The sequence below is a fragment of the Phenylobacterium sp. genome, assembly GCF_036495085.1.
In the GTDB taxonomy this organism is placed as follows: domain Bacteria; phylum Pseudomonadota; class Alphaproteobacteria; order Caulobacterales; family Caulobacteraceae; genus Phenylobacterium.
Genome location: NZ_DASXNL010000113.1, coordinates 1 through 46,461, shown reverse-complemented (window position 1 = coordinate 46,461; position 46,461 = coordinate 1). Strand labels below are relative to the sequence as shown.

Below are 46,461 nucleotides of genomic sequence, written 5' to 3'. Positions count from 1 at the left end.
ATCCGGCGCCGGCGCGCCTTCGCTCACCTTCCCCATGTCATGCTCCTCAGATCGGTTTCACCAGGACGATCTTCTTCTTGCCCGCCGCGAGCTTGACCACACCTTCCACCAGGTCGGCGCCCGTGACCATCCGATTGGCGTCGAGCTCGGCCTTGTCGTTGACGCGCAGGCCCCCGCCTTGCGCCAGCCGGCGCGCTTCGCCTCGCGAGGCCGCCAGTCCGGCGTCCGCGGCCAGCGCCGCCAGCACGATGCCGGACCCAAGCTCAGCGGCCGGCACCTCATGGGTCGGCAGATCATCGGAAAGCCTGCCTTGCTCGAACGCCGCTTCGGCGGCCGCGCAGGCCTTGGCGGTTTCGTCAGGCCCGTGCAGCAGCGTCGTGGCCGCGTTCGCCAGCACCTTCTTGGCGTCATTGATCTGGGCGCCCGGCAGGGCTTCCAGGACGGCGATCTCGTCGAGGGGTAGGTCGGTGAACAGCCGCAGGAAGCGCCCCACATCGGCGTCCTCGGTGTTCCGCCAGAACTGCCAGTAGTCGTAGGGGCTGCGCATGTCCGCGTTCAGCCACACCGCGCCGCCGACGGTCTTGCCCATCTTGGCGCCGGAAGCGGTGGAGAGCAGTGGGGTGGTCAGGCCGAACGCCGGCTTCTGGTCGACACGGCGGATCAGCTCCACGCCGTTGACGATGTTTCCCCACTGGTCGGAACCGCCCATCTGCAGCACGCACCCAAGGCGCCGTTCCAGCTCGAGGAAGTCCACCGACTGCATCAGCATGTAGTTGAACTCAAGGAACGTCATCGGCTGCTCGCGCTCGAGCCGTGCCTTGACGCTGTCGAACGCCAGCATCCGGTTGATCGTGAAGTGCACCCCGAAGTCGCGAAGGAACTCGACGTAGCGGAAACGCGACAGCCACTCGTCGTTATCGACCATCACCGCGTCGGTGGGGCCGTTTCCGAATTTCAGGAAGCGCTCGAAAACACCCTTGATGGTGGCGATGTTGCCCTGGATCTGGGCCTCTGTGAGGAGGGGGCGCGAGGCGTCCTTGTCGGTCGGGTCGCCGACCTTGGTAGTGCCGCCGCCCATGAGCACGACCGGCTTGTGGCCCGCCTGCTGGAACCGACGCAGCATCATGATCTGGATCAGGCTGCCGACATGCAGACTGGGAGCGGTCGCATCGAACCCTATGTAGGCCGAGATCGGTGCGGCCGCGGCCGCGGCGTCCAACTCCATCGGGTGCGTGATCTGATGGATGAATCCACGCGCCTGCATCGTCTGCAGGAACTCGGATTTGAACGGCGCGTCGGTCATTCGGGGACTCTCGTGGATCGGGTCGCCCGGCCTTAGCATGGCGGGGCCGAAGACTTCGAGGGACATGGCAGGCTCCTTTTCGGAAAGGAAGCCGGCGCCTGGATGAGTCTGGAGTGCGCCGGCCGGGGAAGGCAGGCGCGTCGGATCGGCCGCCTGCTAGTTGGGCGGGCGGTAGTAGCGGCCGGTAGGGGCTGCTGGTCCGATCATCGCGGCTAGCTACCGGCCGCGAGCCATGGCAGTCAAGCCGAATGCGCGTACTTGGATTCATGACCGGAACGTCTCTGGACGCTGTCGACATGGCTGTCCTGGAGACCGATGGCCACGCCATTTCCGCCTTCGGCCCGGCCGGCGAGCGCAAGCTCACCGAGGCCACTCGCGAGATCATGCTGGACGCGACCAGGCAGGCGCTGGCCTGGCCACGCGGCGAGCCGGAGCCGGCGATCTTCGCCGAAGCGGCCGCGGCGGGCGCGAACGAGCATCTCGCGGCGGCCGAGGAATTCCTCGCCGCCAACAAGCTCAAGTGGTCGGACATCGACCTGATCGGCATGCACGGCCAGACCGTCCTGCACGAGCGTCCACAAGGCGGCCGTGTCGGGCGCACGGTGCAGCTAGGGGATGCATCCCTGCTGGCCACCAAGTCCGGCGTGCCTGTGGCGCATGATTTCCGAACCGCCGATGTCGCCGCGGGCGGCGAGGGCGCGCCGCTCGCGCCGATCTATCACCTGGCTCGCGCTCGGGCGTCCGGGCTCGAGCCGCCGTTAGCCGTGCTGAATGTCGGCGGCGTCGCCAATGTCACGTTCTGGTCCGGGAACGACGATATCGCCGCCTTCGACACCGGCCCCGGCAACGGCATGATCGACCTGATGGTGCAGGCGAGGGGCGCCGGCCGCTTCGACGACAAGGGCCGCTACGCCAGCGTCGGCCAGGTCAATCAAGGGGCCCTCGCGGGCCTCCTGGGTCACGAATATTTTCGGATTCCGGCTCCGAAGTCCCTGGATCGTTTCGATTTTTCGCTGCAGCCCTTGGACAAGCTCGAGCTCGAGGACGCCGCGGCGACGCTCGTGGCCTTCATGGCTGAGGCGGTGGGTCTGGGATTCGACACGATGGGCCAGGTTCCGCGCGAGCTGGTGGTCACGGGCGGCGGGCGCCACAACCCTGAGATCATGAAGGCGCTTGCACAGCGGCTGCCCGTGCCGGTCAGGGCGGCCGAGCATTACGGCTGGCGGGGCGACGCCATCGAGGCCGAGGCCTTCGCTTACCTGGCCGCGCGCACCGCCAAGGGGCTGCCGATCAGCTTCCCGAAGACGACAGGCGTGCCCAAGCCGATGACCGGAGGGCGTATCGTGAACCCAGATGGCCAGCCGGCCTGAGGCCTTGAGCCTGTGCTCGCGTGCGCCCGGCAGGCTGATCAGGGAGTCCGGCTGAACAGGCGCATGTTGTCGATCAGGCGAGTGGCGCCTAGCCGAACCGCCATGGACGCCAGCGCGTCTCGCCCCACCGTGGTGAGTTCGTGCAACGTCGTGGGGTCGGCCACGCTGACGTAGTCGACCTGCATCTGGGGTTCGGCGGTTATGATCCGGCGCATGGCCTCGCGCAGAGCCTCGGCGTCGCGCTCGCCGGCGTTGAACAGATCCCGCGCGGCGCTGAGCGCGCGGAAGATTGTCGGGGCGACGGCTCGCTGCGGCGGTGTCAGGTAGCTGTTGCGGCTGGAAAGCGCCAGGCCGTCGGGCTCGCGCACCGTGGCGGCCACCACCACTTCGACGGGCAGGTTCAAGTCGCGCGCCATCTTGCGGATGACCACGCTCTGCTGGGCGTCCTTCTGCCCGAAATAGGCGCGGGTCGGCTGGACAATGTTGAACAACTTGGCCACCACCGTGGCGACGCCGGCGAAGTGACCCGGGCGCACGGCGCCTTCCAGAACATCGGTGACGCCGCTGACCTCGACCTTGGTATCGAAGCCGGGCGGGTAGATCTCTGAGGCTTCGGGCGTGAAAACGAGGTCCGCGCCGGCGGCGTCCAGAAGACTCAGGTCGCGCGGCAGGTCGCGCGGATAGCGGGCGAGGTCCTCGTTAGGCCCGAACTGGGTCGGATTGACGAAGATGCTCACCGCGACCGCGTCGCACTCGGCCTTCGCCCGGGCTACGAGGCTTAGATGGCCCTCGTGCAGGTAGCCCATTGTGGGGACGAGGCCGAGATTGCTGATGCCGGCGCGCGCCGCACGCAGTTCGGCAATGGTGTTGAGGACCTGCATCCTGGGGGCTGCGCCTAGGCCAGCGCGCGGGCGAGCTCGTCGGCGTCCATGCCTGAGCTCTGGGCCTTGGTCGGGAACTGGCCCTGCTCGACATCGCTGGCGTAGGCTCGGATCGCGCTCTCCATCGCCGCGCCGATCTCTGCGTAGCGCTTGGCATGACGGGGCGAGGTCTCGAAGAGGCCGAGGAGATCGTGCCAGACCTGGACCTGGCCATCGCAACCGACGCCGGCGCCGATGCCGATGGTCGGAATCCGGAGCCGTTGCGTGACTTCTTGCGCCAACGGGGCTGGCACCAGCTCCAGCACCACGGCGAAGGCGCCCGCTGCTTCAAGCGCCAAGGCGTCTTCGATAAGGCGCTTGGCGCAGTCGGCGGCCTTGGCCTGGACGCGGACGCCAAGCTGATGCTGCGATTGCGGCGTGAAACCGAGATGTCCCATCACCGGCACGCCGAACGCCACGAGATGCTCGACGATCGGCACGACGGGACGGCCACCCTCGAGCTTCAGGGCCTGGACGCCGGCCTCCTGCATCAGGCGTCGCGCGCTCGCGACCGCGTCGTCCTTGGTCGCGTAGGTGAGGAACGGCAGGTCGCCGACCACAAGCGCGTTGGCCGAACCACGCACCACCGCGGCGGCGTGCCGGACCATCTCGTCGAGCGTCACGGGCAGGGTGCTGTCATGGCCGTGCACGACCATGCCCAGAGAGTCACCCACCAGCAGCAGCGGCACACCGGCCCGATCGGCGATACGGGCCGAAGGGTAGTCGTAGGCGGTCAACATCGGGATCCGTCGCCCCGAGGCCTTCATGCGACGAATATCCAGCAGGGTGGTCCGCATATTGGGGGTACTCCAACGCTTTGCGCCGGCCAGGTCGCCCGGTGGCGGTCTGGGCAGGCGCCTTAGGTGGGGCCGGGATTGGCCGTCTGCCAGGCGCTCCCCCGAGCGTCCGGCCGACTAGTCTTTCGCGCGCTCCTGGTAGGAACCGTCCTCGGTCAGGATCACCACGCGGGTGCCGGACGCGATGTAGGGCGGCACCATGATGCGCGCGCCGTTCGAGAGGGTGGCTGGCTTGTAGGAGGACGAGGCGGTCTGGTTCTTTACGGCCGGTTCCGTATCCACGATCTCCAAGGTCACCAGGCGCGGCAGTTCCAGCGCGATCGGCACGCCGTCGTGGGTCGAAAGCGTCACCGTCATGCCGTCCTGCAGCCAGGGCGCGGCGTCACCGACGACGTCGCGTGAGGCGACGACCTGATCGTAGTTCTCGGGGTTCATGAAGTGGAAGCCCTCGGCGTCCTCGTAGAGGAAGGTGAAGTTGCGATCATCGACGAAGGCGCGCTCGACCTGCTCGGTGGTCCGCCAACGCTCCGAAACCTTCACCCCGTCGGAGATGCGGCGCATGTTGAGCTGGGTCACCGGGGTGCCCTTGCCCGGGTGGATGTTTTCGGCGGTCAGCACGACGTAGAGCTTGCCTTCCATGTCGACGACGGCCCCCTTGCGGAGCGAGCTGGCGGCTACTTTCAAGTCGATATTCCTCGATGACGGCGGCGGCGATGTGACCTCGCGCGATTCCGCTGATGAATTTCTTGTCGCGCCCCTATAGCGATTGGCGGCGAAATCGCCAGCCCCCAGCCGGTCGCACCTGTTGCCTGAAGACAATCCCTCGTCCTGGTGGAACCCCGAGCGGCATGCCGAGCGGCGGCCGGTTCTTTTGGCGCGAAACCGCATCACCTCGGCCGTCCGCGCCTGGTTCGACGCGCGCGGCTTCGTCGAGGTCGAGACGCCGGCGCTGCAGGTCTCGCCGGGCAATGAAGCGCATCTGCACGCCTTTGCAACCGAGGCCCTCAGCCTCAGTGGAGAACGGGCCACCCTCTATCTGCGCACCTCGCCAGAGTTCACCGCCAAGAAGCTGCTGGCGGCAGGAGAGGCCAGGACCTTTGAACTCGCCCGCGTCTGGCGCAACCGCGAGCGCGGAGCCCTTCACCACCCCGAGTTCACCCTGCTGGAATGGTATCGCGCGGGCGAAGCCTACGAGACCCTGATGGCCGACTGCGCAAGCCTGCTCGCCGTCGCCGCCCAGGCGGCCGGAGCGCAGGCGCTCCGCTTCAGGGACATGACCATCGATCCCCAGGCCGAACCCGAACGCGTGACCCTGGCTGAGGCTTTCGATCGCTTCGCCGGCATCGATCTGCTCGAGACGGTCCAGGCGGACGGCGCCACCGATCGGGACGGCCTGGCGGCCGCTGCGAAGGGGAAAGGAATCCGCACCGCCTCTGACGACACCTGGGCCGATGTCTTCAGCCGGGTGCTTGTGGAGAAGGTCGAGCCTGGACTCGGGCGTGAGCGGGCGACCATCCTTTGCGAATATCCGGTCAGCGAAGCCGCCCTCGCGCGGCCCAAGGCGACAGACCCGCGCGTTGCCGAACGTTTTGAGCTCTATGCCTGCGGCGTTGAGCTGGCCAATTGCTTCGGGGAACTGACCGACGCGACCGAGCAGCGCCGCCGCTTCGAGGTGGAGATGGCGGAAAAGCAAAGGGTCTATGGGGAGCGCTATCCCCTCGACGAGGAGTTTCTGGCCGCCCTGGCCCGGATGCCGCCGGCCAGCGGTGGCGCGCTCGGGCTCGATCGGCTGGTGATGCTCGCCACTGGCGCCAGTCGCATCGAACAGGTTCTCTGGGCGCCGGTCGCGGAAGGTTGACCGCGGCTTGACCCGTGCCGGCCGCGGCGGCAACGGTGCGGCATCGAAGGTTAACAGGCGTTGCCCAAGTGAATGTTGGCATGAATCCCTTCCCCGACGACATCTTCACCGAGCCGGAAGACGTCGATCCCGACACCCTGGCGAACTTGGGGCCACTGCGGGGCCTGGCCGGTGTCTGGGAGGGAACCAAGGGCGTTGACCTCAACCCCAAGGCCGACGGCCCGGAGCGGCGCGAGTATGTCGAGCGGATCGACATGCAGCCGATCGACCCCCAGGCCAACGGTCCGCAACTGCTCTACGGGCTGCGCTATCACGTGCACATCCTGGCGCCGCCGGAGCAGATCACCTTTCATGACCAGGTCGGCTACTGGCTTTGGGAGCCGGCGACGGGCCTCGTGATGCAAACCGTGGCCATTCCCCGTGGCCAGGTGGTTCTGGCCGGCGGTGTGGCCAAACCCGACGGCGCGGGTTTGATGGTCAGCGCGCGCCGCGGCGAGACGGAATTCGGCATCTCCTCGACAGCGTTTCTGGAGCACGCCTTCCGGACGGACTCCTATCAGCTGGAGGTGACCTTCAACGCCGATGGGACCTGGAGCTACGTATCCGACGTCATGTTGTCGGTCCGGGGGCAGGCCGAGCCCTTCCTGCACCGGGACCGTAACACCCTGACCAGGGTCGCAGAGCCCGCGCCGAACCCGCTCTACCAGGCGAACCTGTCGCTTCCGGCCTGAGGCGCCGGCGATTTCTCGGAACCGGGCCCTGCCGCACGGATTGGGGTTGCGCCAGCGGCGCCAGCGCCGCGTCAGGAGGATCCGATGAGCATCTTCAGCGCCATCATGGATAAGGTCTTCCATCATCCGACGGCGGCTCCTGCGCCTGCGGCTGCGTCTGCGCCGGCCGAGCCGCAGGCCGCCCCCGCCGCTCCGCCGGCGCCGGCCGAAACGCAGGCTGGCGAGCCCGTCGACGTTGAGGCCGTGCTCGCGTCAATGGCGGACTCCAAGGGCAATGCCGGAAATTGGCGAACCTCGATTGTCGATCTCCTGAAGCTGCTGGATCTCGATTCAAGTCTGTCGGCTCGCAAGGAACTCGCCGATGAGCTCGGTGTACGCGTCGGCGCGGACGGCTCCGCCGAGCAGAACATCGCCCTGCAAAAGGCGGTCATCCAGAAGCTTGCCGACAATGGCGGGCTCGTCCCGGACAGCCTTCGCGCGGTCTAGCCGCGTTGCGGCGGCGGCCCGCCGGCGCCATACGGGCGCAACATGACCTCCGCCAAGACCCTCCGCAGCCCAAGCGCACTTGTTGGCGCGGGCATGGTCGCGCCTGAGCGAGCGGCGGTGTTGGAGCGCGTCGCGGCGCAATACGCCGTGGCGATTACACCCGCTATGGCGGAGCTCGTCGATCCCTGCGACCCGCTGGACCCGATCGCGCGGCAGTTCGTCCCGACCGCGGCGGAACTTGAGGTCAGGCCGGAGGAATCGGCTGATCCGATCGGCGATTTCGCCCATTCGCCGCTCGAGGGGATCGTCCATCGCTATCCCGACAGGGCTCTCCTAAAGATCAACCACGCCTGCGCGGTCTACTGCCGTTTCTGTTTCCGCCGGGAGATGGTCGGGCCGGAGGGATTGCGGCCCCTCTCGCCGGCGGCGCTCGATGCGGCGATGGCCTATATCGCCGCGCGTCCCGGGATCTGGGAGGTGATCGTCACGGGAGGCGATCCCTTCATCCTGTCGCCGCGTCGGCTGCAGGATGTGATGGACCGGCTCGCGAAAATCGCTCACGTGAAGGTCGTCCGCTTCCACACCCGCGTACCGGCTGTGGCGCCAGAGATGATCACCGACGAACTCGTCACAGCCCTCAAGGCGCCGGGCAAGGCGGTCTATGTCGCGCTTCACGCCAACCACGCGCGCGAGTTGACGCCTGCGGCGCGCGCCGCTTGCGCGAAAATCGTCGACGCCGGGGTCCCGATGCTGGCCCAAACCGTGCTCCTGGCCGGTGTCAACGACGACCCGGAGACGCTCACCGCCTTGATGCGCGCCTTCGTCGAGACGCGGATCAAGCCTTACTACCTTCACCACGCCGACCTCGCGCCGGGCACGGCGCACCTGCGCACGTCCATCGAAGAGGGGCGGGCCCTCATGCGCGCCATGCGAGGTGCGGTCTCCGGGCTTTGCCAGCCGACCTACATCCTCGATATTCCCGGCGGCCACGGAAAGGTGCCGATCGGCCCGGACTACGTCTCGTCCGGGTCCGTTGAGGATCCGTGCGGCGGGCGTCACGCCTATCCGCCAAGAGCCTAGCCGATGGCTTGGACACGCCGCTACGACGAGGCCGAACCGCAGAGGGTCAACAAGTGGCTCGCGCAGAACGGTGTCTGTTCGAGGCGCGAGGCCGAAGGCCTGATCGAGCGCGGCCTGGTCACCATCGACGGCGAGACGGTGGCCGACGCGGGCCGCAAAATCCTGCCAGGGCAGACCCTGGTGCTGGCGGACGGGAATGATGCGGCGCCGCTCAGCGTCGTGCTGCACAAGCCCATGGGGATCGTCTCCGCCCAGCCTGAGCCCGGCCAGACCCCGGCCGTGCGGCTCCTGACGCGGGCGACGCTCGTGGGTGAGAGCCCCTCGATCCCCGACCGCGACACCCGTCTGGCGCCGCTCGGCCGACTGGACATGGACAGCCGTGGGCTGCTCCTGCTCTCCGAGGATGGCGTACTCGCCAAGGCGATCATCGGCCCCGAGTCGGACCTGGAGAAGGAATATCTGGTCCGGGTCACCGGCAAGATCACCCCGGAGAAGATCGGGCGGCTTTGCCACGGGCTATCGATGGACGGCCGTCAGCTGAAGCCGGCCAAGGTCAGCGTGGTGCAGGGCCAGGAGTTGCGCTTCATCCTCAAGGAAGGCCGCAACCGCCAGATCCGACGCATGTGCGAACTGGTCGGCCTGCACGTGATGGACCTTGTCCGAATCCGAATCGGTTCCCTGCACCTGGGTGAGCTTCCGGAAGGCCGCTGGCGTGTCCTGACCGCGGCCGAGCGGGCCATGCTGATCGCGGGTTAGCCGGCGGGCAGGATCAATCGCAGGACCGCCCCCTGCGGCGAGCCGGCCTGATGTTCGAGGCGCCCGCCATGGCCGAGCGCGATCTGGCGGGCGAGCGTGAGGCCGATGCCCGATCCGCCGGGCTTGGTCGTGAAGAACGGCACGAACGCGCCTTCCGGATCTCCGGTCGGCAGGCCCGGTCCGTTGTCCGAGACCGCCAGTGTCACCTGGTCTTCCTCCAGCGTGCAGGTCAGGCGCACCTTCGCGCCGGGACGCGCGCGAACCGCATCCACCGCATTCTTCAGTAGGTTGATGAGCGCCTGTTCAAGGAGGTCCGGATCGGCGTCCACCGTCAGCCAGGCAGGTTGCACGGCGCTGGAATAGGCGACCTCGTCCTCACCGATCATTGCGGCCGCAAGGAGATCGAGACGCCGCACGAACTCGGTCATCTGGGTGCGGACCTTCACCGCGCCCGGCGCGTCGGTCAGCCGTCTATAGTGTTCGACAAAATGCATCAGGCCGTGGCTGCGCCGCGCGATCACCTCGGCGGCCTCGATCACATCGGCCTCCACGGCGCCGCCATGGGGTTCGGCCAACCGGGTCGCGATACTCTCCGAAAGCGAACAGATGGGCGTGAGCGAGTTCATCATTTCGTGCGCCAGCACTCGCGCCAGGTCCTGCCAGGCCTTCACCTCCACTGCGTCGAGGTCCCCGGAGACGCTCTGAAGGGCGATCAGCCGGCGAGAGCCTGCTCCCGTGCTGAACTCGGAGACCTGCGCCAGCATGGCCCGCTGGTCGGCCAGGCGGACGATCTCGCGAGCGCCGGCCGGCAGATCAAGGAGGCGCTGGGCGGCGGGGCCCAGGAGCGGGATCGCCGCCATGGATCCCACGCCGGCTGCGAGCCCGACCCGGGCCGCGCGATTGACCGCTGTCACCGTCCCCTTGTCGTCGATCACCAGCAGGGCGGCGCTGACCGTGTCCGTGAGCGCCTCCAGGAAGTCCGTGCGCTGCTGGCGTTCGGCGCGCATTGCCGCCAGTCGGTCGAGCGCGACCTGGATCGCCGCGCCAAGCGCGCGCAGACCGACCGGGGTCGTGGGGCGCTCATAGCCTTCGGCCGTCAGGCCTTCGACGAACTGCGCCAACGTCCGGTCGGCGGCGCGCGTGCTGCGCATGAGATCGAGGACCATCAACCCGAGCAAGCCGCCCAGCACCAGGGCTGTCGCATAGAGCCGTCGCTCGACGGCGAGCAGAATCGCCAAGGCGAGCGCGGCGATCACAGCCGCCCTCAAGCTTGCGCCCAGGGCGAAGCCTGCCGCTCCGGAAAAGAGCCGCCTAGAGGCCATGGCGCTCCATCCTGCGGTAGAGCGCCGGGCGCGTCAGGCCCAGCGCCGCCGCAGCGTGGCTGACATTGCCCTCGTAGAGCGAGAGCGCCCGCACGATCGCCCGTCGCTCCAGTTCGTCGAGGTTCAGCGCCGCGCCCGAGGCGCGTCGCTCGGCGGTGAGCGCGGCTGCCGCGCGCATAGCCTCAGCCAACGCTACGTTGCGCCAGGGCTTCAGGACGAAATCGGCGGCGCCTCGCTTCAGGGCCTGGACCGCCAGGGCGACGCCGCCGTAAGTGGTCATCAGCACAACCGAAAGCGCCGGGTCGGCTTCCTGGAGGCGGGACAGGATGTCGAGCCCGACGGCTCCATCGCGCTCGCCCGCGGTGAAATTCATATCCAGCAGAACGGCGTCGTAGAGGTGAGCCCGTTCGGCCAGTCCCTCCGGGAGGAGCGCGGTGTCCACGCGCTCGGCTTCGCGCGCCAGCGCCGTGGCGGCGGCCTTGAGTACGTCGGGGTCGTCGTCGACGATGAGGAAGGCGCTCGGCACGGGCCCGAATCTAGGGCCTTCCCGGCCCGGCGGCAAAGCTAGTCGCGTCAGAGACTTGCGTCCGGGCCGCTGAAATCGCGGACATGGCGATGTCCGTATTCGGACAGTCCGCTCGGTCCGGTGGTCTTTGGGGTTATCTAAGTCATTGAATAGACGAAATTTTGTCCGAAGCGGGGTTGGCGTCACACTGCTGAGCAATGACGATCTTGATGGACACCCCGATTGTGCGCCCGGTCTGGCGGCGCAGGCGCACCCTGATCGGGGCCGGCGCGCTGGTGGCCGTGCTGTCGACCTTGGGCCTGGCGGCCGCTGTCCTGGGCGAGGCCAAATCCAGCGTGCGTGTCCCGGCGCAGAACGTGACGCTTGAGAGCGTCAAACCGGGCGTCTTCCACGACTTCGTGGTGCTTCGTGCGGCGGCGACGCCCAAGGACGTCATCTATCTCGACGCCCTCGAAGGCGGGCAGGTGCAGGAGGTGTTGGCTCAGGCCGGGGACATGGTCGCCCAGGGACAGCCGCTGCTCCGGTTCCGCAACACGGAGCTGGAACTGGAGGTGCTGGACCGCGAAGGACGTCTCGTCGAGTCGATCACTCAACTGCAGAGCTACGAGAAGCAGCTCGAGGACACCCGCGTCGCCAACGAGAAGTCGATCGCCCAGATCGAGTACGACATCATCCGCCTCCAGCGCACAGCGGCGCGACGCGACGTTCTGGCCGCCAAGGGCTGGATCAGCCGCGACCAGTTCGATCAGGTGCATGACGAGCTCGACCACAACCGGCGGCTCCTGCCGCTGCAGACCGTGGCCAATGGGGAGCAGGAAACCTTGCGCCGCCGGCAGATCCCGCAGATCCGGAGCGAGCTTGCCACCCTGCAGGAGAGCCTGAAGGTCACCCGCGCCAAGCTCGACAACCTGGTGGTCCGCGCTCCCGTCGCCGGGCGGCTGACGGACGTGGACATCAAGCCGGGCGAGATCCGCAATCGCGGCCAGCGCCTTGGCCAGATCGTCGCCGATACCGGCTTCAAGCTGCAGGCGCCGATCGACGAATACTACCTCGACCGCGTGCGCCAGGGTCAGACCGGCGTCGTGACGATCGAAAACCGCGAGGTCCCCGTCCGGGTGACCCGCGTCGACCCCCAGGTTAAGAACGCGACCTTCCAGGTGGATCTCGCCTTCGAAGGCGCCATGCCGCGCGGCCTACTCCCCGGCCAAGCCCTGGAGGGTCGGCTGACGCTTGGCGGCGATCGGCCGGCCCTCATTTTACCAGCCGGCGGGTTCCTGGAGCGCACCGGCGGCGACTGGGTGATGGTCGTGGACGGGAATGGCGGCCATGCCGACCGCCGGCGGATCAAGATCGGTCGGCGCAGCATCGAACAGGTGGAGATCCTGGGCGGCCTGAAGGCCGGCGAGCGGGTGATCACCTCCGACTACACGGGCTTCGAGAAAGTCGATCGCGTGGTTCTGGCGAAATAGGGAAGGGGCTCTAGATGCTCAGGCTGGACAAAGTCACCAAGGTCTATCGCACGGCCGAGGTGGAGACGCTGGCGCTCAACGAAATCTCGCTGGAGATCGGGGCCGGCGAGTTCGTGGCGATCATGGGCCCATCAGGCTGTGGCAAGTCGACCTTGCTCAACACGCTCGGCCTACTCGATACGCCGACCAGCGGCGCCTACAGCTTCTTTGGCGAGGACGTGGCTCGTCGTTCGGAGCGCGAGCTTACCGTGCTGCGCCGCGACCGCATCGGCTTCGTCTTCCAGAGCTTCAACCTGATCGACGACCTGACGGTGGCCGAAAACGTCGAGGTGGCGCTGCTCTACAGGAAGGTTCCATCCGCCGAGCGCCGCCGCCGCGTGACAGAGGCCCTGGAGCGGGTCGGTATCGCCCATCGCGCCCGCCACCGTCCGCAGCAGCTCTCCGGAGGCCAGCAGCAGCGCGTCGCCGTCGCGCGCGCGCTCGTCTCGGAGCCCAGCCTGATCCTCGCCGACGAGCCCACCGGCAACCTCGACACCGCCAACGGCGAGGCCGTCATGGCTCTGCTCACCGACGCGGCCGCCGCCGGCGTCACGGTGGTGATGGTCACCCATTCGCTGAGCCACGCCGCGGTCGCCCAACGGACCATCAAGCTCCTCGATGGCCGCGTCGTATCCGAAACCCTGCTGGCGGCCTGAGGCGAGACGCCGATGTTCGGGAACTACCTTGCCGCGTCCCTGCGCAACCTGGCGCGCAACCGGCTCTATGCGGGGATCACCATTGCGGGCCTGGCGATCGCCTTCTCTTCGGCGATGCTGATCGGGCTCTACCTGCGCCACGAGCTCACCTACGACCGGTTCATTCCGGGGCACGAGCGGGTGTTCCTGCTCAACCAGAAGATCAAGCCCGAGAACAAGCCGCTGGTGGACATGGATGACTCCTCGGCCAACCTGGCGGCGGACCTGAAGCTCGATTTTCCGCAGATCGAGTACGCGGCGCGGATGGCTCCGTCTGGATTTCCTGCGACGGTCCGGCGGGGCAGCGTGAGCAACAGCGAGCGGAATTTCGCCTGGGTCGACCCGGACTTCTTCAAGATTTTGCCGGTGCCGACGGTGGCCGGCGACGCCGGAACGGCGCTGGAGGCGCCGGACGCAATCGTGCTCACCCGCAGCACGGCGCGCAGGTATTTCGGCAAGGACGCTCCGCTCGGCGGTCAGTTGCTCGTCGACGGGAACCCCATGCGGGTCGCTGCGGTGATCGAGGACCTGCCCACCAATACTCACCTTGTCGGGGATCTTTTCGCATCGGGCAGGGCCCCTGCCTCCATGCTGCGCAAGCTCGATGCAGCCGGCTACTCAGCCAATTCGAACCTGACCTATGTGCGGCTGAAGGCCGGGGTGTCGGCGAGCGCCATGAACGCGGCGCTCAGGGGCTTCGCCGAACGCCGAATCTGGCCGGCGCACCGGCTGCAAAATCCGAACGAGAAGATCGACCTCTACGAGCTGCGCCTCAAGCCGCTTACCTCGATCCACCTGCAACCTGCCGACGGCGGCGATCCCAAGCCGGGCGCAGATGTGAAGGTGCTGGCGGGCATTGGCGTCATCGGCGTGCTGATTGTCGTGGTCGCGGCGATCAATTTCGTCACCCTGATGACGGCGCGCGCCGCGCGGCGCGCAGTGGAGGTCGGGGTCCGCAAGGCGCTCGGTGCTGGACGAGGCGACTTGATTGTCCAGTTCATGGGCGAGGCCTTCGTCTACGTCGCCGTGGCGCTGGTGTTGGCGGTGGCCATCGCCGAGTTGCTGCTGCCGGCGGTGAACGCGGCCCTGCAACGCAAGATCGCCTTCAGCTATCTCACCGACCCGCCGCTCCTGATCGCCATGCTGGGGGCCGCCTTGGCCACGGCGCTGCTGGCGGGCCTTTATCCGGCGTTGGTGCTGTCGTCCTTTCGGCCGGCCTCGGTGCTCAAGGGCGGGCCTGTCGCCAGCGGCGGCGGCGGCATCGTCGTTCGCCAGGTGCTCGTCGTCGCGCAGTTCGCCGTGCTGATCACGCTTGTGCTCTCCACGGTGACGATCTTCCGTCAGACGGCCTTCGCCCTCAGAGACGCCACCCACACCGACAAGGCCGGCGTCTTGATACTGTTCGCAGCGCCCTGCACCGACACGTTGCGCGACGCGGTCCGCGCGGTCCCCGGGGTTCGTGCGGCGGCCTGCTCATCGCCCATGGCCGTAAATCTCGGCAACAGCCAGGACATGGTCGAGGCGGCTGGGCGCCACGTGCTTCTCAACTACGCACCGGTCGATTTCGGTTTCTTCGACGTCTACGGCGTGCGCCCGCTGGCCGGGCGGGTCTTCCAGTCGGACCGGCCGGGCGATGACGGCGCCAAGCTCGCGAACACCTCGCCGACCCTGATGCTGAATGAGTCCGCCGCCCGCATGCTCGGGTTCAAGTCACCTCAGGCCGCGGTGGGCCATCTGGTGAGCTGGCACTTCATCCGCGGTCTCTCCATGACGAACCTCGGCGGGACCATCCCGCCGCCGCAGAAGTCGGAGGTGATCGGGGTCGTGCCGGACTTCACGTTCGGCTCCGTGCGCCAGCCCATCAATCCCTCCTACTATTATGTCGGCCCGAAGGACGACGTGCTGGGCTCGGTGGCGCTGAACATAAAGCTCAACCCCGAACACACCACCCAGGCGGTGAGCGACATCGGGCGTCTGTGGGCCAAGATCGGCCGCGGCATGCCGCTGCAGCAATACTTCGCCGACCAGTTCATGCTGCGGCTCTACATCGACAACATCATCCAGGGCGGCTTCGTCGCGATTTGCGCCGTCATCGCGATCTCCATCGCCTGCCTCGGGCTGTTCGCGCTGTCGGCCTACACCACCGAGCGACGTACCAAGGAAATCGGCATCCGCAAGGCCATGGGCGCAAGCTCGCAGGACATCCTGCGGCTCCTGCTGTGGCAGTTCACTCAGCCGGTGCTGTGGGCGAACGTCCTGGCCCTTCCGGCCGCTTGGCTGGTGATGAACTGGTGGCTGAAGGGGTTTGCCTATCACGTCTCCGTGGCGCCTTGGACCTTTGCCGCCGCCGCCGTGGCCGGTGTGCTGATCGCCTGGGGCACGGTCTTCGTCCACGCCCTGCGTGTTTCCCGCGCACGCCCGGTCGGCGCGCTGCGTTACGAATGACAAGGCCTGCCGATGTACCGGAACTATCTGGTAGCTGCGCTCCGCAACCTCGCGCGCAACCGCCTCTACGCCGGGGTCACCATCGCGGGGCTGGCGATCGGCTTCGCCGCGGCTCTGCTCGTCGCCCTCTTCGTGCGCGACGAGTTCAGCTACGACAAGTTCATAGCCGGGCACGAACGCGTGTACCGGCTCTCCTCGACCATCTCGGTCAACGGCGGCGAGCCGACCGAGGGGGAGTACACCCCGACCATGCAAGCGGCCCTGTTGCGGCTCGACTTCCCGCAAATGGAGACCGTGGGCCGGTTTGCAGCGCAGGGCTTTCCGCCGGAGGTGAAGCATGGCGACGTCAGCGCCGCCGAGCAGTCCGTCGCCTGGGCCGACCCGGAGTTCTTCCGGCTGATGCCGCTGCCGACTGTGGCTGGAGACCTGGCGCACGCCCTTGATGCGCCAGACAGCGTCGTCCTCGACCGGACGATGGCGCGTAAGTACTTCGGCAGCGACGCTCCGCTTGGACAGGCCCTGCTGATCGACAAGCATCCGATGCGGGTCACTGCCGTGGTCGAGGACCTGCCGTCCAACACCCATCTGATCGGAGAGATATTCCCCTCCGGCCGGGCGCCCTGGGGCGTGATGCAGGATCATGCCTACGACGGAATGTTGAACAATCGGGTGCAAACCTACTTCCGCCTGCGCCCCGGCGCTTCGATCGCCGCCGTCAGGGCCCAGCTTCCCGCGTTCGTCCAGCGGCGCTACGACCTCAAGAACGCGGGCGACGTCAAGCTGACGCTGGCGGCGGTCAACATCGCCGACATCCACATGCGCCCGGCGCTACGGACGCAGTTCACCAAGGCGTCCGGCGATCCGAGGGTCGTGATGGCGATCGCAGCCGTAGGCGTGCTGATCGTCATGGTCGCAGCCGTCAACTTCGTGACGCTGATGACCGCGCGCGCCGCGCGAAGGGCTGTCGAGGTCGGCGTCCGCAAGGCGGCGGGCGCGGCCCGCCGCGACCTCATCGTCCAGTTCATGGGCGAGGCCCTGATCTATGTGCTGCTTGCCGCGATCGTCGGCGTCGCCCTGGCAGAGCTCGTCCTGCCGGCCTTCAACGCCCTCGTGCAGCGCCGCATCGGGTTCGACTACCTGCACGATCCGTCGCTGGCCGCAGGCCTGGGCGTGGTGGTCCTGTCCGTGGCCCTGCTCGCCGGAGCCTACCCGGCCCTGGTGCTTTCCGGCTTCCGGCCGGCTGCGGTCCTGAAGGGCGGCATCGTCCAGGGCGTTGGCGGGGCGGGCGTGCGCCAGGTGCTGGTCGTCTTCCAGTTCGCCGTACTGATCGCTCTCATCCTGATGGCGGGCACGATCTACCGCCAGACCATATTCGCACTGAACGAGGCGACCCGCCTCGACAAGTCAAACGTGCTTCTGCTGCTGGCCAAACCTTGCACCGACAATCTGCGCGATCAGGTCCGTAAGTTGCCGGGCGTCGTGGAAGCCGCCTGTTCGTCGGCCAACGCCCTGAATGTTGCGGACAGCGAGGATACGGTGAGCGTGGGGTCGATCCACAAAAGCGTGGCTGTCGACCCGGTCGATTATCGGTTCCTGGAGACCTACCGGCTTCGGCCGCTCGCGGGACGGCTGTTTGATCCCAACCGGCCGGGAGACGCCGCCTACGGAACCCAGTTCCATCAGCCGGTGGTGATCAACGAGACAACTATGCGTGCGTTCGGCTTCGCCAGTCCAGACAAGGCCGTCGGCAAGACCATCCTGTGGCATGGGCTGACCGACTTCGCGATCCCGGAGGCCTCGCGTGGGCCGTATCTTTCCAACGCCCCTTCCACCGTCATCGGTGTGGTGCCGGACTTCACCTTCGGTTCGGTCCGGGCCAAGATTCCAGCGTCGATCTATATGATCGGCCCCAGGCACGGTGGGCAATTCGATAAGTTGGCGCTCAACGTCCGGCTCGACCCTGCCCGAAAGGCCGAGGCGCTGGGCGGCATTGATCGCGTCTGGAGGCGTGTCGGCGAGGGGCCGATGATCCGCTACTTCGTCGACCAGTTCATGCTGCGGCTATATGTCGACACGATTGTGCAGGGCGCGGTGATCACCGCGTGCACCTTGATTGCGCTCTCGATCGCCTGTCTCGGCCTCTTTGCGCTCTCGGCCTACACCACCGAGCGGCGGACGAAGGAGATCGGCATCCGCAAGGCGATGGGCGCCAGTTCGTCCGACATCCTGAGGCTGCTGCTCTGGCAGTTCACCCGCCCGGTGCTGTGGGCCAACCTCCTGGCCCTGCCCCTCGCTTGGTGGGTGATGAGCCGCTGGCTCGAGGGCTTCGCCTACCATGTGCGCCTCGCCCCCTGGACCTTCCTGGCCGCAGCCGCGGCGGCTATTCTGATTGCCTGGGGCACGGTGTTCTTCCACGCCCTGCGCGTCGCCCGCGCCCGGCCCGTCGGAGCCTTGCGTTATGAATGATCCGAGGATGTGGGCCGCCGGCGCGGCCGCGGTGGCCTTGGCGTTGGCTCTGGCCGCCACCCATCCGGCGCAGGCGCAGGGCGACCCCACGTTCGGCGACTGGTTGACTGAGGCCAAGGACGGCAAGGTCCGGGTGGGCCCCTGTGCGGCCGATGCTGCGCAGGCATGCGGGACCCTGACCTGGGCCAAGCCGCCGCCGGACGCGCCGCCGGGGCCGCTGCACGACAGGCGCAACCCCGATGCAGCGCTCCGTTCGCGGCCGTTGATCGGCGCGCTGATCATCAGCGATTTTCGGCGCGAGGCTCCCGGCCATTGGGCAGGCGGCAAGATCTACGATCCCGCCTCCGGCAAGACCTACAGGTCGAAGATGAGTCTCGCGCCCGACGGGACGCTCAAGGTTTCCGGCTGCGTCTTGATGTTCTGTCAGGCGCAGACCTGGACCCGGGTGAATTGAGGCGCTTGGCGCGGGTTAGCCGCCGAGGGTCACGAAGAATTCGTTCTCGATCACCCACTGGCCGGTGACCTTGCGCCAGGCGGCCATGTAGGTTCCGGACGTCGCCGCGCCGGTCCACCGGCCTATTTCGACGGCGCGGGTTTCGGCCTGGTCGAGTTCAATGCTTTGAGGCGTCCGCACATAGGGAACGAAGCCCAGTTGGCGGAAATGCGCGGCGAAGGCGTCTATGATGGCGTCGGCACCCAGGATCATACCGCCGTCGCCGGTGATCAGGCTGGCGTCATCCATGAAGAACGGCCGCAGACGCTCGGCCTCGCCGCTGGCGATGAACTTGTTGGTCAGACGCCGGCGCGCCTGGATGACGTCTTCCGGAGTGGTCACTTCGGTCAGGCTGGTTCGGCTGCCAGCCGCCGGTCAAGGTAAGCGCCCACGCGGCTTTCCACGTCGGGCAGGTTTTCCATCCAGAAGTGGCTGGCGCCGTCGACGACGTCATAGTCGATGACAATTCCCTTCTGGGTGCGCAACTTGGAAACCACCCGTTCCACCTCCATCGGCGGAACGACGCTGTCATTCGAGCCATGCAGGATCAGGCCAGAGGCCGGGCAGGGGGCGAGGAAGGAAAAATCGTAGGCGTTCGTCGGCGGCGAGACCGAGATGAAGCCGTCCGTCTCCGGCCGGCGCATCAGGAGTTGCATTCCGACCCAGGCCCCGAAGGAATAACCCGCCACCCAGCATTGCGAAGCGGCCGGATTGGTGGACTGCAGCCAGTCCAGCGCCGTCGCCGCGTCCGCCAGTTCCCCGATGCCTGAGTCGAACTCGCCCTGGCTGCGGCCCACGCCGCGGAAGTTGAATCGCAGCACCGAGAAGCCACGCTTCATGAACAGGTGAAAAAGCTGCACGGTCACCGGATTGTTCATCTGACCGCCCGCCTTGGGATGCGGGTGGAGGATCAGCGCGACAGGCGCCGTCTCGCTCTTGCCCTGGGAGTAGCGTCCCTCGATCCGCCCGGCCGCACCGGTCAGAACCACTTCTGGCATTCGAACCCTCTCCACCTCGAGCCGCCCCCGAAAACCGGGATTAGCGGGCCCTGGAATACTTGACTACTGCGCTCGGTCTTCCTAAGTCGCAACGCAACCGGCCGGACCGGTCCCGCGCAAGGCGGCGGCTTGTAACATAGGGTCGCTGCGAAACGCGAGAAAACTGCACTGGACCGCACCGCATGCGTCTCTCGACCAAAGGCCGATACGCCGTGATGGCCATGGCAGACCTGGCAAGGCGCGACTGCGAGGCCGTGCGCGCTGTCGCCCTGGCCGAAATCGCCGAGCGCCAGCAGATCTCGCTTTCCTATCTGGAGCAGTTGTTCGCCCGCCTGCGCCGCAAGGGACTCGTGCAGAGCGCGCGCGGTCCCGGCGGTGGTTACCGGCTGGCCCGCTCGGCCGCCGAGACCTCCATCGCCGACATCGTGCTTGCCGTGGATGAGCCGCTGCACGCCACGCGCTGCTCGGCGGAGGGCAAGGGCTGCATGCTGAAGGGCGAGCGCTGCCTCACCCACGATCTCTGGGAAGACCTCGGCCACCGGATCGAGGACTACCTGGCCTCAGTCAGCCTCGCCGACGTGATCAACGGCCGCCTGCGCGGCGCCCGGAAGGCCGCATGAATACGCCTGTCTACCTCGACTACAACGCCACCGCCGTCGTTCGCCCCGAAGCGCGCGCAGCCATGGCGCACGCGCTGGAAACAGGAGGCAACCCGTCCTCGATCCACGCCGCCGGCCGTGCGGCCCGCGCGCTTGTCGAAAAGGCGAGGGACCAGGTGGCCGCAATGATCGCAGCGCCGGCCTCCACCGTGGTCTTCACCAGTGGGGGCACCGAGGCCAATGCGCTGGCCATCGAAAGCGCCGTCGCCGCCGGGGCGAGGCGCCTGATCGTCTCGGCCATCGAACATGACAGCGTCCAGGAGACCTCTCGCGTCCTCGGCGTCGAGGTCGAGGTTCTGCCGGCCGGCGCCGATGGGCGGGCTGACCTGGGGTGGCTGGGGAAACGGCTGGCCTCCTGGGACGCCGCGGATGGAAAGCCCTTTGTCGCCCTGATGCTGGCCAACAACGAAACCGGCGTCATCCAACCGGTCCGTGCGGCCTCGGAAATCGTGCGCGCTGCGGACGGCTGGCTGCACGTCGACGCCATCCAGGCGGCAGGCAAGATTGCCGTCGACAGCCGTGCGCTGGGCGCCGACACGCTCAGTGTCTCGGCCCACAAGGTCGGTGGCCCGCAAGGCGTCGGCGCGCTGACCTTCGGTCCCCGCGCCACCTTGTCCAGGCGCCAGCACGGCGGGGGGCAGGAACGCGGCCGCCGTGGCGGCACTGAGAACGTCCCGGGGATTTCATCATTCGGGGCGGCCGCGTCCGCGGCTCTTCGGGATCTGGCCGAGTTCAATGCTCGCGCAACCTGGCGCGACGCCGCGGCCGACCGCCTGAAGGCGGTGGGCGCGGTGGTGATGGGCGAGGCTGCGCCGCGGCTCGCCAACACCTTGTGTGTGGCCACGCCGGGCTTCGCCTCCGACCGCCAGGTGATGGGGCTGGATCTCGCCCAGGTGATGGTCAGCGCCGGGTCGGCCTGCTCGTCCGGCAAGGTCAAGGCCTCGCCGGTGCTGAGCGCTATGGGGCAGGGAGAGCTCTCAGGCTGCGCGATCCGGGTCAGCGGGGGATGGAACACCTCCGAAGCCGACTGGAGCCGCTTCATCGAGGCCTGGCTCGCCGCCTATCAGCGCCACGCCGCGCGCCACCCCCAAGCCGTCGCCGTGGGAGCCTGACCATGGCCGCCGTCCGTCAGACCGTCGAACACGTCGAGAGCCTCGAAAAGTACAAGCACGGCTTCGTCACCGACATCGAGCAGGACTTCGCCCCGAAGGGCCTGGACGCCGACATCGTCCGCTTCATCTCGGCGAAGAAGCATGAGCCGCAATGGATGCTGGACTGGCGGCTGGATGCTTTCGAGCGCTGGCAGGCGATGGAGGAGCCGAACTGGGCGAAGGTCAGCTTCCCCCGGATCGACTACCAGGACAGCTACTACTACGCCGCGCCAAAGCAGAAGGCGGCGCTGAAAAGCCTCGACGAGGTCGACCCGGATATCCTTGAAACCTACAAGAAGCTGGGTATTCCGCTACGCGAGCAGGAGGTCCTGGCGGGTGTCGAGGGCGCGCCGCGCTACGCCGTGGACGCGGTCTTCGACAGCGTCTCGGTGGTCACCACCTTCAAGAAGGAGCTGGCGCAGGCCGGCGTGATCTTCTGCTCGATGAGCGAGGCGATCCGCGAGCACCCGGAATTGATCCAGAAATACCTCGGCTCGGTCGTGCCGGTGAGCGACAACTACTTCGCTTGCCTTAACGCAGCGGTCTTCTCCGACGGCAGCTTCGTCTATGTGCCGCCAGGCGTGCGCTGCCCGATGGAGCTTTCGACCTACTTCCGGATCAACGCCGAGAATTCCGGCCAGTTCGAGCGCACTCTGATCATCGCCGACGCCGGAGCCTACGTCTCGTACCTGGAGGGCTGCACTGCCCCCATGCGCGATGAGAACCAGCTGCACGCCGCTGTCGTCGAGCTGGTCGCCCTCGATGATGCGGAGATTAAATACTCCACCGTCCAGAACTGGTACCCGGGCGATCCGCAGACCGGGAAAGGCGGCATCTACAATTTCGTCACCAAGCGCGCCGACTGCCGCGGCGATCGTTCGAAGGTCTCGTGGACCCAGGTCGAGACCGGCTCGGCGATCACCTGGAAATACCCATCCTGCATCCTTCGCGGCGACGGCTCGTCCGGGGAGTTCTACTCGATCGCCATCACCAACGGCCGACAGCAGGCCGACACCGGCACCAAGATGATCCACCTCGGTCGCGACACCCGCTCGCGGATCATCTCCAAGGGGATCAGCGCCGGCCGTTCGTCCAATACCTATCGCGGGCTGGTCTCGGCCCACCCCAAGGCCAAGGGCGCGCGCAATTTCACCCAATGCGACAGCCTGCTCATCGGCAAGCACTGCGCCGCCCACACCGTGCCCTACATCGAGGCGCGCAACGGCCAGGCGAAGTTCGAGCACGAAGCCACGACCACCAGGCTCTCCGAGGATCAGTTGTTCTACGTGATGCAGCGCGGCCTCTCGCAGGAGGAGGCGGTGCAGCTTCTGGTCAACGGGTTCGTCAAAGACGTGCTGCAGGAACTGCCCATGGAATTCGCCGTGGAGGCCCAGAAGCTGGTGGCGATCAGCCTCGAAGGCAGCGTCGGATGAGCGCGCCCACCCGCCGCAGGAGCCCGCCCGCCACGCTGTCGCTCAAGCACGCCTTCGAGGTGGAGCAGGCGCGCCGTGACGCAGAACGCCATGCCCGCGAAGAGGCCGAGCGCCGCCAGCAGGAAGAGGACCTGGCCCGCTCCGAGCAGCTCTATGATGCGGTGATCGGCGACCCCGCTTTCCTCGCGCGGCACGGCCTCACGGTCGACTGGCGCCGCTACACCGTAATCGTCGAAAGCGAGACCTTCCGCATCCGCGCCTATTTCGAAGCGGGCAAGGCGAGCGTCACGGTTGGTGACAAGCGGCACGTCGCCGCGACCGGCGCGGCCGCGCCGGTGAAACGCGAGGAGGCCGACAGTGTCGCCGACGCCCTTCGCCTGATGGCCCAGTTCCTGGCCGACGAGATTCATTAAGATGCTGAAAGTCCAGAACCTGCACGCCGCCGTCGACGGCAAGGAGATCCTGAAGGGGCTCAGCCTCGAGGTCCCGGCCGGCGAGGTGCATGCGATCATGGGGCCGAACGGGGCGGGCAAGTCGACGCTTTCCTATGTGCTGACCGGCAGGGACGGCTATGAGGTGACGCAGGGCTCGGCGACCCTGGACGGCGAGGACCTGCTGGCGTTGGCTCCGGACGAGCGGGCTGCAAGGGGCGTCTTCCTGTCTTTCCAGTATCCGCTGGAAATCCCGGGTGTGCCGGCGCTCACCTTCATCCGCACGGCGCTCAACGCCCAACGGCGGGCTCGGGGCGAGCCCGAGATCAAGGCGCCGGAGTTCCTGAAGCTGGCTCGCGCCAAGTCCGCCGAACTGAAGATCGACTTCGAGATGCTGAAGCGCGCCCTCAACGTCGGCTTCTCCGGCGGTGAGAAGAAGCGGATGGAAATCCTTCAAATGGCTATGCTTTCGCCGCGCTTCCTGATCCTTGACGAGACCGACAGCGGGCTCGACATCGATGCGCTGCGGATCGTTTCCGAAGGGGTCAATGCCCTGCGCGGCCCCGAGCGCGCCATGCTCGTGATCACCCACTACCAGCGGCTTTTGGACTACATCACGCCCGACCGGGTCCATGTGTTGTCCGGCGGACGGATCGTCGCCTCGGGCGGGCCGGAACTGGCCCATGAGCTCGAGCGAGGCGGATACGAACGCTACGAGAGGGCCGCGTGAGCCTGGCGAGCGCCATACGCGACCGCGACGTCGCCGAGCTGCCCGGCAAAAGGGATGAGGCTTGGCGCTGGACTGACCTGCGTGGCCTTATCCGCTCGCTGCCGGACCCGTCGGAGGCCTTCAACGGCGATGTGGGTGCGGGGCCGTTCGAGGCCCTGTCCGATGACAGCCGCGTGCTGGTCAACGGCGGCGAGGCGCAGATTGACGTCGCGGCGGGCGGGCAGGCGACGGTGGCCTTGCGACTGGTCTCACGAGGCGCTGGTGTCCACGCCGCCAGGGTGGCGATCACCCTTGGCGAGGGGGCTCGGCTGCAGCTGCTGGAAAGCTACGAGAGCGACGCAGGCTCGATCGCCCAGACCGAGATCTCGATCCGGCTTGGCGAAGGCGGCGCCGTCGAGCGCATCGTGCTGGCGCAGGATCAACCCGACGCCGTCTCGGTCAGCCAGGCGCAGGTGCGTCTGGCGCCACATGCGAGTTTTGCTCAGACCATCATCGCGTCCGGCGCACGACGGCAACGGATAGAGACTGAGGTATTCCACCCCGGCGGCCACGCCACGCTCCGCCTCGACGGCATCTACCTGCTGGCCGGCAAGGCCCACTGCGACCAGACGAGCGTCGTGACCCACGAGTACGCCGACGGAACCACCGAGCAGCTCACCAAGGGCGTGGTGCGCGACCAGGCTCGAGGCGTCTTCCAGGGGCGGATCGTTGTCGAGGAAGGTGCTGATCGCACGGACGCCCGCATGGGCCACCACGCCCTGATCCTCTCCGACCGCGCCGAGGTGGACGCCAAGCCGGAACTCGAGATCTATGCCGACGACGTCGCCTGCGCGCACGGCAACACCGTAGGCGCGCTCGACGAGGACGCTCTCTTCTACGCGCGCCAGCGTGGCCTGTCGGAAGCCGATGCGCGGGCCCTGCTCACCCAGGCCTTCATCGGCGAGGTGGTCGACCGCATCGAGCACGAGGCCGTTCGCGACGTTGTTCGGGCATGGGTCGGCGACAGGCTGAGGGTCTGAGCATGGCCTTCGACGCTGAAGTGATCCGCGCGGAATTTCCGATCCTTGGACGGCAGGTGAACGGCAGGCCGTTGGTCTATCTGGACTCAGCAGCCTCAGCCCAGAAGCCGCGCGCGGTGATCGAGGCGATGACGCGGGCGATGGAACACTCTTACGCCAACGTTCATCGCGGCCTGCACACCCTCGCCAACGAGACCACCGAGGCCTACGAGGGCGCCCGCAGCAAGATTGCGGCCTTCATCGGCGCCGAGGCCCCGGAGATCGTCTTCACCAAGGGCGCCACAGAGGCGATCAACCTGGTGGCGTCTGGCCTGGGCGCGGCGCTGCGGCCCGGCGATGAAATCCTGCTCTCTGAAATGGAGCATCACGCCAATATCGTGCCTTGGCACTTCCTGCGCGAGCGGCAGGGCGTCGTCTTGAAGTTCACGCCCGTAACCGACGACGGTCGGCTGGACATGGAGGCCTTCAAGGAGCTCCTCTCTGAGCGTACGAGGGTCGTAGCGCTGACCCACATGTCCAACGTGTTGGGCACGGTGAACCCGGTTGCTGAACTCACGCGCCTGGCCCATGAGGCCGGCGCGATTGTGCTGCTGGACGGCTGTCAGGCCGTTGTTCACCGGGCGATCGACGTGAAGGCGCTGGACGCCGACTTCTACGTTTTCTCCGGCCACAAACTCTACGGTCCGACCGGCATCGGCGCCCTCTATGGCAAGTCCGAGCGGCTGGCTTCGCTGCGGCCCTACCAAGGCGGCGGCGAGATGATCGGTAAGGTCACGCTTGAAGAGATCACCTACGCCGACCCCCCGCACCGCTTCGAGGCCGGCACGCCGCCGATCCTGGAGGCGATCGGCCTGGGCGCCGCCATCGACTGGCTGGGCGGCCTCGACCGCGCGGCAGTCGCCGAGCACGAGCACGGGCTCTACACCCACGTCCGCGAGCGGCTGAACGGCGCCAACTGGCTGCGCGTCTTGGGTGAAGCGCCCGGCAAAGGCGCGATACTTTCATTCACCGTCGATGGGGCGCACGCCCATGACGTCGCCCAGATCCTCGACAAATATGGCGTTGCGGTGCGCGCCGGCACGCATTGCGCAGAACCGCTCATGCGGCGTTTCGGTCTGACGTCGAGCGCGCGGGCTTCGTTTGCCCTATATAACACTCATGAGGAAGCTGACGCGTTCGTAGACGCTTTGACCAAGACTCAGGCATTTTTCGCTTAAAACATATGACCCCGATGGATGACGCCTCCAGCCTCGACCCCAAGACCACAGTCCCGCTTTCGCAGGTGGAGCTCGACGTTTTGACCGATAAGCTGATCGACAAGCTGAAGACGGTGTTCGACCCGGAAATCCCGGTCGACATCTACGAGCTCGGCCTGATCTACAAGGCTGACGTCTCGGACGATAAGGACGTGGTCATCGACATGACCCTGACAGCGCCCGGCTGCCCGGTGGCCGGTGAGATGCCTGGCTGGGTCGAGGACGCGGTCAGGGAGATCCCCGAAATCAAGTCCTGCAAGGTCGAGCTGGTGTTCGATCCGCCGTGGGACCCGTCGCGGATGTCCGATGAGGCCAAGCTGCAGCTGAATATGTTCTGATGAACGATCTTGCGATCACACCCACGCCGCGCGGCCGGCGCGAACGGCCCAAGGTGGTCAGGCTCTCCGAGCGCGCCGCCGAGCGCGTCCGGGAAATAATGGCCAGGGCCGAAAAGCCCTACGCCGGCCTGCGGGTCGGCGTGAAGAACGGCGGCTGCGCGGGCCAGGAATATACCTTGGAATACGCCGAGGCCGCCCACCCGCTGGACGAGGTTGTTGAGGACAAGGGCGTAACCATCCTGGTCGAACCCAAGGCTGTGTTGTTCCTGATCGGTACGGAGATCGACTACGACGTGAGCCGGCTTGCCGCCAAGTTCGTGTTCCGAAATCCCAACGAGACCGATGCCTGCGGCTGCGGCGAGAGCGTAACGATCGAACCTGCCAAACCGGACTAAGTCCCTCAGCCGGCGCGCGGGCGGTCGACTAGCTTCGGAGCCGATGCCATGCTTCGGCCCGCGCCTTCGGGGGAAACGACGATGAGCGAAGAGCAGGACCTACGGCGCCAAGCCGAGCGCCGGGCCGACCTGAAGTTGAGCTTCAAGGTTCATTTGATGGCCTATCTGGTGGTCAACGCGGGCCTGGTCATGATCAACCTGGTTAGTTCTCCGGGCTATTTCTGGGCGATCTGGCCGATCATCGGCTGGGGCCTCGGGCTGACCGCCCACGCCATCGCGGTCTATCACTTCAGCGGCGACGTTCGTGAACGCGCGATCGAAGACGAACTCCGCCGACTGCGCGAGCGGCTTTAGCTAAGTTCGCTCGTTCTTCCTCACGGTGTCGCCTGCCAAGCCGATGATCGCGAGGATCAGTGGCAGGAGATAGTAAGCCAGGCGGTAGCCCAGGAACGCGGCGGCCAGGGCCGCAGGCTCTACGCTCGGCAAAAGTGCGGCCATCGCGCTCTCGAACACCCCCGCCCCGCCCGGCACAGAAGAGGCGAGACCGACAATGCAGGCCACCGCGTACGCTCCCACGAAGGTGACGAAGCTCGGCCCGGCCGCCGGCAGCAGGATCCACAGGATCGCCGCGGCGATGGCGTTGTCGACGACGCCCAGGACCACCTGGGCCAGGGCGTCGCGGACGCTGGGCAGGGTGACGCTGCGCCCGAACGCCCTGATCGGCTCGCGCCGCAGGGCGCAGAGGGTGACGTAGGCCGCGGCGCCGAACAGAAGGGTCCAGCCCAAGGCGCGCCCGATCGCCGGCGGTATGGCAGTGCGCGCCAGCTCGGCGTGCGTCGCGAGCACGAGGCCGGCGCCGGACAGTGTCGCCAGGCCCACCCCGAACGACACCGCTGCGAATACCGTCGTGCCCGCAACCTGGGTGAGGGTGACGCCGTATCGGTCGTAGAACCGGGCCCGTATCGCACCGGAAACAAGCAGGTTGGCTCCTATGGCGTGGGCGATGGCGTTGGCCAGGAACGAGCCGGCCAGGGTTGGCCACCAAGGCACTCGCGCACCCGTCCAGCGTAGGGCCACCCACTCGACGGCGCCCATCAGGACGAAGCTCGCCGCGGCAAGCACCAGGGTCAACAGGATCGACTGCAGGCCCCAACCTGCCATCGCCGCGCTGACCTCGGCGAAGCTGAGCTTGTGGAACTCGCGCCAAAGGACCCAGGCAGCGGCGATCAGCAAGAGGACCGGCACCACGTGCAGCGCCGCTCGTAGCACTGGCGCCAGCCGGTGATCCGGCGGCGGCAAGTGATCGGCCAAGGTCGCCTCGACGGGTCTTGGCGCGGGCCTTTGAGGCGCGTCGGGTGAGGTCACAGCCGAGAATCTCCGCTGAATCGGGCAGGCGAGCGAGGCCGCCAGGACGGCTCGGCCGACCACATATGGGAACCGATAGGCATGGCGCCGGTTTTTCGCCCGAAGGCTATGCACAACGAAGGAGAAACGTCATGGCGCGGGAAGACTGGCATGAGCGCGAGGAAGAGCGCCGCCGGGCGTCGCTTCGCCACCGTGACGATTACGGCCAGGCCGACTATTCGGAGGACTACGGCTACGATCCGCTGCGGCGCACGGGCTATCGCGCCGAGGAGGATATCGAACCGCGCACCAACGATTTCGGCCAAGCGGACTACTCGAACGACTACGCCTATGACGCCGAGCGCGGACGAGCCTACCGCCGCTACGCCGACGCCGACCGCGACTATGCCCGGCGGATGGATCGGGGGGACTATCGGCCCGATCACCCGTCCCGTTCGTGGATGGACCGGGCAGGGGAGTTTCTCTCCCCCGGCGAGCGCGCGCCGCGCCGTCGCCGCGGGCCTTCGGATCGCGTGCTCTGGGCGGTGATCACCGAGCGGTTGGAGGCCGAGCGCGGCCTTGACCTGCGCGATGTCGACGTGGTGGTCGAGGATGGCGAAGTCACCTTGAACGGCACGGTTCGCCGCAAGGTCGACAAGCGGCGCATCGAAGACGTCGCCGACATCGATGGCGTGCGCCACATGCAGAACAATCTGCGGGTCCACGAGCGCGGTCATTGGACGTTCTTCTAGGGCATGGCTCAGCCAATCAGCGTCACTATTCCCCACCAGCTCGGCCGCGCCGAAGCGCGCAGGCGAATCGATGAGGGTTTCGGCGATCTTTCCCACCACCTGGGCGGGTCAGCCGGAGCGCTCGAAAAGCAGTGGGATGGCGATCGGCTGAATTTCTCGCTGACCTCGTTTGGCCAGTCGATCACCGGCTTTGTGGCTGTGGCGGACGCCGCCGTGACGGTCGAGGTGCTGTTGCCGGGCTTCCTGGCGATGATCGCCAACAAGGTCAGAGGCACGCTGCAGAAGGAGGGTCAGCTGCTGCTCACAAAGAAATGAGACGCAACCTGGGCTGCAGCTCGAGGGTTTAGATAGCCGACGCAGCCAAAAGGAATGCCCGATGCCCCGCAAGCAGACCGAAGACGAGGCCAAGCGCGCGTTCACGCACGGGTCCGGCGGCGCGAACGCTGATGCCGCCGTGGACGCAGCCCCGATCCACGAAGACCGTCACATCGAGGTGCCGCACCATCGCCAGGCCGAGCCGCTCAGGCACAACGAGAAGCACGACCACATGGCGGACAAAGTGAAGTCATCCGAAGACCGCCAGGAGGCCTTGCTCGACGAGGCCCTGGAGGAGACCTTTCCGGGCAGCGATCCGATCAGCCCCAAGCACATAACCTGAGCTTCCACGCGCCGCTTACGGGTCCGTGGTCAGAGCCTCGTAAGCCTCCTGGGCCGCGAGCCATTCGATTTCGGCCGCGTTGACGGCCGCCTGGGCGGCGTCGCGCCGGCGGCCGAGCTCAGCAGTCTTGGCGGGATCCTTGGCGAACACGGCGGGGTCCGTCAGCTTGGCGTCGATCTCCACAAGGGTGGCCGTCGCACGACCAAGCGCGGCCTCGGCGGCCTCCGCTCGGCGGCGGGCCGTGCCCGTGGGGACTTTCGCGCGAGCGGCGGGCGGCGCAGGCGCCGGCTTCGCGGGCGGCTGCTCGGCGACCTGGGTAGGGGCGCGCGCAGCCACGCGCGCGCGGTCGAGGACGAACCTGGCGTAATCCTCCATATCGCCGTCGAAGGGCTCGATGCCGCCGTCGGCGGCTAGCCACAGGCGATCGGCCACGAGCTCCATCAACGACCGGTCGTGGGTGATCAGGATCACGGCCCCCTCGTACTCGTTGAGCGCATCGAGGAGCGCGCGCCTGCTGTCGATATCCAGGTGATTGGTCGGCTCGTCGAGAATCAGGAGGTGGGGGGCCTCCATGGCGACCATGTTGAGCAGCAGCCGCGCCCGCTCGCCGCCGGAGAGATTGGCCACGGTCGTCTCGACCTTCTCAAAGCCCAGGCCGAACTGGGCAAGCTTCGAGCGCCGTTGTGACTCGCTCGCCTGCGGCAGGGCGCGGCGGATGATCTCCAGCGGCGTGTCCGTCGGGTCCATCGCCTCGATCTGATGCTGGTGGAACCACCCCACCTTCAGGCGGGGGGACCGCAGCAGGGTCCCGACCTCGACCTCAAGGGCTCCCGCCACCAGCTTGGCGAAGGTCGATTTGCCGGCGCCGTTGACGCCGAGCAGACCTATGCGGTCGTCGATGTCGAGGCGCAGGTTCAGCTTCCTCAGGATCGGCGGGCCGCCATAGCCGACGTTGGCGCCCTCCAGCCGAATCAGCGGCGGAGGCAACGGCCGCTCGGGCGAAGGCAGGGTGAACGGCGCCACCCGATCCTCGATGACGTTGGAGACCGGCGGCAGCTTGGCGATCATCTTCAGGCGTGACTGGGCCTGGGTGGCTTTCGAGGCCTTGGCGCGGAAGCGATCGACGAAGGACTGCATGTGCGCCCGCTTGGCTTCGATCTTCACCCGCATGGCTTCCTGCAGGCGCAGCTTCTCGGTCACCTGGCTCTCGAAGCTGTCGTAGCCGCCGACGTAGAGGTCGAGCTTGCCGTCCTTCAAGTGCAGGATGTGGTCGACGGAGTTGTTCAGCAGCTCACGGTCGTGGCTGATCACCATGGCGGTGTGCGGGTACTTTTTCAGCCGCGCTTCCAGCCAAAGGGCGCCTTCCAGGTCGAGGTAGTTGGTCGGCTCGTCGAGGAGGAGTAGGTCAGGGGCTGCGAAAAGCGAGGCGGCCAGGGCCACACGCATCCGCCAACCGCCGGAGAACTCGGACAACGGGCGTGAAAGGTCGGCGTTGGAGAAGCCCAGGCCCGCCAGGATTTCCGCCGCCCGGCTCGGAGCACGGTCTGCATCGATCTCGATCAGGCGGCTATAGATGTCGCCCAGATCCTCTGGCTCGGCCGTATCCAGTCTGGCGAGCAGGCTCGCGCGCTCGACGTCGGCCGCAAGCACCGTGTCCAGCAGCGGCGCCGGGGTCGCGGGATGTTCCTGATCCACCGAGCCGATCCGCGCGGCCCGCGGCATGCCGATCTCGCCGGAGCCCAGCACCAACTGGTTCAGGATCAGCTTGAACAGCGTCGACTTGCCGACGCCGTTGCGGCCCACGAGGCCCACCTTGGCGTCCTTGGGCAGGCTCACGGTCGCCTGGTCGAAAAACCGGCGGCCCCAGGCGTCGAAAACGAGGTCTTTGATCTGCAGCATGGGGGGTATCGCAATACGGAGGTCGCGGACCAGCGCTTCGCAAGGCCTGCGGGGACATGGGGACGCCAGGGATGAGGGGCCGCGCCGCCGCCTGACCGGCGCGTCCATAGCAGACCGACACGCCCCCGTCATGTTGATCCGTCAGGACTGTGGCGCCGCAGCGCCTTGGCGAGCGCGGGCCGGGCGGGTATAGAGCCCGCCACCTGGCGGCGCGCCGCTCGGCTTCCCGCCAATCCAGAGATGCAAAGAGACTCATGACCGAACGCACCTTCTCGATCATCAAGCCGGACGCGACCAAGCGGAACCTGACCGGCAAGATCAACGCGGTGATCGAAGACGCCGGCCTGCGCATCGTGGCCCAGCGCCGCATCCGCATGACCGAGGGGCAGGCCAAGAAGTTCTACGAAGTGCATGCCCAGCGCCCGTTCTACGGCGAGCTGGTCGAGTTCATGACGTCGGGCCCTGTGGTCGTGCAGGTCCTGGAGGGCCCGAGCGCGGTCGCCAAGTACCGCGAAGTCATGGGCGCGACGAACCCCGCCGACGCAGCCGCGGGCACCATCCGCAAGCTCTTCGCCGAAAGCGTCGGCGAGAACTCGGTGCATGGTTCCGACAGCCAGGAAAACGCGACCCTGGAAATCGCCCAGTTCTTCACCGAAGCCGACATCGTCGGCTGAGATGATCGCCCCTGAACCTGTCGCGGTCTTCCGCGGCGCGTTCAGGGCAACCCAATCCGCCCGGCGAAGGTTGCTTCGCCTGATATCCAGACCTATCCGAAAGTCATGATGAGAGAGTCCAAAATCGGGGGCTTCAACGAACGCCTGACTTCCCAGGCGGAGGCCCGTAAAGCCCTGCTTGAGAAGTTCAAGCCGAAGCCCACAGTGCAGCCCGAGGTCTTCGAGACCCGCGCCCAGCGCAAGGCCCGCGAAGTCGAGGAAGTCCGCGCCAAGCGGGCGGCTGACAAGGAAGCCGCTCGCCTGAAGGCTGAGGCCGAGGCAGAGGCCAAGCGGCTGGCGCTCGCCAACAACGAGGAAGCCCAGCTCGAGCTCAAGCGCCAGGAGCGCAAGGACCGAAAGGCCGCCGCCAAGGCTGAGGCCCGCGCCAAGCGCGAGGCGAAGTCGGCCATGCGCCGGGGCTGATCGTCCCGCCTTGTTCCGCGCCGGGTCCTGGACCCGACCGGCCGAAACCTATCGCGCAGGCCCGACGTCAAGCTCCACGGGATGGCCGTGCGGGGTGCGGCGGTAAGCGTCCTCCCAGGCCTTGCGGCGCTCGTGTAGGGCCGAACTGGCGGCCAGCTGCCTGGACGTCACCAGTTCCTCCAGCGCGGCCAGCCAGTGTTCGTAGTAGCGCGAGCCGTCATCCGTCGGTCCGGCGTCTTTAATCCGGCGCGCCAGCGTCTCGGCCCATTCCTTCCAGCTGAAAGCCCCTCGCTCGTGGAGCTGAAGCGTGAGCGCGAAGGCCTGCGCCTGCCAGGGCTCGGCGAACACCGGCCCGATCTCGTCACGCGGCAGTCCGGGAAGGGCCAACGGGTCAGGCGCGCTCAAGGTACGGCTCCCAGAGGTCCAAGCAGACGCTGTCGCGAGCCTCGGCAGTCTCCCCCCAGAGTTCGCGGGCGCTGAAGCGCACCGTGTAGAGTGGACGTGGGTCCTCGCCCTTGCCGTGAGCGTTGGAGTCCGGAAACACGTGCGCCCCGTGCGAGCGCACGACCGTACCTATACGTCCTCGGGCGTAGCGGGGGAGACGGGTATGGCCGAGCGGGTTGATGTTTCGCGCGCGCACGGTGTCGCCCGCCCGGAATAGGGGTTTGTCGGCGACCTCGCGGAGATAGGAGCCTCGGCTGCTCAGCGCGGCCTCGACCTCGTCGGGGCTCAGGCGAGGCGTGGCCTTCGGTGCGTCCGGCGCGGCCTTGCCGGAAGCTAGCTCTTCGGGAGACACGAGGCCGTTGCTGAGCAAGCCCTCGACGGCGCCTGCGTACCATTTCTCGTAGTAGCTCATCTGCAGGTAGTCGGGGCCAGGGATGCGCTCGCGCCGATGCCGGCCGGCGTCGATGTTGCTGCGCGTGGGCGAGGCGATATTGATGGCGAGCATCCGGCTTTCCCAGACGTGATGGAAGACCGGCTCCGCTGTCTCTGGCGCAATGGGCCCCAGCCCATGCATGCCGCCCATGTCGTGGACGCTGTTCACAGCCGGGCCGTTCCGATCATGCCGTTTCGGGTCACGAGAGCCGCCAGTTGGTCCTCGTCCAGCCCATCGGCGTCGGCTGGACGCTCGGGCAACACCAGATAGCGGATCTCCGCGGTCGAATCCCAGACGCGGACTTCGGTCTCCGCCGGCAGCTCCGTCCCGAATTCCTTGAGCACCCCGCGTGGGTCGATGACAGCGCGCGAGCGGTAAGGCGAGGATTTGTACCAGACCGGCGGCAGGCCCAACACGGGCCATGGGTAGCAGGAGCAGAGGGTGCAGACGACGAGGTTGTGGATCTGGGGCGTGTTCTCCACCACCACCATGTGGTCGCCTTGGCCGCCTGCGTAGCCGAGCTCGGCGATGGCGGCGGTCGCATCTTCCATCAGGCGGGCCTTGTAGGCCGGATCGCTCCAGGCGCGGGCGACGACGCGCGCGCCGTTGCGTGGGCCGACCTTGTGCTCGAAGTGGTCGACGATCGCATCGAGTGCGGCGGGGTCGACAAGGCCTTTCTCCGTCAGCAGCGACTCGAGGGCCTTTACGCGCAGCGCCATGTCGGACGGCGGATCCTGGGCGTGACTGTGCTCATGGTCGTCGTGATCGTGCGCCATGGCCTTAAAGTGGCCGAGAAGCGCGCAAAGGTGAAGGGCCGGGTGGTGACCGGGCCACCGTCACCTGCGATGCTCGGCGGGCTTGGAGGACTCGCTCCCGTGTCCACGCCTCATCTGATCTACTTCTCCGACCCGATGTGCTCCTGGTGCTACGGCTTCTCGCCGGTCATCGAGGACATACGCCGCACCTTTGGGCGGGCCTTGCCGGTTCGCGTGGTGATGGGCGGGCTGCGGCCCGGAACCGACACCGCGATGACTGAGGAGGCCAAGCTCGAGGTTGCGAACCACTGGGTTCATGTCCACGAGGCGACTGGCCTGCCGTTCGACGGTTCAGGTATGTCCGCGCCGGGCTTCACCTACGACACCGATCCGGCGGCCCGCGCCGTTGTCGTGGCCAGGCGCGAGGGCGAGGAAATGGCCGCCGCGTTTCTGTGCCGCGCCCAGCGCGCCTTCTACGCGGAGGGCCTCGACGTCACGACCGCAGACGTGCTGGCCGGCCTGGCGGAGGAACTGGGCCTAGTCCGCGCGTCCTTTCTGCAAGCCTGGGCCAGCGACGAGGCGAAGCAGGAGACCTGGCGCGACTACGCGATCTCGCAACGCGCCGGCGTGACCGGCTTCCCGACGCTTGTGGCGGGCCCCAACTCCGAGGGCGTCTACGGCGTTGTCACCCGCGGCTTCGCGCCGGGCGAGCAGGTGATGCCGATCCTCAAGGAATGGCTTGACCGGATCGCGGTCTGATCAAGCAGATCGACCTTAAAAAACAGACTTGTCCCTGGCGGCTGCCGCACCGATCTCGAGCCTGCCGCGCTGGAGTGGACCGTCTTCGCAGCGGCCCGGCACAAGGTCGCTGTCGCCCTCCACCGCCATTTGCGCGACGGCGCAGGTTCTAGCTCCAAGGGGCGCTACTTCAGCCGTGGCGGCGGTGCGTGGCCGAGCTCCTGGATGAGCTTGGTCAGCAGATAGAGCCTTGGCGTCACCGTTCCCAGCAGCAGGTATTCGCTGTCCGAATGGAACCCACCGGCCGCGGGCCCGAGGCCGTCCAGAGCCGGAATCCCGCCTTCAACCGCGAGCGCCGATTCCGAAGCGCCGCCGTTGCCGCCGCGGGTGATCTTCATGCCAAGGCTCGCGTAGATCGCCTCGGCCCGGTCGGCGAGGGCGTCGGTGCCTGGGTTGGTTGGGAGGGGCGGGAAGGATTTCTCACCGCCGCGGTTGATGCTGACCTTAGTGTCAGGGACCACGGTGATGGCGGCGTTCTTCTCCAGCACAGCCTGCACCTTGTCGTAGTCGGCCTTGTCGCGGACGCGGACATTGATCTGCGCTGAGGCCTTCTCCGGAATGATGTTGGAGCGGGTCCCGGCTTCCAGGAGCGTCAGGTTCGCGGTCAGGCCATCGCCGCTCTTGGGGAACACGTCGTCGGCCTGGATCTGGTGGATAAGCTCGACCGCGGCGTTGCGACCTTCCTGCGGCGCAATTCCGGCGTGGGCGGCGCGGCCTTTGACCTCGATGTGGAAGGTCGTCGCGCCCTTGCGCCAGACCGTCAGGACATCGGGCGTGTCGCCCGGCTCGAGGTTGAGCTCCACGTCTGCGTCGGCCACCAGCCTGGCGATCAGGCCCTGCGTGCCCGTCGAGCCGCGTTCCTCGGAGGTCTCTATCAGGAAGACGATCTGCTTGAAGTCCTTGAAACCGAGGTCACGAAGGATCTGCAGGGCGTAGAGGCCTTCGACCACGCCCCCCTTTTCATCTGAGACGCCCGGTCCGTAGGCCTTCGCGGCATCCATGCGGAACGGCCGCTGGGCGACGGCGCCAGGGCCAAACACCGTGTCGATATGGCCGATCAGCAGGATGCGGCCTCTGCCGGTGCCGTTGAGGGTCGCAACGGTGTTCTCCGGAAGCCCGTCAGCCTCTGCCTTCACACTCTCGACGCTGAAACCCAGAGCTTCCAGGCGCGCCCTCAGGATGGCCGCCACCTTGCGGCCGCCCTCGACGTCGCCGGTGCCCGAATCGACGTCCACGATCTGCTCGAGCAGTTTGAGCTGTTCGGGCCTGGCGGCTTCGGCGGCGGCCCAGAGCTTGGCGTCGCGTGTCGCAGCTTGTGGAGCCGCCTGGGCCGGCATGGCGAGCAACGCCGCGGCGCTCGCAAGGGCGATGAGTTCAAGCTTCATAAATTCCCCGGACTCTTTACGCCTCAGCATGACCGCACGGCGCCTCGGATCAAAACGAAACCGGCGCAGGGCGCGGCCTGGCTTCTGGAGCACGATTCAGCGATCAGGGGGATCGCGCCTGACCGCATCGTGCTTCGGGTCACCTTGCGCCTTGGGCTGAGGCACGCGATATCCTGCGGTGACGAGCCATCGGCAGGCTCGACAAGATTCCAAGAAGGACCACTTCCTATGCGTGACCCTGTCACCACCGCGCTCGGCCTCGTGCCGATGGTCGTCGAACAGACGAGCCGGGGCGAGCGCGCCTACGACATCTTCTCCCGACTGCTGAAGGACCGGATCGTATTCCTCGCCGGGCCGGTTGAGGACGGCATGGCGGCGCTGATCTGCGCCCAGCTGCTGCACCTCGAAGCCGAGAACCCGAAGAAAGAGATCCAGATGTACATCAACTCGCCGGGCGGCGTGGTGACGTCCGGTCTCGCGATCTACGACACCATGCAATACATCAAGAGCCCGGTGATCACGCTTTGCCTCGGCATGGCCGCTTCGATGGGGTCGTTCCTGCTGATGGCCGGGGAGAAGGGCCAGCGGATCGCGCTCCCCAACTCGCGGATCATGGTGCACCAGCCTTCGGGCGGCTTCTCCGGCAAGGCCTCGGACATCGAGCGCCACGCCGAGGACATCATCAAGACCAAGCAGCGCCTGAACGAGCTTTACGCCAAGCACACCGGCCAATCGGTGGAGACCGTCGAGTCCGTCCTCGACCGCGATAGCTTCATGACCGCGGAGGAAGCCAAGGCGTGGGGCATCGTCGACCACGTCTGGGAAAAGCGCGAAAGCGAAAGCTAGCTAACCGTCCAGGCGCCGGCGGGCGGCCTCCATGAGGCGGGCCTGGCCGGCCGCGCCGGTGACATCGATCCGCTCATCCGGACCGCTGATGTCGGCGAACATCCCCATCGGGTCTTCGTGGAAATGCAGGAAAGCGCGGGACTTCCGATAGAAGACCCCGCGCTTCTTCTCGGTCAGCCCGGGCAGCGTCCTGAGCTGGACGAGCAGATCATCCAGCCGATCCAGGTCGCTGTCGCGGGCGTGTCTCACGTCTCCTCACGGGGATATTGCGTAGGACGGGCCAGATAATAGGCCACCCCGGCGCTCGCCTCATCCCCCTCGACAGCGGCGTTGTGAATTCGCCCGTCAAAGCCGCCTCGCTCGGCGTGCTTGGCTAGGCGACGAACTTCGATCTCCTGTTGCGTCACGCCGGCCGCAGCGGCGAGCGCCAGCATGACCTCGCCAAGATCGGCCAGTTCGTCGATCAGGTCCGCGCGCGATGTCGCCATTTTTGCTTCGGCGGCCTCCTCCACGAGTTTGTCCTTCAGCCGCGCCACAAACTCCGCCTCGTCGAGACGGCGCGTGAAAACTGTCAGACCCTGCGCCTGCATCATCGCCGGCAGATTATCGCGGATCAGCTTGTCGACCTTGAAACGCAGCGTCATGGCGTCCCTTTGAAGACCCGGTAGCCGGCGGTTTCTGCGATCGCCAGCATCTCGCGATCGCCGCTGGTGTCGCCATAGGCCGCCTTCACCTCGAGGTGCTCGCCGAACGCCGCCTTCAGGCGCACGACCTTCTCCGGACCCCGGCAGTTGGGGGTGGCAAATCCGCCCGCTATCCGATCTTGAGGATCAAAGGCGAGTTCAGTGCCAATGAGAACATCAGCTCCCAGGCTTCGAGCGAACGGCTCCACGACAATATTCGGCGAGGCGGTGACGATCGCCAGCCGCACGGGCTTGTCCCGCCAGTCCCGCCAGGCGGCGACAGCGTCGGGACGCAGCAGACTGCCTGAGGCGCGTTCGGCGAATTCTCGGGCGTCAGCCTCGAGGCGCTCGCGCGGGACGCCCTTCAGGAACGTCCTGACCGCCGCAGCCTTGATGCGCCCTCGGTCGCGGTGAAAGAGGTAGGCTAGCGCGCTGGGAGCCAGGCTGACGATCCCGATCGCATATCGCACCGGACCCGCGCGCCACTTCAGGAAGGACGTGAAGCTGTCGCGGACCGTGAGCGTGCCGTCGAAATCGAAGGCGACAACGGCTGCAGGGGCTGAGCGCCCCATGAGAGCCTCGACGGCAGGCCGATCTTGTGCCATTTCGCCCCAAATCCCATCTAGGCTCGCGGCGAGCCCGTAATTCGGCTCGCGCCGCCAATTGTCGCTACACGGCGGCAAGGCTTGTGATCCCGGGCGGGATCGAGGAATGTCAAGACTTAGACAACCCGCGGCGCGTATTCTGCAGTGATAGGGCGGCGACGTCCGTGGGGCGCGATTCAGGCTCAGGAGCCGTTTCGGGTCGCCTAGAGAGTGAGAATCAATAATGACCAAAGCCGCGAGCGGAGATTCGAAGAGCACGCTATATTGCTCTTTCTGCGGCAAGAGCCAGCATGAGGTTCGCAAGCTTATTGCGGGCCCGACCGTGTTCATTTGCGATGAATGCGTTGAGCTGTGCATGGATATCATCCGCGAAGAACACAAGATCTCTTTCGTCAAATCGAAAGACGGCGTGCCTACGCCTAAGGAAATCCGCGAAGTCCTCGACGATTACGTGATTGGTCAAGACCACGCCAAGAAGGTCCTCTCGGTCGCCGTCCACAATCACTACAAGCGCCTCAACCACGCGACGAAGAACAACGACGTCGAGCTCGGCAAAGCCAACATCCTGCTGATCGGTCCGACCGGCACGGGCAAGACCCTGCTGGCCCAGACGCTGGCCCGAATCATCGACGTTCCGTTCACCGTCGCCGACGCCACGACCCTCACCGAGGCGGGTTACGTGGGCGAGGACGTCGAAAACATCATCCTGAAACTGCTCCAGGCCGCCGACTACAATGTCGAGCGGGCCCAGCGCGGCATCGTCTACATCGACGAGGTCGATAAGATCAGCCGCAAGTCCGACAACCCGTCGATCACCCGCGACGTCTCGGGCGAAGGCGTGCAGCAGGCCCTCCTGAAGATCATGGAAGGCACCGTCGCCTCGGTGCCCCCGCAGGGCGGGCGCAAGCATCCGCAGCAGGAGTTCTTACAGGTCGACACCACCAACATCCTGTTCATCTGCGGCGGCGCCTTCGCGGGTCTGGAGAAGATCATCTCCGCGCGCGGGCAGGGCACCTCGATCGGCTTCGGCGCCAAGGTCACTGATCCGGACGACCGCCGCACCGGCGAGATCTTCCGCCAGGTGGAGCCGGACGACCTGCTGCGCTTCGGCCTGATCCCCGAATTCGTCGGCCGCCTGCCCGTCATCGCGACCCTGGATGACCTTGACGAGAAGGCCCTGGTGAAGATCCTCACCGAGCCGAAGAACGCCTTCGTGAAGCAGTACGTCCGCCTGTTCGACATGGAGAATGTCGGTCTTACCTTCACCGACGACGCCCTCAATGCGGTGGCCCGCAAGGCCATCGCGCGCAAGACCGGCGCGCGCGGTCTGCGTTCGATCCTCGAGGCGATCCTGCTCGACACCATGTACGAGCTGCCCACCTACGACGGCGTCGAAGAGGTGGTGGTCAACGCCGAGGTCGTGGAAGGCCGCGCCCAACCGCTGATCATCTATGCCGAACGCCGCGACAAGGGCGGCGCGGCCTAGTCAACACCATCAGGCATCAGGCCCCGCGGGCGACCGCGGGGCCTTCGTCTTTTCTGCGCCCCTGTGTTTATCTTGCGCTTCGCCATCGAGGGGCCCGCGACCGACGACGCCCGGATCGAGCGGACGGCGACCTGCGCGTGCCGCCAACCTGTCGATCAGGTTGCCTCGCCCAAGGAGCCTTGGGGGATCCGACTTTCCCTCGTGCGGGCGGGGCGTACTGGAGGGAGCATCGTCATGCCTGGCGGGTGACGCCCGATGACATTTGCGACTTTCGCGCAGAACAGCTGACGTGCTTGCATTGATAGGGTCCTTGAAAGAAGAGCCTCGGCCATGACCATCCTTGGACTGGACCACATCAACATCCGCACCGCCGATCTGGCGAAGACGCGGACCTTCTTTATGGATGTGCTGGGCCTGACCGAGGGCTGGCGGCCCGATTTTCCGTTCGCCGGCGCGTGGCTCTACGCCGGCGGCCGCGCCGTCGTTCATCTGGTCGAGGTCGCCAAACCGGCGGCGGCGTCGCGGGGCTCGGCCCTCGACCACTTCGCCTTCACCATCGACGACTACGAGGCGGCCGCGCGGCGGCTGGACGCGGCCGGCATAGCCTACGACGCCGGCGAGGCGCCGAACGGCGGCATCCGCCAGATTTTCGTAACTGATCTCAACGGCGTAGCCATCGAGTTGAACTGCCGCGAGCCGATTGCCGATTGACCAGCGGCGCAGCGGGTCGTGGTCGCCCCGATCCCGGCGGCGGCGAGGGGCGAGGTGCGCAAAACCTCGGCGACATGGTCCGAGCCGGGCGCTAACAGGTTCGGCCAAGGAGACACTGTATGCGCCACCCTGTCCTCGCCGGCCTCGCCAGCGCCGCCATCGGCCTTGCGTCCAGCGCGCAGGCCGCCCAGCCCGTCGACCTCTTGATCCGCCACGCCAACGTCATCGACGTCAGGAACGGCGCGATGGCGAACGATCAATTGGTGGCGGTGCGCGGCGGAGAGATCGTGGGGGTTGCGCCGGATCGGAATTCCGCCGGCTACGCCGCCAGCCAGACCATCGATGCGACCGGCAAGTTCGTCATTCCCGGCCTTTGGGACATGCACGTGCATTTCGGCGGCGGCGAAGACCTGATCCAGGAGAACAGGGACCTTTTGCCCCTCTACGTCGCCAACGGGATCACCAGTGTCCGCGATTGCGCCGGCGACCTCGCCGATCAGGTCCTGGCCTGGCGGGGCCAGGTGGCGCGTGGCGAGTTGATGGGCCCTACGATCTATACCTCCGGCCCGAAACTCGAGGGCTACAAGCCGATCTGGAAGGGAACGCTGGAAGTCGGGACGAAAGCTGAGGTCGACGCCGCGCTGGACAAGCTCCAGCGCGAAAAGGTCGATTTTGTGAAGATCACCGACAACACCATCAGGCCCGACATCTTTCTCTACGCCGTCCGAGAGGCGACCAGACGAGGCTTGAAGACCTCGGCCCATATCCCGTCCGCCATCACCGTCGAGCAGGCGGTGGACGCCGGGCTCACTTCGGTCGAACACATGGGCTACGCCCTGAAAGCGGGCTCGTCGGAAGAAGCTCAGATCGCAAGCGCCTTTGCGGCCGGAAGGCTGACTGCGGAGGAGGCGACGGCGCGCGCTGTCGCCACCTTCGACCCCGCCACGGCGAAGGCGGCCTTTCGCAAGATGGCCGCTCACGGGACCTTCATCACACCCACCCTGAACGGTTCGAAGGCGACAACCTACCTCGACCAGGACGACCACAAGCACGATGCCTACCTCGCCTACATCGGGCCGGGCCTGAAGAAGACCTACGAATGGCGAATTGAGCGGGCGGCGAAGGACGACGCCAAGGCGATCGCCGCGCGCCACGAGCGCTACGCGAAGTCCGCCGACCTGCTGCCGCTGCTGCGGGATTCCGGGGTGACGATCATCGCCGGCACTGATGCGGGCTTCCTGAACTCGTTCAACTACCCCGGGATCGGGCTTCACGACGAGATGGCGATCTTCGTGGCCCATGGCCTGACGCCGCTTCAGACCTTGCAGGCCGCAACGCTCTCGGGGCCGAAATTCTTCGGTTCTTCGGACCGCTACGGGGCGATCGAAGCCGGGAGGGTCGCCGACATCCTGATCCTCGACCACAATCCGCTGCAGGACATCGCCGCGACGCGAGCGATCCGGGGCGTGGTGCTCCGGGGCAGGTACTTCGACCGGGCTGCTCTAGATCAGATGATGAGTTCGGCGAGGTCCAAGGTCGCCAGCGCTGGGGCGCCGGCGTCCTGATGAGCGCACTTCAGCCTCCGTGCGACCGGGTGCTCGTCGAGCAGGTCGAGGGGCTGGCGCATCCGCCGAGGGCCCAGACGCTGGTCCTGGCCGGGACGGTGCTGGGCTCGGGCCTGGCCTTCATCGATGGTTCGGCGGTGAGCCTGACCCTGCCGGTGATCCAGCAGGCGCTCGGCGGCGACCTCACCGCGGCCCAGTGGATCATGAACGCCTACGCCCTCTTGCTCAGCGCACTTGTGCTGGCTGGCGGCGCTGCGGCGGACCGCTATGGACGCAAGCGCGTGTTCGCGATCGGGGTGGCCGTTTTCACGCTCGCCTCCGTGGCCTGCGGGTTGGCGCCAAATCTGCCGTTCATGATCGCCGCGCGCGCCGTTCAAGGCGTGGGAGCAGCCTTGCTCGTGCCGGCCAGCCTGGCGCTCCTGGGCGCGACCTATGACGCTGAAGGGCGCGGCCAGGCCGTAGGGATCTGGGCAGGGGCAAGCGGACTCACCAGCGCCATCGGGCCGGTTCTTGGCGGCTGGCTGACCCAGGTGATCTCCTGGCGCGCCGTGTTCTTCATCAACGTGCCAGTGGCTGCGATCTGTCTGTGGCTGGTGCTGGTCAACGCCAAGGAGAGCCGCGGCAAGACCTCGGGCCCCGTGGACTGGATGGGCGCCGGCGCCGTCACGGTGGGGCTTTCGGCGATCACCTGGGCGCTCACCGTCGCTCCGGGTCGTGGCGGCGACCCGGTGGTGCTGAGCGTCTCGGCGCTCGGGATGGTCGCTCTCACAAGCTTCGCTTTCATCGAAAGAAAAGCTCTCAACCCGATGATCCCCCTGAAGCTTTTCAGATCGGCGACCTTCTCGGGCGTCAATGCGGTCACCCTGGTGCTTTACGCCGCGTTTGGAGCGGCCTTCTTCTTGCTGCCGTTCGAGCTGATCCGGGTGCATGGCTATGCGCCCTCGGCGGCCGGCGCAGGTTTGCTGCCGATGTCGGTGGCGCTTGTGGTGCTCTCCCCGCTGGCCGGGCGGCTGGCCTCGCGGATCGGCGCGCGCCCGATGCTGATCGTGGGGCCCCTGCTGGCGGCTGTGGGCTTCGGGCTCCTGGCGGCGCTTGCGGATCGTGCGAGCTACTGGACCTCCGTCTTTCCGGGTCTTGCGGTTCTGGCCGTCGGGGCAGGCATCGCCGTGGCGCCCCTGACCGACGCGGTGCTGGGCGCCGTTGCGGACGAGTACGAGGGCGCGGCTGCCGGCGTGAACAATGCGGTGGCTCGCGTGGCGGGGTTGCTTGCCGTGGCCCTGCTCGGGTTCGTGATCGGCGGTTCCGACACGAGGGCGATCGCCGCCGGCTACCGCGCGGCCATGATCGTCGCGGCTCTCGCCTCCGGCGCAGCAGGCGTGGTCGCGGGCTTCACTGTAAAGCCGAAGGGGCGCACAAGGGCGGCATGAGTCCGCTTGCCATCATATGATGGGCGTCATCAGATAGGACCCATGTCCGACAAGGCGATCATCGTCGTTGGCGCCGGCGATGCTCTTGGCGGCGCGATCGCCAGGCGATTTGCCCGCGAGGGCTTTGCCGCCGTGGTCGTACGCCGCCACGCCGATCAGCTCGAAAACCTCGTGACCGCCATCCGCGAGGCGGGTGGGGAGGGCCATCCCTTCGGGCTCGACGCGCGCAAGGAAGATGAGATGGTGGGCCTGTTCGAACGGGTCGAGCGCGAGATCGCACCCGTGGAAGTCTGCGTCTTCAACATCGGAGCGAACGTGCGCTTTCCGATCGCCGAGACCACCTCACGGGTTTTTTTCAAGGTCTGGGAGATGGCCTGCTTCTCAGGATTCCTGGCCGGCCGCGAGGCGGCCAGGGTGATGACGCCAAGAGGCCGAGGCACGATCCTGTTCACCGGAGCCACGGCGAGCGTGCGGGGCAGTGAAGGCTTCGCCGCCTTTTCCGCGGCCAAGCACGGCTTGCGCGCGCTCGCTCAAAGCATGGCTCGCGAGCTCGGCCCAAAGGGCGTCCATGTCGCCCACACCATCATTGACGGGGCCATCGACACGGCCTGGATCGCGGAGAATTTCCCCGATCGCCACGCCTTGAAGGATCGAGACGGCATCCTGAACCCCGAACACATCGCCGACGCCTACTGGGCGCTTCACACTCAGCCGCGAGATGCCTGGACGCACGAGCTGGATCTGCGCCCTTGGATGGAGGCCTGGTGAGCATGGTCCAAGTCAGCAAGACCGTTGAGTTCCTGTTCGATTTCGGAAGCCCGGCGAGCTATCTCGCCTACAAGCGCTTGCCGGACCTGACGGCGCGGACCGGCGCCCGGGTGGACTATTCGCCGATGCTGCTGGGGGGCGTCTTCAAAGCCACCGGCAACGCCTCGCCGGCGGCCATTCCTGCCAAGGGGCGCTGGATGAATATCGACCTGGCGCGCTGGGCCAAGCGTCATCGCGTCGAGTTCAACCGCAATCCGTACTTTCCGATCAACACCTTGCACTTGATGCGTGGTGCGGCCGGGCTGATTGATGACACCCGCTTCCTTGCCTATTGCGACGTGGTCTTCGACGCCATGTGGCGGGACCCGAAGAACCTTGGCGACCCGGCCGAGTTGGCCCCGGTGATCCGCCGCGCGGGCCTTGAGCCCGATGACTTCCGCGCGATGGTCGAACGCGACGACGTCAAGGATCGCCTGAAGTCCCTCACCGAGGCGGCGGTGGAACGCGGTGTTTTCGGCGCGCCCACCTTCTTCGTCGGCGAAGAGATGTTCTTTGGCCAGGACCGCATGGAATTCGTCGAGGAGGCGCTCACAAGCCAGGCCGCTTGAGCCCGGCGTATCGAATCCCCACATCCTGTCTAAGGGTCGGGCATAATTTTGCGCGCATGACCGTGACTTCACTTCTCAAGCTGGGATGTGATTCGCGGTGAGACCCAGTGTCGCGCAAAGCTGTTGCTCCGCTTGAACCGTGGGCCGAACGGTCCACATAAATCACCGAACAGCCGCCCCGCGTGGGCGGACGGATCGTCCGACTCAGGCGCATCGTCTCGAGTGACCGCGGTCCGGGAGGCCAGGCTGCGACACCAACGCGGCCGGTCAGGAGTTGAAGCATCATGTCCGAGATTAAGATCCTCCCAATCCTGCCGCTGCGCGACATCGTCGTGTTTCCGCACCAGCCGGTGCCGCTCTTCGTGGGCCGCGAGAAGTCCGTGCGCGCGCTGGAAGAGGCCATGAAGAACGACGGCAAGCAGATCCTGCTCGCCACCCAGAAAGACAAGGACGACGACGATCCCTCGCCCGATGGGATCTATGACGTCGGCGTCGTCGCGACCGTCCTGCAACTGCTCAAGCTCCCTGACGGCACCGTCAAGGTGCTTGTGGAGGGCCGCGCCCGGGCCGGCGTCACCCGGTTCACCGGCCAGGCGGAATTCTATGAGGCCGAGATCGCCTATGTGGCCGAAGACGGCGCCGGCTCGGCTGAAGCCGAGGCGCTCAGCCGCGCCGTCGTCGAGCAGTTCGAAAACTATGTGAAGCTCAACAAGAAGGTGCCGCCCGAGGCGCTGGCCGCGATCCCCCAGATCGACAACCCCGGTGAGCTCGCGGACCGCATCGCCAGCCATCTGTCGGTGAAGATCGCCGAGAAACAGCAACTGCTGGAAGTCTTCAACGTCGTGAAGCGGCTGGAGAAGGTCTACGCCCTGATGGAGGGCGAGATCAGCGTCATGCAGACGGAAAAGAAGATCCGTAACCGCGTGAAGCGCCAGATGGAGAAGACCCAGCGCGAGTACTATCTGAACGAGCAGATGAAGGCGATCCAGCGC

Annotated in this window: 52 protein-coding genes; 35 read left to right on the top strand and 17 right to left on the bottom strand. The window is 66.8% G+C overall.

Translation table 11 applies throughout. The features are described from left to right. Window positions 1-46: 46 nt before the first annotated feature. Window positions 47-1,342 (bottom strand): tyrosine--tRNA ligase, encoded by a 1,296-nt coding sequence (tyrS, locus tag VGI62_RS13540; protein ID WP_331505025.1) that lies wholly within the window; start codon window positions 1,340-1,342, stop codon window positions 47-49. Between the two features lie 209 nt (window positions 1,343-1,551). Here tyrS and VGI62_RS13535 point away from each other — a divergent pair, with 209 nt between their 5' ends. Continuing rightward, window positions 1,552-2,673 (top strand): anhydro-N-acetylmuramic acid kinase, encoded by a 1,122-nt coding sequence (locus tag VGI62_RS13535; protein ID WP_331505023.1) that lies wholly within the window; start codon window positions 1,552-1,554, stop codon window positions 2,671-2,673. Between the two features lie 38 nt (window positions 2,674-2,711). Here VGI62_RS13535 and panC read toward each other — a convergent pair whose 3' ends face one another. The 3 genes from panC to efp all read right to left on the bottom strand — a co-directional run bounded on the left by panC (window position 2,712) and on the right by efp (window position 5,074). After that, window positions 2,712-3,554, bottom strand: a complete 843-nt coding sequence (panC, locus tag VGI62_RS13530) for a pantoate--beta-alanine ligase (RefSeq protein WP_331505022.1) — start codon at window positions 3,552-3,554, stop codon at window positions 2,712-2,714. A gap of 14 nt (window positions 3,555-3,568) precedes the next feature. Further along, window positions 3,569-4,390: a 3-methyl-2-oxobutanoate hydroxymethyltransferase gene (gene panB, locus VGI62_RS13525; RefSeq protein WP_331505021.1), complete on the bottom strand. Its 822-nt coding sequence runs from the start codon at window positions 4,388-4,390 to the stop codon at window positions 3,569-3,571. Between the two features lie 117 nt (window positions 4,391-4,507). Continuing rightward, complete coding sequence (efp, locus tag VGI62_RS13520) at window positions 4,508-5,074, bottom strand: elongation factor P (RefSeq protein ID WP_331505020.1); 567 nt, start codon at window positions 5,072-5,074, stop codon at window positions 4,508-4,510. A gap of 121 nt (window positions 5,075-5,195) precedes the next feature. On the opposite strand from efp, the gene epmA reads away from it, so the two are divergent. The 5 genes from epmA to VGI62_RS13495 all read left to right on the top strand — a co-directional run bounded on the left by epmA (window position 5,196) and on the right by VGI62_RS13495 (window position 9,301). After that, window positions 5,196-6,248 carry an EF-P lysine aminoacylase EpmA gene (epmA, locus tag VGI62_RS13515; RefSeq protein WP_331505019.1) on the top strand — a complete coding sequence of 351 codons (1,053 nt, stop codon included), beginning with the start codon at window positions 5,196-5,198 and terminating at the stop codon, window positions 6,246-6,248. Between the two features lie 80 nt (window positions 6,249-6,328). Beyond that, the gene (locus VGI62_RS13510; RefSeq protein WP_331505018.1) at window positions 6,329-6,979 is read left to right on the top strand and encodes an FABP family protein; all 651 of its coding nucleotides are present in this window, start codon (window positions 6,329-6,331) and stop codon (window positions 6,977-6,979) included. An 84-nt stretch (window positions 6,980-7,063) separates the two neighbouring features. Continuing rightward, the gene (locus VGI62_RS13505) at window positions 7,064-7,465 is read left to right on the top strand and encodes a DUF3597 family protein (protein ID WP_331505017.1); all 402 of its coding nucleotides are present in this window, start codon (window positions 7,064-7,066) and stop codon (window positions 7,463-7,465) included. A gap of 42 nt (window positions 7,466-7,507) precedes the next feature. Further along, entirely contained in the window at window positions 7,508-8,545 is a 1,038-nt protein-coding gene (locus VGI62_RS13500; RefSeq protein ID WP_331505016.1) for a lysine-2,3-aminomutase-like protein, read from the top strand. A 3-nt stretch (window positions 8,546-8,548) separates the two neighbouring features. Next, a complete protein-coding gene (locus tag VGI62_RS13495; protein ID WP_331505015.1) occupies window positions 8,549-9,301 on the top strand; it encodes a pseudouridine synthase in 753 nt (250 codons plus the stop codon). Here the strand turns inward: VGI62_RS13495 and VGI62_RS13490 are convergent. Both VGI62_RS13490 and VGI62_RS13485 read right to left on the bottom strand, forming a co-directional pair. Continuing rightward, window positions 9,298-10,623 carry a sensor histidine kinase gene (locus tag VGI62_RS13490; protein WP_331505014.1) on the bottom strand — a complete coding sequence of 442 codons (1,326 nt, stop codon included), beginning with the start codon at window positions 10,621-10,623 and terminating at the stop codon, window positions 9,298-9,300. The genes VGI62_RS13495 and VGI62_RS13490 overlap by 4 nt on opposite strands. Then, window positions 10,613-11,149, bottom strand: coding sequence for a response regulator (locus VGI62_RS13485; RefSeq protein WP_331505013.1), 537 nt, complete (start codon window positions 11,147-11,149; stop codon window positions 10,613-10,615). The genes VGI62_RS13490 and VGI62_RS13485 overlap by 11 nt, the downstream gene beginning before the upstream one ends. A gap of 209 nt (window positions 11,150-11,358) precedes the next feature. Here VGI62_RS13485 and VGI62_RS13480 point away from each other — a divergent pair, with 209 nt between their 5' ends. From VGI62_RS13480 to VGI62_RS13460, 5 genes are read left to right on the top strand one after another with little or no spacing between them, the layout of a single operon-like run. Then, window positions 11,359-12,618, top strand: coding sequence for an efflux RND transporter periplasmic adaptor subunit (locus VGI62_RS13480; RefSeq protein ID WP_331505012.1), 1,260 nt, complete (start codon window positions 11,359-11,361; stop codon window positions 12,616-12,618). Window positions 12,619-12,632: 14 nt separating this feature from the next. After that, window positions 12,633-13,313 (top strand): ABC transporter ATP-binding protein, encoded by a 681-nt coding sequence (locus tag VGI62_RS13475; protein ID WP_331505011.1) that lies wholly within the window; start codon window positions 12,633-12,635, stop codon window positions 13,311-13,313. Between the two features lie 12 nt (window positions 13,314-13,325). Next, complete coding sequence (locus tag VGI62_RS13470; RefSeq protein WP_331505010.1) at window positions 13,326-15,797, top strand: FtsX-like permease family protein; 2,472 nt, start codon at window positions 13,326-13,328, stop codon at window positions 15,795-15,797. A gap of 12 nt (window positions 15,798-15,809) precedes the next feature. Then, a complete protein-coding gene (locus tag VGI62_RS13465; RefSeq protein ID WP_331505009.1) occupies window positions 15,810-18,263 on the top strand; it encodes an ABC transporter permease in 2,454 nt (817 codons plus the stop codon). Next, window positions 18,256-18,717, top strand: coding sequence for a DUF2147 domain-containing protein (locus VGI62_RS13460; RefSeq protein ID WP_331505008.1), 462 nt, complete (start codon window positions 18,256-18,258; stop codon window positions 18,715-18,717). The genes VGI62_RS13465 and VGI62_RS13460 overlap by 8 nt, the downstream gene beginning before the upstream one ends. A 15-nt stretch (window positions 18,718-18,732) precedes the next feature. On the opposite strand, the gene VGI62_RS13455 is transcribed toward VGI62_RS13460, so the two are convergent. Continuing rightward, window positions 18,733-19,098 (bottom strand): DUF4440 domain-containing protein, encoded by a 366-nt coding sequence (locus VGI62_RS13455; protein WP_331505007.1) that lies wholly within the window; start codon window positions 19,096-19,098, stop codon window positions 18,733-18,735. Window positions 19,099-19,103: 5 nt separating this feature from the next. Continuing rightward, window positions 19,104-19,754, bottom strand: a complete 651-nt coding sequence (locus VGI62_RS13450) for an alpha/beta hydrolase (protein WP_331505006.1) — start codon at window positions 19,752-19,754, stop codon at window positions 19,104-19,106. Window positions 19,755-19,936: 182 nt separating this feature from the next. On the opposite strand from VGI62_RS13450, the gene VGI62_RS13445 reads away from it, so the two are divergent. The 10 genes from VGI62_RS13445 to VGI62_RS13400 all read left to right on the top strand — a co-directional run bounded on the left by VGI62_RS13445 (window position 19,937) and on the right by VGI62_RS13400 (window position 27,520). After that, entirely contained in the window at window positions 19,937-20,374 is a 438-nt protein-coding gene (locus tag VGI62_RS13445; protein ID WP_331505005.1) for an Rrf2 family transcriptional regulator, read from the top strand. Further along, window positions 20,371-21,525: a cysteine desulfurase family protein gene (locus VGI62_RS13440; protein WP_331505004.1), complete on the top strand. Its 1,155-nt coding sequence runs from the start codon at window positions 20,371-20,373 to the stop codon at window positions 21,523-21,525. Before VGI62_RS13445 ends, VGI62_RS13440 begins: the two co-directional genes overlap by 4 nt. Before the next feature lie 2 nt (window positions 21,526-21,527). Then, window positions 21,528-22,997 carry a Fe-S cluster assembly protein SufB gene (gene sufB / locus VGI62_RS13435; RefSeq protein ID WP_331505003.1) on the top strand — a complete coding sequence of 490 codons (1,470 nt, stop codon included), beginning with the start codon at window positions 21,528-21,530 and terminating at the stop codon, window positions 22,995-22,997. Next, the gene (locus tag VGI62_RS13430; RefSeq protein WP_331505002.1) at window positions 22,994-23,410 is read left to right on the top strand and encodes a hypothetical protein; all 417 of its coding nucleotides are present in this window, start codon (window positions 22,994-22,996) and stop codon (window positions 23,408-23,410) included. The genes sufB and VGI62_RS13430 overlap by 4 nt, the downstream gene beginning before the upstream one ends. 1 nt (window position 23,411) lies before the next feature. After that, the gene (gene sufC / locus VGI62_RS13425; protein ID WP_331505001.1) at window positions 23,412-24,158 is read left to right on the top strand and encodes a Fe-S cluster assembly ATPase SufC; all 747 of its coding nucleotides are present in this window, start codon (window positions 23,412-23,414) and stop codon (window positions 24,156-24,158) included. Next, window positions 24,155-25,177, top strand: a complete 1,023-nt coding sequence (gene sufD / locus VGI62_RS13420; RefSeq protein WP_331505000.1) for a Fe-S cluster assembly protein SufD — start codon at window positions 24,155-24,157, stop codon at window positions 25,175-25,177. The genes sufC and sufD overlap by 4 nt, the downstream gene beginning before the upstream one ends. 2 nt (window positions 25,178-25,179) lie before the next feature. Continuing rightward, window positions 25,180-26,394, top strand: coding sequence for a cysteine desulfurase (locus tag VGI62_RS13415; RefSeq protein ID WP_331504999.1), 1,215 nt, complete (start codon window positions 25,180-25,182; stop codon window positions 26,392-26,394). 14 nt (window positions 26,395-26,408) lie between these two features. Then, complete coding sequence (locus VGI62_RS13410; protein ID WP_331504998.1) at window positions 26,409-26,771, top strand: SUF system Fe-S cluster assembly protein; 363 nt, start codon at window positions 26,409-26,411, stop codon at window positions 26,769-26,771. Then, on the top strand, window positions 26,771-27,166 hold the full coding sequence (locus VGI62_RS13405; RefSeq protein WP_331504997.1) for an iron-sulfur cluster assembly accessory protein: 396 nt from the start codon (window positions 26,771-26,773) through the stop codon (window positions 27,164-27,166). The genes VGI62_RS13410 and VGI62_RS13405 overlap by 1 nt, the downstream gene beginning before the upstream one ends. 81 nt (window positions 27,167-27,247) lie before the next feature. Beyond that, window positions 27,248-27,520, top strand: coding sequence for a 2TM domain-containing protein (locus tag VGI62_RS13400; protein ID WP_331504996.1), 273 nt, complete (start codon window positions 27,248-27,250; stop codon window positions 27,518-27,520). Here VGI62_RS13400 and VGI62_RS13395 read toward each other — a convergent pair whose 3' ends face one another. Next, complete coding sequence (locus VGI62_RS13395; protein WP_331504995.1) at window positions 27,521-28,477, bottom strand: lysylphosphatidylglycerol synthase domain-containing protein; 957 nt, start codon at window positions 28,475-28,477, stop codon at window positions 27,521-27,523. It lies immediately after the preceding gene. Window positions 28,478-28,662: 185 nt separating this feature from the next. Between VGI62_RS13395 and VGI62_RS13390 the strand changes: the two genes are divergently transcribed. The 3 genes from VGI62_RS13390 to VGI62_RS13380 all read left to right on the top strand — a co-directional run bounded on the left by VGI62_RS13390 (window position 28,663) and on the right by VGI62_RS13380 (window position 29,920). Then, the gene (locus tag VGI62_RS13390; RefSeq protein ID WP_331504994.1) at window positions 28,663-29,262 is read left to right on the top strand and encodes a BON domain-containing protein; all 600 of its coding nucleotides are present in this window, start codon (window positions 28,663-28,665) and stop codon (window positions 29,260-29,262) included. 3 nt (window positions 29,263-29,265) lie between these two features. Beyond that, window positions 29,266-29,577 (top strand): polyhydroxyalkanoic acid system family protein, encoded by a 312-nt coding sequence (locus VGI62_RS13385; protein WP_331504993.1) that lies wholly within the window; start codon window positions 29,266-29,268, stop codon window positions 29,575-29,577. A 61-nt stretch (window positions 29,578-29,638) separates the two neighbouring features. After that, window positions 29,639-29,920: a hypothetical protein gene (locus VGI62_RS13380; RefSeq protein WP_331504992.1), complete on the top strand. Its 282-nt coding sequence runs from the start codon at window positions 29,639-29,641 to the stop codon at window positions 29,918-29,920. Between the two features lie 15 nt (window positions 29,921-29,935). Here the strand turns inward: VGI62_RS13380 and VGI62_RS13375 are convergent, their stop codons facing one another. Then, on the bottom strand, window positions 29,936-31,819 hold the full coding sequence (locus VGI62_RS13375; RefSeq protein ID WP_331504991.1) for an ABC-F family ATP-binding cassette domain-containing protein: 1,884 nt from the start codon (window positions 31,817-31,819) through the stop codon (window positions 29,936-29,938). 254 nt (window positions 31,820-32,073) lie between these two features. On the opposite strand from VGI62_RS13375, the gene ndk reads away from it, so the two are divergent. Next, a complete protein-coding gene (gene ndk / locus VGI62_RS13370; protein WP_331504990.1) occupies window positions 32,074-32,493 on the top strand; it encodes a nucleoside-diphosphate kinase in 420 nt (139 codons plus the stop codon). Between the two features lie 108 nt (window positions 32,494-32,601). Further along, on the top strand, window positions 32,602-32,955 hold the full coding sequence (locus VGI62_RS13365; RefSeq protein ID WP_331504989.1) for a DUF6481 family protein: 354 nt from the start codon (window positions 32,602-32,604) through the stop codon (window positions 32,953-32,955). A gap of 48 nt (window positions 32,956-33,003) precedes the next feature. Here VGI62_RS13365 and VGI62_RS13360 read toward each other — a convergent pair whose 3' ends face one another. Genes VGI62_RS13360 through nthA form a run of 3 tightly spaced genes read right to left on the bottom strand, consistent with a single transcriptional unit; the run spans window position 33,004 to window position 34,551 of the window. Continuing rightward, window positions 33,004-33,360: a nitrile hydratase accessory protein gene (locus VGI62_RS13360; protein WP_331504988.1), complete on the bottom strand. Its 357-nt coding sequence runs from the start codon at window positions 33,358-33,360 to the stop codon at window positions 33,004-33,006. Continuing rightward, on the bottom strand, window positions 33,347-34,000 hold the full coding sequence (gene nthB / locus VGI62_RS13355; protein ID WP_331504987.1) for a nitrile hydratase subunit beta: 654 nt from the start codon (window positions 33,998-34,000) through the stop codon (window positions 33,347-33,349). Before nthB ends, VGI62_RS13360 begins: the two co-directional genes overlap by 14 nt. Continuing rightward, a complete protein-coding gene (gene nthA, locus VGI62_RS13350; protein ID WP_331504986.1) occupies window positions 33,997-34,551 on the bottom strand; it encodes a nitrile hydratase subunit alpha in 555 nt (184 codons plus the stop codon). Before nthA ends, nthB begins: the two co-directional genes overlap by 4 nt. 21 nt (window positions 34,552-34,572) lie before the next feature. Here nthA and VGI62_RS13345 point away from each other — a divergent pair, with 21 nt between their 5' ends. Then, window positions 34,573-35,346, top strand: a complete 774-nt coding sequence (locus VGI62_RS13345) for a DsbA family protein (RefSeq protein ID WP_331504985.1) — start codon at window positions 34,573-34,575, stop codon at window positions 35,344-35,346. 164 nt (window positions 35,347-35,510) lie between these two features. Here the strand turns inward: VGI62_RS13345 and VGI62_RS13340 are convergent, their stop codons facing one another. Then, window positions 35,511-36,770 (bottom strand): glutamate carboxypeptidase, encoded by a 1,260-nt coding sequence (locus tag VGI62_RS13340; RefSeq protein ID WP_331504984.1) that lies wholly within the window; start codon window positions 36,768-36,770, stop codon window positions 35,511-35,513. 228 nt (window positions 36,771-36,998) lie between these two features. Here VGI62_RS13340 and VGI62_RS13335 point away from each other — a divergent pair, with 228 nt between their 5' ends. Next, the gene (locus tag VGI62_RS13335; protein WP_331504983.1) at window positions 36,999-37,616 is read left to right on the top strand and encodes an ATP-dependent Clp protease proteolytic subunit; all 618 of its coding nucleotides are present in this window, start codon (window positions 36,999-37,001) and stop codon (window positions 37,614-37,616) included. On the opposite strand, the gene VGI62_RS13330 is transcribed toward VGI62_RS13335, so the two are convergent. From VGI62_RS13330 to VGI62_RS13320, 3 genes are read right to left on the bottom strand one after another with little or no spacing between them, the layout of a single operon-like run. Next, window positions 37,617-37,865 (bottom strand): hypothetical protein, encoded by a 249-nt coding sequence (locus VGI62_RS13330; protein WP_331504982.1) that lies wholly within the window; start codon window positions 37,863-37,865, stop codon window positions 37,617-37,619. After that, a complete protein-coding gene (locus VGI62_RS13325) occupies window positions 37,862-38,260 on the bottom strand; it encodes a nucleoside triphosphate pyrophosphohydrolase (protein ID WP_331504981.1) in 399 nt (132 codons plus the stop codon). The genes VGI62_RS13330 and VGI62_RS13325 overlap by 4 nt, the downstream gene beginning before the upstream one ends. Then, complete coding sequence (locus VGI62_RS13320; RefSeq protein ID WP_331504980.1) at window positions 38,257-38,871, bottom strand: HAD-IB family hydrolase; 615 nt, start codon at window positions 38,869-38,871, stop codon at window positions 38,257-38,259. The genes VGI62_RS13325 and VGI62_RS13320 overlap by 4 nt, the downstream gene beginning before the upstream one ends. Before the next feature lie 256 nt (window positions 38,872-39,127). Between VGI62_RS13320 and clpX the strand changes: the two genes are divergently transcribed. The 7 genes from clpX to VGI62_RS13285 all read left to right on the top strand — a co-directional run. Beyond that, entirely contained in the window at window positions 39,128-40,390 is a 1,263-nt protein-coding gene (gene clpX / locus VGI62_RS13315) for an ATP-dependent Clp protease ATP-binding subunit ClpX (RefSeq protein WP_111458350.1), read from the top strand. Window positions 40,391-40,720: 330 nt separating this feature from the next. Next, entirely contained in the window at window positions 40,721-41,101 is a 381-nt protein-coding gene (locus VGI62_RS13310; RefSeq protein ID WP_331504979.1) for a VOC family protein, read from the top strand. Between the two features lie 119 nt (window positions 41,102-41,220). Then, complete coding sequence (locus tag VGI62_RS13305) at window positions 41,221-42,666, top strand: amidohydrolase family protein (protein WP_331504978.1); 1,446 nt, start codon at window positions 41,221-41,223, stop codon at window positions 42,664-42,666. Beyond that, complete coding sequence (locus tag VGI62_RS13300) at window positions 42,666-44,093, top strand: DHA2 family efflux MFS transporter permease subunit (protein ID WP_331504977.1); 1,428 nt, start codon at window positions 42,666-42,668, stop codon at window positions 44,091-44,093. Before VGI62_RS13305 ends, VGI62_RS13300 begins: the two co-directional genes overlap by 1 nt. 42 nt (window positions 44,094-44,135) lie before the next feature. Then, complete coding sequence (locus VGI62_RS13295) at window positions 44,136-44,861, top strand: SDR family oxidoreductase (protein ID WP_331504976.1); 726 nt, start codon at window positions 44,136-44,138, stop codon at window positions 44,859-44,861. A gap of 2 nt (window positions 44,862-44,863) precedes the next feature. Further along, window positions 44,864-45,469 (top strand): 2-hydroxychromene-2-carboxylate isomerase, encoded by a 606-nt coding sequence (locus VGI62_RS13290; protein ID WP_331505024.1) that lies wholly within the window; start codon window positions 44,864-44,866, stop codon window positions 45,467-45,469. Between the two features lie 284 nt (window positions 45,470-45,753). After that, window positions 45,754-46,461 (top strand): LON peptidase substrate-binding domain-containing protein (locus VGI62_RS13285; protein ID WP_331504975.1); only part of this gene is annotated, 708 nt, incomplete at its 3' end.

Coding starts and splice junctions, on each gene's coding strand:
- tyrS (WP_331505025.1), bottom strand. CDS start 1,342: ATGCTAAGGCCGGGCGACCCGATCCACGAGAGTCCCCGAATGACCGAC.
- VGI62_RS13535 (WP_331505023.1), top strand. CDS start 1,552: ATGCGCGTACTTGGATTCATGACCGGAACGTCTCTGGACGCTGTCGAC.
- panC (WP_331505022.1), bottom strand. CDS start 3,554: ATGCAGGTCCTCAACACCATTGCCGAACTGCGTGCGGCGCGCGCCGGC.
- panB (WP_331505021.1), bottom strand. CDS start 4,390: ATGCGGACCACCCTGCTGGATATTCGTCGCATGAAGGCCTCGGGGCGA.
- VGI62_RS13510 (WP_331505018.1), top strand. CDS start 6,329: ATGAATCCCTTCCCCGACGACATCTTCACCGAGCCGGAAGACGTCGAT.
- VGI62_RS13505 (WP_331505017.1), top strand. CDS start 7,064: ATGAGCATCTTCAGCGCCATCATGGATAAGGTCTTCCATCATCCGACG.
- VGI62_RS13500 (WP_331505016.1), top strand. CDS start 7,508: ATGACCTCCGCCAAGACCCTCCGCAGCCCAAGCGCACTTGTTGGCGCG.
- VGI62_RS13495 (WP_331505015.1), top strand. CDS start 8,549: ATGGCTTGGACACGCCGCTACGACGAGGCCGAACCGCAGAGGGTCAAC.
- VGI62_RS13490 (WP_331505014.1), bottom strand. CDS start 10,623: ATGGCCTCTAGGCGGCTCTTTTCCGGAGCGGCAGGCTTCGCCCTGGGC.
- VGI62_RS13480 (WP_331505012.1), top strand. CDS start 11,359: ATGGACACCCCGATTGTGCGCCCGGTCTGGCGGCGCAGGCGCACCCTG.
- VGI62_RS13475 (WP_331505011.1), top strand. CDS start 12,633: ATGCTCAGGCTGGACAAAGTCACCAAGGTCTATCGCACGGCCGAGGTG.
- VGI62_RS13470 (WP_331505010.1), top strand. CDS start 13,326: ATGTTCGGGAACTACCTTGCCGCGTCCCTGCGCAACCTGGCGCGCAAC.
- VGI62_RS13465 (WP_331505009.1), top strand. CDS start 15,810: ATGTACCGGAACTATCTGGTAGCTGCGCTCCGCAACCTCGCGCGCAAC.
- VGI62_RS13460 (WP_331505008.1), top strand. CDS start 18,256: ATGAATGATCCGAGGATGTGGGCCGCCGGCGCGGCCGCGGTGGCCTTG.
- VGI62_RS13450 (WP_331505006.1), bottom strand. CDS start 19,754: ATGCCAGAAGTGGTTCTGACCGGTGCGGCCGGGCGGATCGAGGGACGC.
- VGI62_RS13445 (WP_331505005.1), top strand. CDS start 19,937: ATGCGTCTCTCGACCAAAGGCCGATACGCCGTGATGGCCATGGCAGAC.
- VGI62_RS13440 (WP_331505004.1), top strand. CDS start 20,371: ATGAATACGCCTGTCTACCTCGACTACAACGCCACCGCCGTCGTTCGC.
- sufB (WP_331505003.1), top strand. CDS start 21,528: ATGGCCGCCGTCCGTCAGACCGTCGAACACGTCGAGAGCCTCGAAAAG.
- VGI62_RS13430 (WP_331505002.1), top strand. CDS start 22,994: ATGAGCGCGCCCACCCGCCGCAGGAGCCCGCCCGCCACGCTGTCGCTC.
- sufC (WP_331505001.1), top strand. CDS start 23,412: ATGCTGAAAGTCCAGAACCTGCACGCCGCCGTCGACGGCAAGGAGATC.
- VGI62_RS13415 (WP_331504999.1), top strand. CDS start 25,180: ATGGCCTTCGACGCTGAAGTGATCCGCGCGGAATTTCCGATCCTTGGA.
- VGI62_RS13410 (WP_331504998.1), top strand. CDS start 26,409: ATGGATGACGCCTCCAGCCTCGACCCCAAGACCACAGTCCCGCTTTCG.
- VGI62_RS13405 (WP_331504997.1), top strand. CDS start 26,771: ATGAACGATCTTGCGATCACACCCACGCCGCGCGGCCGGCGCGAACGG.
- VGI62_RS13400 (WP_331504996.1), top strand. CDS start 27,248: ATGAGCGAAGAGCAGGACCTACGGCGCCAAGCCGAGCGCCGGGCCGAC.
- VGI62_RS13390 (WP_331504994.1), top strand. CDS start 28,663: ATGGCGCGGGAAGACTGGCATGAGCGCGAGGAAGAGCGCCGCCGGGCG.
- VGI62_RS13385 (WP_331504993.1), top strand. CDS start 29,266: ATGGCTCAGCCAATCAGCGTCACTATTCCCCACCAGCTCGGCCGCGCC.
- VGI62_RS13380 (WP_331504992.1), top strand. CDS start 29,639: ATGCCCCGCAAGCAGACCGAAGACGAGGCCAAGCGCGCGTTCACGCAC.
- VGI62_RS13375 (WP_331504991.1), bottom strand. CDS start 31,819: ATGCTGCAGATCAAAGACCTCGTTTTCGACGCCTGGGGCCGCCGGTTT.
- ndk (WP_331504990.1), top strand. CDS start 32,074: ATGACCGAACGCACCTTCTCGATCATCAAGCCGGACGCGACCAAGCGG.
- VGI62_RS13365 (WP_331504989.1), top strand. CDS start 32,602: ATGAGAGAGTCCAAAATCGGGGGCTTCAACGAACGCCTGACTTCCCAG.
- nthA (WP_331504986.1), bottom strand. CDS start 34,551: ATGGCGCTGCGCGTAAAGGCCCTCGAGTCGCTGCTGACGGAGAAAGGC.
- VGI62_RS13340 (WP_331504984.1), bottom strand. CDS start 36,770: ATGAAGCTTGAACTCATCGCCCTTGCGAGCGCCGCGGCGTTGCTCGCC.
- VGI62_RS13335 (WP_331504983.1), top strand. CDS start 36,999: ATGCGTGACCCTGTCACCACCGCGCTCGGCCTCGTGCCGATGGTCGTC.
- VGI62_RS13325 (WP_331504981.1), bottom strand. CDS start 38,260: ATGACGCTGCGTTTCAAGGTCGACAAGCTGATCCGCGATAATCTGCCG.
- VGI62_RS13320 (WP_331504980.1), bottom strand. CDS start 38,871: ATGGGGCGCTCAGCCCCTGCAGCCGTTGTCGCCTTCGATTTCGACGGC.
- clpX (WP_111458350.1), top strand. CDS start 39,128: ATGACCAAAGCCGCGAGCGGAGATTCGAAGAGCACGCTATATTGCTCT.
- VGI62_RS13310 (WP_331504979.1), top strand. CDS start 40,721: ATGACCATCCTTGGACTGGACCACATCAACATCCGCACCGCCGATCTG.
- VGI62_RS13305 (WP_331504978.1), top strand. CDS start 41,221: ATGCGCCACCCTGTCCTCGCCGGCCTCGCCAGCGCCGCCATCGGCCTT.
- VGI62_RS13300 (WP_331504977.1), top strand. CDS start 42,666: ATGAGCGCACTTCAGCCTCCGTGCGACCGGGTGCTCGTCGAGCAGGTC.
- VGI62_RS13295 (WP_331504976.1), top strand. CDS start 44,136: ATGTCCGACAAGGCGATCATCGTCGTTGGCGCCGGCGATGCTCTTGGC.
- VGI62_RS13290 (WP_331505024.1), top strand. CDS start 44,864: ATGGTCCAAGTCAGCAAGACCGTTGAGTTCCTGTTCGATTTCGGAAGC.